At 66.1% G+C, this 57671-nt stretch carries 46 protein-coding genes (2 of these 46 cut by a window edge); 23 read left to right on the forward strand and 23 right to left on the reverse strand.

Going from position 1 to position 57671, the window contains the following annotated elements; translation table 11 throughout:
• A protein-coding gene (gene metG / locus VVS03_RS03195; RefSeq protein WP_368519496.1) for a methionine--tRNA ligase crosses the window boundary here: on the forward strand, window positions 1-1480 show its 3' portion. 353 nt of this gene lie to the left of the window's left edge; the window shows 1480 of its 1833 coding nt (coding positions 354-1833); its start codon lies beyond the left edge, outside the window; the stop codon is at window positions 1478-1480.
• A gap of 46 nt (window positions 1481-1526) precedes the next feature.
• On the opposite strand, the gene VVS03_RS03200 is transcribed toward metG, so the two are convergent.
• The gene (locus VVS03_RS03200; RefSeq protein WP_368534596.1) at window positions 1527-2033 is read right to left on the reverse strand and encodes an N-acetyltransferase family protein; all 507 of its coding nucleotides are present in this window, start codon (window positions 2031-2033) and stop codon (window positions 1527-1529) included.
• A 68-nt stretch (window positions 2034-2101) separates the two neighbouring features.
• On the opposite strand from VVS03_RS03200, the gene VVS03_RS03205 reads away from it, so the two are divergent.
• The 4 genes from VVS03_RS03205 to VVS03_RS03220 all read left to right on the forward strand — a co-directional run bounded on the left by VVS03_RS03205 (window position 2102) and on the right by VVS03_RS03220 (window position 6240).
• Window positions 2102-2923 (forward strand): TatD family hydrolase, encoded by an 822-nt coding sequence (locus tag VVS03_RS03205; RefSeq protein ID WP_368519498.1) that lies wholly within the window; start codon window positions 2102-2104, stop codon window positions 2921-2923.
• Window positions 2924-3199: 276 nt separating this feature from the next.
• Entirely contained in the window at window positions 3200-4348 is a 1149-nt protein-coding gene (locus tag VVS03_RS03210; protein ID WP_368534597.1) for a transglycosylase family protein, read from the forward strand.
• A gap of 33 nt (window positions 4349-4381) precedes the next feature.
• The gene (gene rsmA, locus VVS03_RS03215; protein WP_368534598.1) at window positions 4382-5260 is read left to right on the forward strand and encodes a 16S rRNA (adenine(1518)-N(6)/adenine(1519)-N(6))-dimethyltransferase RsmA; all 879 of its coding nucleotides are present in this window, start codon (window positions 4382-4384) and stop codon (window positions 5258-5260) included.
• On the forward strand, window positions 5260-6240 hold the full coding sequence (locus VVS03_RS03220) for a 4-(cytidine 5'-diphospho)-2-C-methyl-D-erythritol kinase (protein ID WP_368534599.1): 981 nt from the start codon (window positions 5260-5262) through the stop codon (window positions 6238-6240). Before rsmA ends, VVS03_RS03220 begins: the two co-directional genes overlap by 1 nt.
• On the opposite strand, the gene VVS03_RS03225 is transcribed toward VVS03_RS03220, so the two are convergent.
• Entirely contained in the window at window positions 6237-7547 is a 1311-nt protein-coding gene (locus VVS03_RS03225) for a hypothetical protein (protein WP_368534600.1), read from the reverse strand. The two genes, VVS03_RS03220 and VVS03_RS03225, sit on opposite strands and share 4 nt — an antisense overlap.
• A 76-nt stretch (window positions 7548-7623) precedes the next feature.
• Between VVS03_RS03225 and VVS03_RS03230 the strand changes: the two genes are divergently transcribed.
• The 4 genes from VVS03_RS03230 to VVS03_RS03245 all read left to right on the forward strand — a co-directional run bounded on the left by VVS03_RS03230 (window position 7624) and on the right by VVS03_RS03245 (window position 12201).
• Window positions 7624-9423: an ABC-F family ATP-binding cassette domain-containing protein gene (locus VVS03_RS03230; protein WP_368534601.1), complete on the forward strand. Its 1800-nt coding sequence runs from the start codon at window positions 7624-7626 to the stop codon at window positions 9421-9423.
• Window positions 9399-11123, forward strand: coding sequence for an alpha/beta-hydrolase family protein (locus VVS03_RS03235; protein ID WP_368534602.1), 1725 nt, complete (start codon window positions 9399-9401; stop codon window positions 11121-11123). The genes VVS03_RS03230 and VVS03_RS03235 overlap by 25 nt, the downstream gene beginning before the upstream one ends.
• A gap of 98 nt (window positions 11124-11221) precedes the next feature.
• On the forward strand, window positions 11222-11812 hold the full coding sequence (locus VVS03_RS03240) for a hypothetical protein (RefSeq protein WP_368519505.1): 591 nt from the start codon (window positions 11222-11224) through the stop codon (window positions 11810-11812).
• A gap of 62 nt (window positions 11813-11874) precedes the next feature.
• A complete protein-coding gene (locus tag VVS03_RS03245; RefSeq protein WP_296204898.1) occupies window positions 11875-12201 on the forward strand; it encodes a putative quinol monooxygenase in 327 nt (108 codons plus the stop codon).
• Here VVS03_RS03245 and VVS03_RS03250 read toward each other — a convergent pair.
• On the reverse strand, window positions 12198-14666 hold the full coding sequence (locus VVS03_RS03250) for an acyltransferase family protein (protein WP_368534124.1): 2469 nt from the start codon (window positions 14664-14666) through the stop codon (window positions 12198-12200). The genes VVS03_RS03245 and VVS03_RS03250 overlap by 4 nt on opposite strands.
• A gap of 80 nt (window positions 14667-14746) precedes the next feature.
• On the reverse strand, window positions 14747-15562 hold the full coding sequence (locus VVS03_RS03255; protein WP_368534123.1) for an HAD family hydrolase: 816 nt from the start codon (window positions 15560-15562) through the stop codon (window positions 14747-14749).
• A 61-nt stretch (window positions 15563-15623) separates the two neighbouring features.
• Here VVS03_RS03255 and VVS03_RS03260 point away from each other — a divergent pair, with 61 nt between their 5' ends.
• Window positions 15624-16670 carry a 3-hydroxyisobutyryl-CoA hydrolase gene (locus tag VVS03_RS03260; RefSeq protein ID WP_368534122.1) on the forward strand — a complete coding sequence of 349 codons (1047 nt, stop codon included), beginning with the start codon at window positions 15624-15626 and terminating at the stop codon, window positions 16668-16670.
• Between the two features lie 16 nt (window positions 16671-16686).
• Here the strand turns inward: VVS03_RS03260 and VVS03_RS03265 are convergent, their stop codons facing one another.
• The 4 genes from VVS03_RS03265 to VVS03_RS03280 all read right to left on the reverse strand — a co-directional run bounded on the left by VVS03_RS03265 (window position 16687) and on the right by VVS03_RS03280 (window position 22484).
• Window positions 16687-17835: a glycosyltransferase family 4 protein gene (locus VVS03_RS03265; RefSeq protein WP_368534121.1), complete on the reverse strand. Its 1149-nt coding sequence runs from the start codon at window positions 17833-17835 to the stop codon at window positions 16687-16689.
• A gap of 14 nt (window positions 17836-17849) precedes the next feature.
• Window positions 17850-19043 carry an NAD-dependent epimerase/dehydratase family protein gene (locus VVS03_RS03270; RefSeq protein ID WP_368534120.1) on the reverse strand — a complete coding sequence of 398 codons (1194 nt, stop codon included), beginning with the start codon at window positions 19041-19043 and terminating at the stop codon, window positions 17850-17852.
• Window positions 19044-19201: 158 nt separating this feature from the next.
• Window positions 19202-19792 carry a TetR/AcrR family transcriptional regulator gene (locus VVS03_RS03275; protein WP_368534119.1) on the reverse strand — a complete coding sequence of 197 codons (591 nt, stop codon included), beginning with the start codon at window positions 19790-19792 and terminating at the stop codon, window positions 19202-19204.
• Window positions 19785-22484 carry an MMPL family transporter gene (locus VVS03_RS03280; RefSeq protein ID WP_368534118.1) on the reverse strand — a complete coding sequence of 900 codons (2700 nt, stop codon included), beginning with the start codon at window positions 22482-22484 and terminating at the stop codon, window positions 19785-19787. Before VVS03_RS03280 ends, VVS03_RS03275 begins: the two co-directional genes overlap by 8 nt.
• Before the next feature lie 227 nt (window positions 22485-22711).
• Here VVS03_RS03280 and VVS03_RS03285 point away from each other — a divergent pair, with 227 nt between their 5' ends.
• A complete protein-coding gene (locus VVS03_RS03285) occupies window positions 22712-23368 on the forward strand; it encodes a hypothetical protein (RefSeq protein ID WP_368534117.1) in 657 nt (218 codons plus the stop codon).
• A 3-nt stretch (window positions 23369-23371) separates the two neighbouring features.
• On the opposite strand, the gene VVS03_RS03290 is transcribed toward VVS03_RS03285, so the two are convergent.
• Complete coding sequence (locus tag VVS03_RS03290; RefSeq protein WP_368520994.1) at window positions 23372-23776, reverse strand: hypothetical protein; 405 nt, start codon at window positions 23774-23776, stop codon at window positions 23372-23374.
• 37 nt (window positions 23777-23813) lie between these two features.
• Here VVS03_RS03290 and VVS03_RS03295 point away from each other — a divergent pair, with 37 nt between their 5' ends.
• The gene (locus VVS03_RS03295) at window positions 23814-24683 is read left to right on the forward strand and encodes a patatin family protein (RefSeq protein ID WP_368534116.1); all 870 of its coding nucleotides are present in this window, start codon (window positions 23814-23816) and stop codon (window positions 24681-24683) included.
• Window positions 24684-24695: 12 nt separating this feature from the next.
• Here VVS03_RS03295 and VVS03_RS03300 read toward each other — a convergent pair whose 3' ends face one another.
• A complete protein-coding gene (locus VVS03_RS03300) occupies window positions 24696-26645 on the reverse strand; it encodes an MFS transporter (RefSeq protein WP_368534115.1) in 1950 nt (649 codons plus the stop codon).
• 394 nt (window positions 26646-27039) lie between these two features.
• On the opposite strand from VVS03_RS03300, the gene VVS03_RS03305 reads away from it, so the two are divergent.
• A complete protein-coding gene (locus VVS03_RS03305) occupies window positions 27040-28563 on the forward strand; it encodes a TrkA C-terminal domain-containing protein (protein WP_368534114.1) in 1524 nt (507 codons plus the stop codon).
• 132 nt (window positions 28564-28695) lie between these two features.
• Here VVS03_RS03305 and VVS03_RS03310 read toward each other — a convergent pair whose 3' ends face one another.
• The 3 genes from VVS03_RS03310 to pth (VVS03_RS03320) are packed head-to-tail and all read right to left on the reverse strand — an operon-like array spanning window position 28696 to window position 31805.
• Entirely contained in the window at window positions 28696-30339 is a 1644-nt protein-coding gene (locus tag VVS03_RS03310; protein WP_368519518.1) for a peptide chain release factor 3, read from the reverse strand.
• A 48-nt stretch (window positions 30340-30387) separates the two neighbouring features.
• The gene (locus VVS03_RS03315) at window positions 30388-31188 is read right to left on the reverse strand and encodes an SDR family NAD(P)-dependent oxidoreductase (protein ID WP_368519519.1); all 801 of its coding nucleotides are present in this window, start codon (window positions 31186-31188) and stop codon (window positions 30388-30390) included.
• A gap of 47 nt (window positions 31189-31235) precedes the next feature.
• Complete coding sequence (gene pth, locus VVS03_RS03320) at window positions 31236-31805, reverse strand: aminoacyl-tRNA hydrolase (RefSeq protein ID WP_368519785.1); 570 nt, start codon at window positions 31803-31805, stop codon at window positions 31236-31238.
• 139 nt (window positions 31806-31944) lie between these two features.
• Here pth (VVS03_RS03320) and VVS03_RS03325 point away from each other — a divergent pair, with 139 nt between their 5' ends.
• Together VVS03_RS03325 and VVS03_RS03330 are read left to right on the forward strand one after the other, a co-directional pair.
• The gene (locus VVS03_RS03325; protein ID WP_368534603.1) at window positions 31945-32949 is read left to right on the forward strand and encodes a nitronate monooxygenase; all 1005 of its coding nucleotides are present in this window, start codon (window positions 31945-31947) and stop codon (window positions 32947-32949) included.
• Between the two features lie 56 nt (window positions 32950-33005).
• On the forward strand, window positions 33006-34466 hold the full coding sequence (locus tag VVS03_RS03330) for a glyceraldehyde-3-phosphate dehydrogenase (RefSeq protein ID WP_368519521.1): 1461 nt from the start codon (window positions 33006-33008) through the stop codon (window positions 34464-34466).
• Between the two features lie 165 nt (window positions 34467-34631).
• On the opposite strand, the gene ppk2 is transcribed toward VVS03_RS03330, so the two are convergent.
• The 9 genes from ppk2 to VVS03_RS03375 form a co-directional block, all read right to left on the reverse strand.
• Complete coding sequence (gene ppk2, locus VVS03_RS03335; protein WP_368519522.1) at window positions 34632-35501, reverse strand: polyphosphate kinase 2; 870 nt, start codon at window positions 35499-35501, stop codon at window positions 34632-34634.
• A 53-nt stretch (window positions 35502-35554) separates the two neighbouring features.
• Entirely contained in the window at window positions 35555-36385 is an 831-nt protein-coding gene (locus tag VVS03_RS03340; protein WP_368519523.1) for a fumarylacetoacetate hydrolase family protein, read from the reverse strand.
• Window positions 36386-36391: 6 nt separating this feature from the next.
• Window positions 36392-36949 carry an aminoacyl-tRNA hydrolase gene (gene pth, locus VVS03_RS03345; protein ID WP_368519524.1) on the reverse strand — a complete coding sequence of 186 codons (558 nt, stop codon included), beginning with the start codon at window positions 36947-36949 and terminating at the stop codon, window positions 36392-36394.
• Between the two features lie 94 nt (window positions 36950-37043).
• Entirely contained in the window at window positions 37044-37697 is a 654-nt protein-coding gene (locus VVS03_RS03350; protein ID WP_368519525.1) for a 50S ribosomal protein L25/general stress protein Ctc, read from the reverse strand.
• Window positions 37698-38002: 305 nt separating this feature from the next.
• Complete coding sequence (locus VVS03_RS03355) at window positions 38003-39331, reverse strand: hypothetical protein (RefSeq protein WP_368519526.1); 1329 nt, start codon at window positions 39329-39331, stop codon at window positions 38003-38005.
• Window positions 39332-39534: 203 nt separating this feature from the next.
• Window positions 39535-40305, reverse strand: coding sequence for an SDR family NAD(P)-dependent oxidoreductase (locus tag VVS03_RS03360; RefSeq protein ID WP_368519527.1), 771 nt, complete (start codon window positions 40303-40305; stop codon window positions 39535-39537).
• Window positions 40306-40425: 120 nt separating this feature from the next.
• A complete protein-coding gene (locus tag VVS03_RS03365; protein ID WP_368519528.1) occupies window positions 40426-41403 on the reverse strand; it encodes a ribose-phosphate diphosphokinase in 978 nt (325 codons plus the stop codon).
• A 19-nt stretch (window positions 41404-41422) separates the two neighbouring features.
• Entirely contained in the window at window positions 41423-42883 is a 1461-nt protein-coding gene (gene glmU / locus VVS03_RS03370) for a bifunctional UDP-N-acetylglucosamine diphosphorylase/glucosamine-1-phosphate N-acetyltransferase GlmU (RefSeq protein WP_368519529.1), read from the reverse strand.
• A gap of 136 nt (window positions 42884-43019) precedes the next feature.
• The gene (locus VVS03_RS03375) at window positions 43020-44243 is read right to left on the reverse strand and encodes an MFS transporter (RefSeq protein WP_368519530.1); all 1224 of its coding nucleotides are present in this window, start codon (window positions 44241-44243) and stop codon (window positions 43020-43022) included.
• Window positions 44244-44454: 211 nt separating this feature from the next.
• Between VVS03_RS03375 and VVS03_RS03380 the strand changes: the two genes are divergently transcribed.
• From VVS03_RS03380 to VVS03_RS03400, 5 genes are all read left to right on the forward strand, one after another.
• Entirely contained in the window at window positions 44455-46176 is a 1722-nt protein-coding gene (locus VVS03_RS03380; RefSeq protein ID WP_368519531.1) for a multicopper oxidase family protein, read from the forward strand.
• 66 nt (window positions 46177-46242) lie between these two features.
• Window positions 46243-46953: a trimeric intracellular cation channel family protein gene (locus VVS03_RS03385; RefSeq protein ID WP_368519532.1), complete on the forward strand. Its 711-nt coding sequence runs from the start codon at window positions 46243-46245 to the stop codon at window positions 46951-46953.
• Window positions 46954-47321: 368 nt separating this feature from the next.
• A complete protein-coding gene (locus VVS03_RS03390) occupies window positions 47322-48692 on the forward strand; it encodes an HAAAP family serine/threonine permease (RefSeq protein ID WP_368519533.1) in 1371 nt (456 codons plus the stop codon).
• Between the two features lie 72 nt (window positions 48693-48764).
• Window positions 48765-50138, forward strand: a complete 1374-nt coding sequence (locus VVS03_RS03395) for an L-serine ammonia-lyase (RefSeq protein WP_368519534.1) — start codon at window positions 48765-48767, stop codon at window positions 50136-50138.
• Between the two features lie 68 nt (window positions 50139-50206).
• Entirely contained in the window at window positions 50207-51019 is an 813-nt protein-coding gene (locus VVS03_RS03400; RefSeq protein ID WP_368519535.1) for a transcriptional regulator, read from the forward strand.
• Window positions 51020-51105: 86 nt separating this feature from the next.
• Here the strand turns inward: VVS03_RS03400 and VVS03_RS03405 are convergent, their stop codons facing one another.
• A complete protein-coding gene (locus VVS03_RS03405) occupies window positions 51106-51744 on the reverse strand; it encodes a hypothetical protein (RefSeq protein ID WP_368534604.1) in 639 nt (212 codons plus the stop codon).
• A 653-nt stretch (window positions 51745-52397) separates the two neighbouring features.
• Between VVS03_RS03405 and VVS03_RS03410 the strand changes: the two genes are divergently transcribed.
• From VVS03_RS03410 to adhP, 3 genes are all read left to right on the forward strand, one after another.
• Window positions 52398-53045: a TetR/AcrR family transcriptional regulator gene (locus VVS03_RS03410; protein WP_368519537.1), complete on the forward strand. Its 648-nt coding sequence runs from the start codon at window positions 52398-52400 to the stop codon at window positions 53043-53045.
• Between the two features lie 5 nt (window positions 53046-53050).
• Window positions 53051-56707: a transcription-repair coupling factor gene (gene mfd / locus VVS03_RS03415; RefSeq protein ID WP_368526550.1), complete on the forward strand. Its 3657-nt coding sequence runs from the start codon at window positions 53051-53053 to the stop codon at window positions 56705-56707.
• Window positions 56708-57108: 401 nt separating this feature from the next.
• Window positions 57109-57671, forward strand: partial view of an alcohol dehydrogenase AdhP gene (gene adhP / locus VVS03_RS03420; protein WP_368519538.1) — the 5' portion only. The gene runs 463 nt beyond the window's last position; the window shows 563 of its 1026 coding nt (coding positions 1-563); the start codon lies at window positions 57109-57111; the stop codon falls past the right edge of the window.

Consider the following 57671-nt stretch of genomic DNA (forward strand, 5'->3'; position numbering starts at 1 on the left):
GATCAAGGAGACCACCAAGGGTGCAATCTCCCCGTCGACGGGCCGTACCTTGCCGGACCGCTACATCGAAGGCACCTGTCCTATCTGCGGCGCCGACGATGCCCGCGGCGACCAATGCGACAACTGCGGCAACCAGCTGGACCCGGCCGATCTGATTAACCCGGTCTCCAAGATCAACGGCGAGACCCCCGAGTTCATCGACACGGAGCACTTCCTGCTGGACCTGCCCTCGCTGGCCGACGCCCTGCGCGAGTGGCTGTCCACCCGCGAGGACTGGCGCCCCAACGTGCTGAAGTTCTCCCTGAACCTGCTCAAGGACATCCGCCCGCGCGCGATGACCCGCGACATCGACTGGGGCATCCCGATCCCGGTCGAGGGCTGGGAGGAAAATTCCGCCAAGAAGCTCTACGTGTGGTTCGACGCGGTCATCGGCTACCTGTCTGCCTCCATCGAGTGGGCCCACCGCACCGGCAACCCGGACGCGTGGAAGGACTACTGGCAGAACCCGGACGCCCGCCACTACTACTTCCAGGGCAAGGACAACATCACCTTCCACTCCCAGATCTGGCCGGCCGAGCTGCTGGGCTACGCCGGCCGCGGGTCTAAGGGCGGCGAACAGCACCCGCTGGGCGAGCTGAACCTGCCGACGGAGATCGTTTCCTCGGAGTTTTTGACGATGTCCGGCTCGAAGTTCTCCTCGTCGAAGGGCGTGGTCATCTACGTCAAGGACTTCCTGAAGGAATTCGGCCCGGACCCGCTGCGCTACTTCATCGCCGTCGCCGGCCCGGAGAACACGGACACGGACTTCACCTGGGACGAGTTCGTCCGCCGCATCAACAACGAGCTGGCCAACGGCTGGGGCAACCTGGTCAACCGCACGGTTTCGATGGCGCACAAGAACTTCGGCGAGGTGCCCGCCCCGGCCAGCCTGAGCGAGGCCGACAAAAAGATCCTGCAGCTGGCGGAGGAGTCCTTCGCCACCGTCGCCGAGGCTCTGGAGCACTCCAAGTTCAAGGTGGCCATCACGGCGGCCATGCACGTCGTCGGCGAGGCCAACGCCTATATCGCCGACCAGGAGCCGTGGAAGCTGGCCAAGGACGACAGCCAGCGCGAGCGCCTGGCGACGGTCCTGTGGACGGCCCTGCAGGTCGTCTCCGACTGCAACGTCATGCTCACCCCGTTCCTGCCGCACATCGCGCAGCAGGTCCACGAGACCCTGGGGCGCAGCGGCGTCTGGGCGGCGGAACCGCGCATCGAGGAAGTCGCCGACGACCTGCCGGTCGAGCTCGTGGGCGTGGGCCTGCCCCCGCAGGGCCACACGTACCCCATCATTACGGGCGATTACGACCAGCAGCAGGCCACCTGGGCCCGCGTGGACGTCGAGCCGGGCACCGCGCTGGCCAAGCCGAAGCCGCTGATCGCCAAGCTTGATCCGGAGCTGGGCGAGACCGGCCCGGAGTGGGCGCCGGTCCAGAAATAACCGGACGTGCCCTTTAAGACCCCCGCTACTGCCAGCGGGGGTCTTTTTATTTGAAGTGGCGCTGCAGGTGCACCAGGCCCAGGCGCTGGTCGTGCTTGGTGTGGATATTCGGCATGCGGCCGGTTTCCTCGAAGCCGAGCTTGCGGTGCAGCGCCAGGGAGGCCTCGTTGGTGTCGACGATGTAGGTGATCATCGTGTGCACGTAGGGGTTTTCGCCCGCGTGCTCGACGACGGCGCTGAGCAAAGCGGTCCCGGCCCCGCGCCCGGTGGCGGCGGGGGAGAGGTAGATGGTGTCCTCGACGGTGCCGTAGTAGATGCCCGGGATGACGAACTGGAAGTAGGCGGCGAAACCGATAACCCCGCTGTCGTCGGTGGCGACGAAGACGGGGTAGCCGTCGGCCTCCAGGTCGGCAATCCACTTGGCGCGGTCGGCGCCGGTTTCCTGCCAGGTCACGAGGTTGTTGGCCGGCTCGGCGTTGGTGCCGGCGTTGAAGATGTCGGCGATGGCGTCGGCATCGTCGGCCGTGGCGCGGCGAATCTGGAAATCTGCCAAGGTGTTGACTCCTTAGTGCGTACTGCGGTTGTTCCGGTACGTTACAGTACTCCGCCTATAATGGCGCCATGTCGAAAAAGAAGCGCCCGACCCCGCAACCTGCTGAATTTATCCCGCACCTGGTGGATGCCCACACCCACCTGGCGTCGACCGGCGAGGCCGCTGAGCTGGTGGAGCGCGCCCGCGCCGCCGGCGTGGAGAAGCTGTGTACGGTCGGCGACGGCCTGGAGGAGGCGGCCGCCGCGCTGCGCACCGCGCAGGAGTTTCCGGACGTCTACGCCGCCTGCGCCATCCACCCCACCCGCGCCCACGAGCTGGACGCGGCGGCCCGGGAGCAGCTGCGCGAGATGGCTTCGGATCCGCGCTGCGTGGCCATCGGCGAGACCGGCCTGGACACCTACTGGATCAAGCACAGTCCGGAGGACACCGCCTCCCTGGAGGTCCAGGAGGAGGACCTGCGCTGGCACATCGACCTGGCGGTGGAGACCGGCAAGACGCTGATGATCCACAACCGCGAGGCGGATGCAGACTTGCTCCGCGTGCTTGCCGATGCCCCCGCCCCGCCGCGCATCATGCTGCACTGCTTTTCTTCGCCGCTGGAGGTGGCCAAGGAGGCCATCGACCGCGGCTATATCTTGTCCTTCGCGGGCAACGTCACCTTCAAGCGCAACGAGGAGATGCGCCAGGCCGCCGCGCTGGCCCCGGCGGGGCAGCTGCTGATTGAGACGGACGCGCCGTATATGACACCGGAGCCTTTCCGCGGGTCCCGCAACGAACCGGCCTTCATCGGGCACACCGCGGCGTGCGTGGCGCAGGCGCGCGGGATGCGCGTCGAGGAGCTGGCAGAAGAGGTCTCGGCGACCTTCGACGCGGTCTACGGGCTGGCTTAAAGCCTAAAGTGTGGCGATCTTCACACGCACCGTTTGTGCAGGTAGCCGGTGGTGCCTGTGAATGCAGTGGTAGTTGGTGGCGCTGGGATGGCTGTGTCTGTTTAGTGCTCGACTGAGCTGGGCTGTTATCGTACTGTTATTAAAAGTTGACGCCCCGGCCGCAGCCACGTGAATCTACGCGAACCGCGTGCGGCTAGGGCGCACCCACGTGGATAACACCATGGGTAAAACCAGCCGTGTCCCCAGCAGAAGAAAGCTCAGAGAGTTTAGAGTTCGATGACTACTTCCCACCAGATTAAGCGCATTAACAACAGTCGTTCCCTGCCCCTGCGCATCGCCACCGGCGGCGTGCTGGGCACCCTGGCCGTCGGCGGCGTCGTGGCCGTCGGCGCCCAGAAGGACGTCACCGTCGACGTCAACGGGGAAGAGGTTGCGCTGGCTACCTTCGCCAAGGACGTCGAGGGCGCGCTGGATAGCGCTGGCGTCCAGGTCGGCGACGAGGACGTGGTCTACCCGGCCCCGTCGGAGGACCTGCGCGGGGGAGATACCATCACCGTGCGCACCGCCAAGCCGGTGGCCGTGACCGTCGATGGCGCGCAGCAGAAGCTGTCCTCGACCGCCCTGACCGTTGAGGACCTGGTCGGCCAGCTGGAAAACATTGCCCCGGGCGCGGCCATCCTGGCCGGCGGCTCCGAGGCTAACGCCTCCGACAAGGTCACCGAGAACATGTCGCTGGAGGTCGTCAGCCCGAAGATCGTCCGCATCAACGACGGCGGCAAGATCACCTACACCAAGATCGCGGCCAAGACCGTCGGCGACGTGCTGAAGGACCGCGGTATCGAGGTCGACAAGGACGACCAGGTCACCCCGGCCGTCGACGAGGTGCTCACCGAGGGCATGGAGATTAATGTCGACAAGATCTCTACCGACGAATTCGACGTCACCGAGGAGTTCGACGCCGAACCGAACTACGTCGACGACCCGGAGCTCGAGGAGGGCACCGAGGAGGTCCGCGAGGAGGGCACCCCGGGCGAGCGCACCAAGACCTTCCGCGTGGTGACCAAGAACGGCAAGGAAGAGTCCAAGGACGTCATCAAGGAAGAGGTCCACAAGGAGCCGACCGCCGCCGTGGTCGCCCGCGGCACCAAGAAGGCCGCCTCCGCACCGGCCGTGGCCGGCGGCTCGGTCTGGGACTCCCTCGTGCAGTGCGAGGCCGGCGGCGACTGGAATATCAACACCGGCAACGGTTTCTCCGGCGGCCTGCAGTTCACCCCGTCCACCTGGGCGGGCCACGGCGGCACCGAGTACGCGCCGGAGGCCTGGCAGGCCACCCGCGAGCAGCAGATTGCGGTCGCCGAGCGCGTGCAGGCATCGCAGGGCTGGGGCGCCTGGCCGGCCTGCACCGCCAAGATGGGTCTGCGCTAAAACCCGCGCGGGCATGGACTAAGATGGGTGCCCATGAGTGACACCCTCCTGGGCCCGCAAGAAATCCGCCAGCTGGCGCAGCAGCTGGAGGTAACCCCCACCAAGAAGTGGGGGCAAAATTTCCTGCTGGATCCGAATACCATCCGCCGGATCGTCGCTGCCGCCGAGGTCGGCCCAGACGATCGGGTCATCGAGGTAGGCCCGGGCCTGGGTTCGCTGACGCTCGGGCTGGTGGGCCAGGCCGCCCAGGTCACGGCCGTGGAAATCGATCCGCGCCTGGCGGGGCAGCTGCCGCAAACCGTCGCCGAGCGCGATCCGGACAACGCGGCGAAGCTGCGCGTGGTCGAAAAAGACGCGCTGAAAATCACCGCCGGCGAGCTGGGGGAGCCGACCGCGCTGGTAGCCAACCTGCCGTACAACGTCGCGGTGCCCGTGCTGCTGCACCTGCTTGCGGCCTACCCGTCCATCGAGCGCGTGCTGGTCATGGTCCAGCTGGAGGTTGCCCAGCGCCTAGCGGCGCAGCCCGGCAGCAAGATCTACGGCGTGCCCAGCGTGAAGGCCGCCTTCTACGGGAAGGTGCGGCAGGCGGGCACCATCGGGCGCAACGTGTTTTGGCCGGCCCCGAATATTGAATCGGGCCTGGTGCGCATCGATTGCTACCGCCCGGGGCAGGCGCCCTGGCCGGTGACCGAGGAGGCCCGGGCGCAGCTCTGGCCGGTTGTCGATGCCGCCTTTGCCCAGCGCCGCAAAACCCTCCGCGCCAGCCTGGCCGGGCACTTTGGCTCCGCCAACGCGGCGGAGGAGGCGCTGCGGGCAGCGGGCATCGATTCGCGTCAGCGCGGCGAAAAGCTCGCGGTGGAAGACTTCGCCCGGCTGGCGGGCATTGCCGGCGCGGCGGGGGAGGCGAACTAATGGGTGAGTTTGCGGTACGCGCGCTGGCGCACGCCAAGGTGAACCTGCACCTGGGCGTTGGCGACGCGCGCGAGGACGGCTACCACGAGCTGGTCAGCGTCTTTCAGGCGCTGGATATCCACGACGTTTTAGACCTGGAGACCCGCGGAAGCGTGCGGCCGGGCGAGCCGGTTGTGCTGGGCATGGACGTTTCCGGCGCCTACGCGCAGGGGGTTCCGGCCAACGAGCAGAACCTGGCGTGGCGTGCCGTGGAGATGGTCGCCCGGGGCTTTCGGGACCGTGGGGTGGGCGAGCTGCCCGGTATCCATATCTCCCTGCACAAGGGGATTCCGGCGGCCGGCGGGATGGCCGGCGGCTCGGCGGATGCGGCGGCGGCGCTGCGGGCGGCCAACGAGGCCTTTGCCCGGGCGGCCGGGTACGCCGGTTTGGACGAGTCGGCGCTGTATGCGGCGGCCGAAGAGCTGGGGTCGGACGTGCCGTTTACCCTGTTGGGCGGCACGGCGTTGGGTACGGGCCGAGGAGAGAGGCTCGCGGAGATGCTCACGCGCAGTTCCTATCACTGGGCGCTTATCACCTCCGCGCAAGGGTTGTCGACCCCGGCGGTCTTCGGCGAGCTGGACCGGCTGCGCGCGGCCGGGCAGGGCGGTCAGCCGCGCCTGGACGCGCAGCCGGTTTCGCAGGCGCTGCTGCGCGGCACGCCGGAAGCGCTGGCTGAAGCGCTGGCGAATGACCTGCAGCCAGCGGCGCTGAGCCTGCGCCCCGACCTGCGCCAGACGCTGCGGGTGGGCAAGTCCGCGGGAGCGCTGGCCGGCATCGTCTCGGGTTCGGGCCCCACGTGCGCTTTCCTGTGCGCGGACCCGGAGGCCGCGGCCGACGTGGTGGGGGAAGTCACCACGGAAATCCCGGGCACGCGCGGGCTGGTGGCCCAGGGCCCGGCGAAGGGCGCGCACCTAGTGGAGGCGCCGGACTCAGAGGATTAGAAGACTTCCATCTCCGTGACCGGGGTCTCCAGCTCGACCCGTTTGACGACTTCCTTCTTGAACAAGTCGATGATGACCAGTTCCTTCTGGTTGGCGTCGGTGACATACGCGTAGCCGTTAGCGGCCTTGAGGATGGGGCCGGGTGCCTGCCATTCCTCGTTTTCGGTCCACGGGGAAATGGCCTCGATGCTGTCGGTGACCTCGGCCGAATCCGGATCGATGACGTTGAGCTTGCCGTCGGTGGTCAGCACCAGGCCCTCGTCCAGCGGGCCGCGGGCCAGGGAACGGAACCAGTAGCTGCCGTCCAGCTCGACGGTGCGGGCGGAGTTATCCTCGGCGTCGATGAGAGCGACGGAGGTGGGGCGCTCGTGCTCGGCGTCCGCGTCGGTCTTGTTGTCGGCCAGGATGATGTTGGATTCCTCCGAGCCGGCGGCGTTGCCGGAGCGCTGGTAGCCGCTCTTGCCGGCGAACGCGGAGACGTCGACCTTGTGGAAGTCGGAGCCGTCGAAGACGACGGGGCCGTCCTCGCAGCCGAAGACGATATTGCCGTTCTGGGCGGCGGCCTCGCCGTGCACGCCGGGGCACTCGGTGGTCTCGGCTAGCTTCTTGCCGTCTGCGTCCAGGTGCTGGATGGTGTGGCGCTCGTCCTCGGTGCCCTGGGTGACCACGACGGAGCCGTCCTTGAGCGGCACGGCCACGCCGTGGTGCGGGGCTCCGGTCTCGACGGTGTTGACGGGTTCGGCGGCCGCCCCGTCGGCAACCATGTCCTTGGTCTTGTAGATCTGGGCCTTACCGTCGCCGTCGGAGAAGAGCGCGGTGTAGCCGTCGTGGCTGACCACGTGGCCGGCGTGGGGGAGGCCGGCGAAGGTGGCATCGCTGAGCGCGGGGTCCTGGGTGAAGTAGTGGAAGTGGTCGCCGTGGGCCTGGCGGATGAGCCCCATGTCGAAGGCCTGGAACTTGTCGCCGCGGGTGACCAGGGCGTGGCGGCCGTCGCCGGCGGGGTTCAGGCGCTTGAATCCGGAGGCCTCCGCGTGGCCGATTTCCTCGCCGGACTTGGCGTCCAGGCTGATGAGCTCGTCGTCGGTGCTGAGGAGGATACGGCCCGGCAGCTGGGCGACTTCCTCCTGGCCGGCGGCGGCTTCGACCCCGTCGTGGTGGTGTTCGTGGTCGGAATGCGCGTCCGCGGCCTCGGTGTGCGCGGCCTCGGAGGGCTGGGACTCGGTGCTGTCGTCGGGGCGGGAACAGCCGGTGACCACCAGTCCGGCGGCGGTTAAAGCGGCAAGGGTTCGAATAGCTGATTTCTGCATACCGAAAGCCTATTGCAAACAGCTTTCATCTGCAATAAGGGGTGTGGTGGGCGGCGAAGTAAGATGGTGGGCTGTTATGGCGAACCTTTTAAACTTGGAACAAGTCAGCAAGTCCTACGGCCTAAAAACCCTGCTCGACGGGGTGTCGCTGGGCGTGCAGACGGGCGACCGCATCGGCATCGTCGGGGTCAACGGCGGGGGTAAGACGACCCTGCTGGAGGTCTTGAGCGGCATCGCGGAGCCGGACGCGGGGCGGGTCAGCCACGCCAACGATCTGCGCATGGCGGTGGTGACCCAGCGCTTCGAGCTGGACGAGCAGCTGACCATTGCCGACTGCGTGGTGGCCCCGCTGGGGCTGGAGACCTACGAGTGGGCCTCGAACGCTAAGGTGCGCGACGTGCTCTCTGGGTTGGGCATCGCGGAGCTGGGCCTGGAGACCCCCGTCGGGCAGCTTTCCGGCGGGGAGAAGCGCCGCGTGAGTCTGGCCGCGGCCCTAGTCAAGGACCTGGACCTGGTGGTTTTGGACGAGCCGACCAACCACCTCGACGTCGAGGGCGTGCAGTGGCTGGCCCAGCATCTTCTGGCGCGCAAGCTAGCGCTCATCGTGGTCACCCACGACCGTTGGTTCCTGGACACGGTGGCCACGCTGACCTGGGAGGTCCACGACGCGACCGTCGACGTCTACGAGGGCGGCTACAACGACTGGACCTTCGCGCGGGCGGAGCGTGCCCGGCAGGCCGACGCGATGGAGCAGCGCCGCCGCAACCTGGCGCGCAAGGAGCTGGCCTGGCTGCGCCGCGGGGCTCCAGCGCGCACCTCGAAGCCGCGCTACCGCGTCGAGGTCGCCGAGGCGCTAATCGCCGACGTGCCGGCCCCGCGCGACAAAGTCGAGCTGATGAGCTTTTCCAAACAGCGCCAGGGCAGGGTGGTCATCGAGCTGGAGGACGTGACCATCGCCGCCCCGGACGGGCGGGTGCTGCTCGATCACTTCACGTGGCGCCTGGCTCCGGGCGAGCGCATCGGCCTGGTCGGCGTGAACGGCTCCGGCAAGACCACGCTCCTGCGCGCGCTGGCCGGCGACTATGAGCTCAGCGCCGGTAAGCGCATCGAGGGTCAGACCGTGCGGCTGGGCTGGCTGCGCCAGGAACTCGACGACCTGGACCCGCAGCGCCGGCTTATCGACGCCGTCGAGGACGTGGCCACCTACGTCCAGCTGGGCAAGAAGGAGCTATCCGCCTCGCAGCTGGCCGAGCGCCTGGGCTTTAGCCCGAAGCGCCAGCGCACCCCGGTCGGGGACCTCTCCGGCGGCGAGCGCCGCCGCCTGCAGCTGACCCGCGTGCTCATGGCGGAACCGAATATCCTGCTGCTGGACGAGCCGACCAACGACCTGGACATCGACACCCTGCAGGAGCTGGAATCCCTGCTGGACTCGTGGCCGGGCACCCTCGTGGTCATCTCCCACGACCGCTACCTCATCGAGCGCATCGCCGACAACGCCTACGCGCTGTTCGGGGACGGCAAGCTCACGCACCTGCCCGGCGGCATCGATGAGTACCTGCGCCGCCGCGCCGAGCAGGAGGCCGCCGCCGAGCGCGGGGTCATCAACCTGGGCGAGGGCGAGGCCCCGGCGCCGGAGAAGAAGGGCCTGTCGCAGGCCGAGGAGCGCACCATCACCAAGAAGATGAACGCCCTCGAGCGCAAGATCACCAAGCTGGACCAGCAGATCGACCAGGTCAACCAGGAGATGGCCGAGGCTGCGGAACAGGTCGACACCGAGCGGCTGACGGCGCTGGATGCGACACTGAAGGGGCACCGGCAACAGCGCGAGGAATTGGAAATGGAATGGTTGGAATGGGGCGAAAAGCTGGAAGCGTAGCGCTAGACCACGCGCGCGAGGTCTTCTCCCGGCTCAACGCCTGGGGCGCGCTGGCCGCCGCTATCTTCTTCGTCATCGGGCTGACCCCGTCCATCCTGCCGCGCACCTGGTACTACCAGGGACTTATCTGCGGCCTGGCGGCCGGTCTGGGCTACCTGGTGGGCCTGGGCCTGGAGTGGCTGTGGACCCGGATCGTCAGGCGCTACCTCGCGCCGCGTTACCGCTGGCTCGACGCGGAGACCTGGTCGCCGCGGCAGCGGACCTTTACCGCCTACGCCTTCTACGCCGTACTGGGCATCTGGGTGCTGGCGGTGACCTTCTACTCGGTGCGGTGGCAGCGCGACGTCGCCGAAAACTTCTCGGTGCCGGCGCTCAGCCTGCCCAAATACCTGCTGGTCCTGCCGGTGGCGCTGGCCGTATTCACCGCGCTGGTTATCGTGGCCCGCGGGCTGCGGGCCCTGGTCCGCGCGCTGGGGAAGGCGATCCCGGGCAGCTGGCCGCGCCGCCGCCAGATCATCGCCGCGGTGGTGGTGGCCGCACTCGGCGTCTACCTGCTCGACAGCGTGGTCCCGGGCGTCATCGTGCGCGCCGGGGAGAAGATCTTTACCGCCCAGAACGCCGAGCCCGACCCGGCCACGCGCGCGCCGGCGAACCCGGAGCGTTCCGGCTCGCCCGAGTCGGTCATCGACTTCGACGGGGTCGGGCTGCAGGGCTCGCGCTTCCTCAACGCCGGGGCCTCGCGCGCCGAACTCGAACGCGTGACCGGGCGCCCGGCGAAGGAACCCATCCGCGCCTACGCGGGCCTGGGCAACGGCGCGACGAATACGGAGCGCGCCCGCTTGCTCATCGAGGAACTAGAGCGGACCAACGCCACCGAGCGCGAGGCCATCCTGCTGGTGATGACCACGGGCACGGGCTGGATCTCGTCCTATTCCGCGCAGGGTTTCGAGCTGCTCTACGGCGGGGACACCGCGGTGGTCGCCGCGCAGTACTCGGCCATGCCCTCCGCCTTCCACTTCCTGGCCGGCGGCGAGCAGGTCGAGCGGGCCGGGCAGGAATTCATCACCCCGATCGTCGACTGGTGGAACACGCTGCCGCGCGACGACCGCCCGCGCCTCTACCTCTACGGCGAGTCGCTGGGCACCACCGGCATCGAGGCGGCGTTTTCCGGGCTCCGCGACATCGCCAACTCCGTCGACGGCATCCTGCTGACCGGGCCACCGCACTTCAACCGGCTGCGCACCCAGTTCGTGGAGCGCCGCGACCCCGGCACCACGGAGATCAACCCGGTCTACGCCGGCGGTCTGGTGGTGCGTTTCGCCACCACCAGCGCCCAGGCCCGCGAGTGGGCCAGCCTGCCGGAGCAGGACTGGGGCCCGACCCGCATGCTGTATATCCAGCACACCTCGGATCCGGTCAGCTGGTGGTCGCCGGGGCTGACCTGGCGTGAGCCCGACTGGATGAGCGAGGACACCCAGGCCAGCCGCGATTCAGCGATGTCCTGGTTCCCGGTGATCACCTCCCTGCAGGTCGCCGCCGACCTGCCGGGGGCGAAGAACGTGCCCGACGGCGCGGGACACAACTACGGCGAGTCCGTCATCGACGGCTTCGTCTCCATCGCCGGCCCGGAACTTGCCGCCGAGCGCGACCCGGCGGAGCTGCACCGGCAGTTCGCCGAGCTCGACGTCGATAAGTACTAGCGAGTGCCGGGCCGCAAAGGATTACAAAGCGATATCGATTCGCCGCCACGGGCGCGCTCGCGTGGCGAAAGGAGTACGCGGCTGGCAGGGTCGGGGGTATGCGCAACCACCGTCGAACTCGTAAGTTTTCTACCGTCCTGGCCGCCGTCGCCGTGACCCTCGGCGGGACGCAGGCAGCCCAGGCCCAGGTGCTGCCGCAACCGGCGGACTTGTCATCCCAGGCAGGCGCCCAGGTCGAGCAGCTGTCCTCGCAGCTCCCGCAGGTGGAGCTGCCCGCCCCGGCCTACGAGGCCGCCGACCGCTTCGGCATCCAGCTGCCGGCCTTCATCGCCCCGCCGCAGGGTGCGGCCTTCGCCCAGGTCCGCTCCGATCTTGGCGCGGCCACCCACGCCCACCTGGTCAAGCAGGGCCACCACCCGAACCAGCGCGCGGCGGGCATCGCCCAGCAGTGGGCCGACGAGGCCGCGGCCGGCAAGGTCCACTTCAACGGTAAGGTCGGCCACGGCACCGCGGCTGCCGATGCCGGCGAGGGCTCCGTCCACCGCCTGACCGAGCAGGAGGCCCGCGAGCGGACCGCGTGGCTCAACCGCGACGTCCCGGTCACCCGCATTGACGACGGGCGCGGCTTCGGCGTGGCCACTGCCACCGACGGGAAGTTCGTCTACGTGGCCGAGTTCTTCCTGCGCTAGTGTGATTAGCGCCTCCTTAGCGAGGCAAGGCCCCATCCACCCAGACGGGTAGGATGGGGGCCATGATTTTTATCAACGTTCAATTCCACGTCAAGCCCGAGTACGCCGAGACCTTCCTCGATGAGATCGACTGGTACACCCAGGCCTGCAACGCCGAGGAGGGCTGCCTGGACTTCAAGTGGTTCCGCGATCCGGAAGACCGCCAGAAGTTCCTGCTGCTGGAGACCTACGCCGACGGCAAGGACGTCGACCACGTCCAGTCCGAGCACTTCGAGCGCTCCTGCCGCGAATTCCCGCAGTACCTGGTCGAGACCCCGGACATCATCAACTTCCACATCGAGGGCAAGGAGTCCTGGGACAAGATGGCCGAGTTCAAGGTCGAGGACTAAACCTCGCACTTAGTCGTCGTGGCCTTCTCGCCGTGGGCGTAGCGCAGCAGCCCGTAATAGAAGGCCAGGGCGTATTGATCGGTGCCCACGCCCGCCACCGGATGAATCCCGTCTTCGCGCAGGTAGTTCGGGTCGTGCTGGGCGTGCGAGCACCAGTCCGCTAGGTAGACGTTGTCGTATTTTTCTACGGCGGCAATGGTCTCCTGCCGCGCAGCGGTCATCCAGTCACGGTCGCCGTAGGGGGTGGCGATAAGCACCGTGCGCTTTGGCCCGATGGCCTTCATCATCTGATCGATTTCGTCGTCTAACTGCGGCCCGTTGGTGCCGAATCCCAAAAAGACCGTGTCCCGCAGCTGGCCCGAGTCCGCGAGCTGTTGGATGGCCGGCACTCCCTGGTCGTAGTGCCGGGAGACCGCCGCGTCGATATAGATTCCGGGGAAGCGGTCCTGCAGCGACTGGCTGGAGGCCAGCATCACGGAATCGCCCACGGCGGTAATCTCGTCGCCGCTGGGCATGGGGTGGACCATGTCCGGGGTCTTCTTATCCTCCGAAGTCTTGCCATTCGGGGCGCTAGCGGCGTCCCCGCCACCCTTGCGCGGGCTGTCGTCGCTAGGCGCCTGGGCGTTGTGGGACTGGTTCTGCGCGGCCAGGTCATCTAGCTCCTGCTCGAAGGAGGTCTTGTCGCCGGAGTGGGTCAGGCCCCAGGCGATGCCGCCGAGGGAGCTGAAGATCAGCACGGGAACCAGCGGCCACGCCGCCACCTTCCACGCCGAGCGCAGCGTGGCCCAGTCGGGGCGGGCGGACCAGAAATCGTGGGCGGTGGTGCGGTAGCCGCGGCGGCGCAGCGGGTTCTCAATGCACCGGTAGCTGACCTCCGCCAGCCCGGCAGACAGCAGCAGGGCGACGATACCCACGGCCCAGACGTTCGCGCCCCCGATAAGCTCCCGCAGGATGATGACGACGGGCCAGTGCCACAGGTACAGGGAGAAGGAACGCTTGCCGGCCCAGCGCATGAAGCGGTTGGCGAACAGCGCGTTGAGTACTGGGCGCTCGGCCAAGATGCCGCAGATGATCGCCACGCCCAGCACGCTGGAGGCCAGCAGCCCACCGCGGTAGGTAAAGGTTAAGTCGTCGGCCATGAACAGCAGCTGCGCGGCGTAGGCGACCAACGCCACTAGGCCGACGGCCTCGGCCACGCGCCGCCCGGAAGCGGAGTAGTGCGGCCACGCGGGCGCTTCCGGGTTCGGGTTGCGCGTGGTGATGATAAGCGACAGGCCCGCGCCGGCCAGCAGGCCGAAGGCGTGGGTATCCGTGCCGTAGTAGACGCGCGTCGGATCTTCGCCCGGGGTGACCAGCCAGGCCATCGCCAGCGCGGAGGCAACGCCCAGCGTCACGCTGACCCCTAGCGCGAGGCGCCGCGGTTGCCGCCTGCCCAGGGAGAACAACCCCAGGATAATCAGCGGCCACAGCAGGTAGAACTGCTCTTCCACGGCCAGGGACCAGTAGTGGGCGAAGACCTGGACCTCGTTGTCGGCGAAATAGGACTGGGAGGTCGCGATTTGGACCCAGTTGTTGGCGAAGAACAGGGTGCCGAAGAATTGCTCGCGCAGGTTGACGGCGATATCGCCGCCGATGGCCCCGACCAGCGCCGTGCAGATAGCCAGCACCGCCACGGCCGCCGGTAGGATGCGGCGGAAACGCCGGACCCAGAAATCGCGCAGGCTAATCCCGCCGGTGACGTCGAATTCTCGGACCAAAAGCGAGGTAATCAGGAACCCGGACAGGACGAAGAACATGTCCACGCCCAGGTAGCCGCCCGGCAGCACGTCGCCGAAGAAGTGGTAGATAATCACCGCGGCGACCGCCAGCCCGCGCAGGCCGTCGAGGGCGGGCACGTAGCGCAGCCGCGCCGTGTTCTTCTTCCGCGGTTGCTTCCCTCCCGCGGCGGCGCGGACACCGCCTACCTCCCGCGGGCGCGGGGCCGCAAGTACGGATCCGCCCTTGCCGCCTGCCGGCAGCGCTGCCGGCGCGGCCTTGGCCACGCGGGTCTTCGGGCCAGTCGCAGCCTTCGGAGCGGCCGCTGCCTTCGGGGCAGTGCCCACCACCTGGGGAGCGGCCTTGACCACCGGGCGCCGGTTACTCGCCGGCGCAGCTGTGCGGCCAGCGGGAAGCGCCTTGCGCACCGGGTTGGGGCCGAGCGCGCGTTGCGGCTGGGCTACCGCGGCAGGCGGGGTGGCCGGGGCTACAGACGTTGCCGGGTTCTGCTTTGCGGTCTCGCCGGGGTTGCCCGGTTCCTTCTTCGCCTCCGGCTGCTCCGGTTCCGGCTGGGGAGTTGGGGCAGGTTGAGCAGGTGGCGTGCTCGGCGAAGACGGCATACCGCTAGTGCCGGTGCTCTGGCTGCGACTGCGGCGCTGGTTTAGCTTCTTTGCAATGCGCTTGCCCAGTTTGCCGGCCCTAGAACTCACCACTGGCTCCTACCTAGCTTGGGGGAAATAACCGCGCCCTGATCTGCGAGTGAGACTCATTATCAGGGCAATGGTGGGGATTATTCTCCAAACCAGTCGCGGAGTACTTCTAACACGCCGTTGCGAAGATTGGAGGGAGCTTGGAGATCGGCGATCTCTTTCAGGCGGGGGTGAGCATTCTCCATCGCCACGGCGGTGCCGGCGGCCTGGAGCAGCTGAAAGTCGTTGAGGTAATCGCCGAAGGCCGCGGTCTGCTCCATCGGGATGCCCAGCTTCGCAGCCAGCTGTTCCAGCGCGTGGCCCTTGTCCGCGTCGGCGGACATGACGTCCAGCCAGTTCTTGCCGGAAATGGCCAGGTTGTTGCCCGCGGCCGCCGCCCGCAGGTGCGGGGCGACGTGCTCCTCGGAGTCGGCGGTGCAGTAGACCGCCAGCTTGACCAAGGGCTCTGCGGCCGCGACTGGGGCGAGGTCGTCGACCACGGTCACGGAGTGGTAGTACTTGTCGATTTCGGCCCGGATGCCGGCCGGGGTGCCCGCGGCGACGTAGGCCGTTTCCGGGGCGCAGAGGACGACCGCGTAAGTATGGGCGCGGTCGATGTTCTCGCAAGCCGTCAGGCAGTCCGTGACCACGTTGGTGGGCAGCTGGGTGGTGTCCACGACCTGGCCGTGGTGGCTGACCACGGTGCCGTTTTCCGCGATGAAGGACTCGATGCCGCGGATTTCGGCGAACATGTCGCGGAGGGTGGCCAGCTGCCGGCCGGAGGCGGGTACCAAGACCGCACCGCTGTCGTGGAGCTGGGCGGCGAGCTCGTTGAACCCGGCGGGGATGCGGCCTTCGCCGTCGAGGAGGGTTCCGTCCATGTCGAGGGCGATGAGCCGGGGAGTAGGTGCAGGCATAATGATCCTCCGTGAAATATGGGGCTGCGGCGCCGCTGTGTGACGTGGAATACTGGATACCATGACTGAACACAACGATGCCCCAGTAATTCTTGACGTCCGCAACAGTACCGGAGTGGTGGAGCTCAACCGGCCCAAGGCCTTGAATTCACTCAACCCGGAGATGGTCGACAAGATCGTCGAGGGACTCAACCAGTGGCGCGACGACGACGCCATCGAGCAGGTGCTCTTTGTCTCCCGCAGCCCGAAGGCCTACTGCGCCGGCGGCGACGTGCGCGCGGCGCGGGAGGGCCTGCTGGACGGCAAGGTCGCGGAGGTAGACCGGTTCTTCTCGGACGAGTACGCCATGAACGCCCAGCTTGCGCACTACCCGAAGCCGGTCATCGCGCTCCTCGACAGCATCGTCATGGGCGGGGGAGTAGGGATCTCCGTACACGGTAGCCACCGCATTGTCACGGACAAGACGTTCGCGTCCATGCCGGAGATGAACATCGGCTACGTCACCGACGTCGGGGCGGGTTATGCCGCCCAGCGGGTGGTGGGCACGCGCGGGAAGTCTTCGCCGGCGCTGGCGAAGTTCTGGGCGCTGACCGGCTACCGCATGTATGCCGCCGATCTGCTCTACTCCGGCCTGGCCACCCACTACGTCAAGGACGCCGAGGCCGTGGAGAAAGACATCGTCGAGCGCGGGATCGATGCCGCCCTGGGTGAGCACGCCAGCCAGCCGGAGGAGGCGGCCCCGCTGGCAGAAGCAATCGACGATATTGAGGCGGTCTTTAGCGCGCCGACGTGGGAGGAAATCTCTCAGCGCCTGGAACAGGCCGGCAATGAGGAGCTGTCGCGCCAGGTGGCGGAGCTGACCCAGGCCGCCAGCCCGACCTCGCTGGTGGCCGCGGCCGAGCTGCTGGCCGCCGAGGAGCGCGCCGACAGCGTCGACGCCGCGCTTGCCATGGAAAACGCGCTCGGGAAATACCTGCGCGGGCTACCCGACTTTAGCGAGGGCGTGCGCGCGGTGCTAGTCGACAAGACCCAGGATGCGACGTTTACGCCGGCCGATGCCGGCGACGTCGACGTAGATGGCATCCGCGCGGCGCTGGGCAACGTGTAGCCACGCCGCGTTAAGCCTAAGGCTGGCGGTAGAGCGGGCCGTCGACGGCTCGCTGGTAGGTCTCGATGAGGGAGCGGGTGGCCGCCTCCCAGGACCACCGCTCGGCCTCGGCGCGCGCGGCCGTGCCCATCGCAGCGCGGCGCTCGGCATCGCCTAGCACGCCCGTCAGGGCTTCGGCCCACGCGCTATCGGAGGCGTCATCGTCGACGAGCAGGCCGGTCTTCCCATCGTCGATGACAAAGGGGATCCCGCCCGCATGAGTGCCGACCACCGGCACGCCGGAGGCGAAGGACTCCAGGGCGACTAGGCCTAAGGTCTCGGTGCGGGAGGGGAAGCAGAAGACGTCGCCGCAGGCGAAGGCCGCGGCCAGCTCGTCGCCGGACAGGTAACCGGTAAAGACCGCCTCGTCGGGGCTGAACTGGGCCGCTAGCTGCTCGGAGTACGGGCCGGCGCCGACCACCGCCAGGCGCGCGCCGGGCACGTGCTCGCGCAGCCGCGCCATGATGCCGGGCAGCCGGTCCAAGTCCTTTTCCTTGGACACGCGCCCCACGTAGGTGACCAGCCGGGCCTCTGGGTGGCCGTCGGTCAGGCGGGAACGCATCTGCTCGCTGTAGCGCTGCGGGTAGTAGTTGTCCGTGTCGACGGCCTTGGGCCACAGCGAAACATTCCTAATGCCCAGCTCTTGGGCGCGCTCGACCATGGGATCCGAGGTGCACAGGTTCTCCACGGCCTGGTTGTGCAGGTAGCGCAGCGCCGCCTCCGTGGCCGGGCGGACCCAGCCGATGCCTAGGGCGTCGACGTACTCGGGCAGGTTCGTGTGGAAACTGCCCACCAGGGGCAGCGCCTCGCGGCGGGCGGCCCACACGCCCAGGGCCGCGGTCCAGATGGGGTTGACCACGTGCACGACGTCGGCGTCGAAGCGCCGCAGCCGGTAAAGCACCCGCGGATCCGGCAGGCCCCATTTCAGCTCGGGGTAGACCGGCCACAGGGACAACGAGGGGATGGACACGACCTCGAAGCCGGCAAAAGTCGCCGGCGGGTTGCCGGGGGCGAAGACGAGCACCTCGTGCCCGGCGGCGTGTAATTCGCGCAGGGTGTGCGTCAGGCGGGTGACGACCCCGTCGATTTTGGGCAGGAAGACTTCCGTGAAGATGGCAATGCGCACGGTAGTTGGCTGCCCTATTCGTTCTCGGGAACGCCGGCGGACTGCTGCGCGGTCCACAGGGAGCGCGCCGGGATCTTGGAGCGATCCACGCGGTCGCAGTACTTGCGCGCGACGTCCTCGACCTCCTGCAGCAGCCCCTCGGACAGGGTGGTGGGCTCAAGCCCCAGGCGCAGGAAGGTGTCGTTGGACACGTGCAGCTCGTTTTCGGCGGACTCCTTGCGCGGGTTCGGCACGTAGGCGACCTGCGCGCCGGAGAACTTCGCGACCAGCTCCGCCAGGTCGCGCACGCGGTGGGTCTCGGTCATCTGGTTGATGATCTTGACCCGCTCGCCGCGCTGCGGCGGATTGTTCAGGGCGAGTTCGATGCAGCGGACCATGTCGCGGATGTGGATGAAGGCGCGGGTCTGGCCGCCGGTGCCGTGGACCGTCAGCGGGTAGCCGACGCCGGCCTGGACCAAGAAGCGGTTGAGCACGGTGCCGTAGTCGCCGTCGTAGTCGAAGCGGTTAATCAGACGCTCGTCCCGGCGGGTCTGCTCGGTGTGCGTGCCCCAGATGATGCCTTGGTGGAGATCCGTAATGCGCAGCTCGTCGTTCTTCGCGTAGTAGGCGAACAGGTGCTGGTCCAGCACCTTGGTCATGTGGTAGACCGAGCCCGGGTTGGACGGGTAGAGGATGGACTGCTCGACCGGATCCGAGCCCGGGACCTCCACCTTGACGTCCAGGTAGCCTTCCGGGATCTCCATGCCGGCGGTGCCGTAGCCATAAACCCCCATTGTGCCTAGGTGGGCGATGTGAATGTCCTGGCCGGACTCGACCACCGCTGCCAGCAGGTTGTGCGTCGCGTTGATGTTGTTGTCCACCGTGTAGCGCTTGGTCCGGGAGGTCTTCATCGAATACGGCGCGGCGCGCTGCTCGGCGAAGTGGACCACGGCATCCGGGCGCTCGGTGTTGAGAAACTCCAGCAGCCCCTCGTAGTCGTGGGCCACGTCGATGCGGTGGAAGCCGATGGTCTTGCCGGAGACTTCCTTCCACGCCCCCAACCGCTCCTCAATGCTGCGGATCGGGGTGAGCGATTCGGCTTCGAGCTCGGCGTCGATGGCGCGCCGGGAGAGGTTGTCAACGATGTGCACGTCGTGGCCCTGGTCGGACAGGTAGAGGGATGCGGGCCAACCGCAGAATCCGTCCCCGCCCAGAATGGCTACCTTCACTGTGTGATACTCCAATAAAACTATCGCGAATAGGGAAAACCTGAAAAAGGCCTAGAAATAAATTTTACCCTGATCCAACGCGTGCGGCGCTGGATCAGGGTAAACCTTCAGTGAACATTTGCCCCGCGCGGCACGTGCCGCGCGGGCCTTGGCTCCGGCTAGGTAATGGAACGCAGAGTAGCGAAGGCGCGGCGGACGAGTTCCTCGCCCTGGGCCGGATCGCGCGGGGCGGGCAGGGCGAAAAACTCCTTGGTCGCCGAGGCGCTAGCCGCGACGCAGGCGTGCAGGACAACCTGCACCTCGAAGGCGTCCCGCTCGGGGCTGCGGCGGGCAAAGACCTCGCGGATCTTTTCCGCCACGCGCTCGGCCTCCTCGCGGCTGACGTCGGTACAGGAGGCCTTTTCCAGGTAGTCCATGACCATAAACAGGGACGTCATGGAGTGCAGCTCCGGATCGGTGCGGCGGAAACCCTGGCGGACGATGTCTTCCACGATCTCGGTCGTGCTGGCGGTGTCCGGGTACTCATCGACCTTGTCGACGATGAGGCTGACGGCGTCGAGGGCGAACTGGCACAGGCACTCGTTCACGCTGGAGTAATAGTTGTGGAAGGTGCGGGCGGAAATGCCCGCCTGCTCCGCCACATGAGAAACCGTGAGCGCCTCGGCGCCTTCGGCCAGATAGATACGGCCGGCCGCATTCGCTATCGCCTGCCGGGTAGCGCGCTTTTTCGTTTCTCGGAGATTACTCATTGCCAGTTAGTGCCTTCTTGACCTTGGTCCACCAGGAACCCTTGCCCGAAAGGTTATCGCCTTGCCGCCCCCGGGCGCTAGTCTCCGCGCCCTGGGCATCGCCGGTGGGCAGCGGGGTAGCCGGGCCGGACTGGGCATAGTCGCCGGCGCGCCGGGCCGCCACGACGTGGGCGGCGTAGCCGCCGTGTTCCGGGTGGAAGTCCGCGTAGGTGGCGCGGCGCGACTTCGCAGCCGTATTCGCGTCGGCGTTGCCGGTCGCGGTTGCAGTCTGGGTAGCGGTAGCCGTGGCCGCGCTGCCGGCTGCCGTCGTGCCGACCGGCTGGGCGCTCACCTGGGTGGGGTCGCCGCCGTCCATCAGCGCCGCGCGGTTGGCGGTGAGGGCCTCGCCCTCGATGTCCATGTTCGGCAGGGCCTTGTCCAGCCACTTGGGGATCCACCAGGCCTTGTCGCCCAGCAGGAACATGGTGGCCGGGATGATGGTCATGCGGACCACGAAGGCATCGATAGCCACGCCGATGGCCAGGGCGAAGCCCATGGTCTTGATGAAGGGCTCGTCCATGAGCATGAAGGCGGCGAAGACCGAGATCATGATCAGGGCGGCGGCGGTGACCACGCGGGCGCCGTGCTTGAAGCCGTTGGAGGTCGCATTGCCGGCGGTCTTGCCGTGGACGTAGCCTTCGCGCATGCGGGTGACCAGGAAGACCTGGTAGTCCATGGCCAGACCGAAGGTCAGGCCGATGAGCATGATCGGCAGGAAGGACAACAGCGGCTGCGGATCGTCGATGATGCCGAACATGCCCTCCTGGAAGATGGCCACGGTGATACCGAAGGCGGCGGCCATCGAACCCGCGAAGCCGAGCGCGGCGATGAGCGGGACCCAGATGGAGCGGAAGACCAGCAGCAGGACGATGAACGCCAGGCCCAGGACCACGGCGATGTACGGGATGAGGATCTCCGTGAGCCGCTCCGAGATGTCGTCGAAGATCGGGGTGACACCGGTGATGCCGTATTCGCCGCCGGTGGTCTCCGTGAAGTCGGACTGGTAGGAGCGCAGCGCGTTCAGGGCGTCCGTGGTGGCCTCATCGGTAGCCCCCGTGGTCGGGGTGATGAGCACCTGGGCGGCGTCCATGTTGTCCGTCGTCTGGACGATCTGGGCGTTTTCGACGCCCTCGGTTCCGTTGAAGTCGGCCAACAGCTGCTGGAAGGCCGGCATCCGCTCCTGCTCGTTGACGTCGGCGACGTCGACGAAAGCGACCATCGGGGCGTTGCGGCCCTCGCCGAAGGCGTCGGCGGTGATCTCGTAGGCATCGCGCTGCGGGCTGCCCAGCTTGGCGGAGCCGTCGGTCGGCATGGCCAGGGAGAGGTTGGCGGCCGGGATGGCCAGGATGCCCAGCAGGACAATACCGGCGACCAGGTTGATAACCGGGCGCGCGCGGATCTGGCGGACCCACTTCAGCCCCATGGTGGGCTTCTCGTCCTCCGGGTCCGGAACCTTCGGCCCCGGCACGCGGGCGGCGAAGATCTTGGTGCCCAGCAGGCCCAGCAGGGCCGGGATGAAGGTCAGGGCGACCAGCACGGCGATGGCCACGGTGGCCGCGGCGGCAATCGCCATGGTGCCCAGGAAGGGGATGCCGATCATCGTCAGCGCGACCAGTGCGATGACCACGGTGGTGCCGGCGAAGACCACGGAGGAACCGGCGGTGCCCAGCGCCATGCCCATGGAGTGGGCGCGGGTCTGCTTGTCCATCTTCTTGAGCTCTTGGGCCAGTTCCTTCGGGCTCAGGTTGTTCAGCCCGGAGGAGGTGATGAGCTCGTTGCGGTAGCGGTTGACAATGAACAGGGCGTAGTCGATGCCCACGGCCAGGCCGATCATGGAGGCCAGCATCGGGGTCATGTCCGAGATGGTGTCGGTGAAGATGGTGCCCAGCTGCACTCCCAGCAGGCCCACGCCGACGCCGATGACCGCGGAGATGAGCGGCATGCCGGCGGCCACGAAGGAGCCGAAGGTAATCAGCAGCACGATGGCGGCCACGGCCATGCCGATGAGCTCGGCGGTCATGTTCATCTCTTGGCCGGCGGCGGAGAAGGCGTTGCCGCTGTATTTGACGGTCAGGTCACCGGAGTCGTAGTCGTCCAGGACGTCGGTGACCGCCTCGCGGTCGGCCCCGTCGATCTCCATGACCTCGGGCGCGTCGAAGGTGATGGTCATGGTACCGGTGGTCTTGTCCTCGCTGAGCGGGGACAGGGCCTTGAGGTTGGACTGGATCTGCGCCTGCGGCATGCCCTGGGCGGCCATCTGCTCGCCCATCTGCTTCTGCATGCCGCCGGCGGCCAGCACCGGGTTGACCATCTGGTCCGTGTCGGTCAGGGCCTCGGTGCCCTTCAGCTCATCGATGAGCTCGTCGACCTCGCCCATCACGGCCGGATCGTCCAGGGTCTTGCCCTCGCCAGCCTGGATGACCACGTTGCCGGTGGGCTCGCTCATGGCATCCGAGTCGTTGCCGAAGCGCTCGTTCATCTTGTCTTGGGTGACGGTGGAATCCATGTCCGGCATAGAGAAGTTCGGGTTCGGCTCTTTCGCGAAGCCCGCGGTCAGTCCGGCCATGGCGACGAGCAGGACCAGCCAGAAGGCCAGGAAAGGCCAGACCTTCCGGTAAGACCAGCTGCCCAGCCGGTAGAGGAATTTAGACATAAATCGTTCTTTCTGAGGCGAAGAATGTGCAACGGTTGTCCCGCTCCGCGACGCGCGAGACGTCGAACGGGCGGGGAGGGGGAGGAAATGAAAAGAAGGATTCCGCGGCACGCCGGCGTGAGTATGTACGGCCACGGAAAACATTGCACAGTGTACGCAAACTTGCAGACGGTGTGCAACTTGGGCGGGCTTCGGCCCTGCGGGGCTTAAGCGGTAAGATTGCGCCCATGCTGCACGCCGCTAGTTTCGCCTTCCTGGACTCCGTCAATGCCTTGCTCATTGGCGTGGTCACGGCGCTGGGCGTGATGCTCGAGCGCGGCAAGTACCGCCGGATCGTGCCGCTTTTGATCTTCGGCGACTGGTTCGGAGTCTTCGCCCTGTCGGTCGTGACCATGTTCGTGCTAGACCAGCTCAAGGCCTACGTCGAGGGCTTCCTCGACACGCCCATCCTGGGCGTGCTGCTCATCGTGCTGGGCCTGGCCGCGGCGGTCATGACCTGGCGCCACCGCGGGGGAGAGTCCAACGAGATGGTGAGCAAGCTCCTGCGGCCCCTGCAAAACCCCAGCCCGCTGACGTTTTTGACCGGCTTCATCCTGGGCGTGGCCCAGTCGATTACCTCCGGCGCCTTCTTCGCGGGTCTTATCTACCTCGCCGCCGGGGACTACAGCGCGGGCATCCGCTACGGCGGGCTCTTCCTCTACGCGACCTTCGCCCTGTCCCTGCCCATCGCGGTGGCGGCCTTCGTCGGGCTGGTGCGGCGCAAGCCCGACTCGGCGGCCGGGCGGCTTTTCGCCCAGGCCCGGGAGAACAAAGAGACCGTCAGCAAGGTGGGCAGCTACGTGGTGGCCGCCATCCTGGTCATCATCGGCTTTGCGATGCTCTAGTCCCTAATCCACCACGAAAGCCAGGCGCTCGGAGATTTCGAACTCGCCCGGGCCGGTCAGCTGGGCTGCGACCTCGCGGCGCTCCTCGTCGGAGACGGGGATCAGCCACCCCTTCTTCGGATCGTGGACCGGCAGGGTGGTCTTGCGCACCGGCAGGAGGTAGACCGACGTGCGGTCGAACCCCGGGGAGGCATCGCTGGCGCCGGCTGTTACCAGCAGCGGGCGGTCATTATCGGCCGCCTCCCGCACCGCCGCGGCGGTCAGCGCGTCGACAATCACGATGACGAGGGACTCCGCCGTGGTTACCTGCAGCTGCGCGGCGGCGAATTCCGGCACGTCAACGCGGGCCCGGGCCAGCGCGGGGCCTTTCTGACCGGTTAGCTTGGACCAGATACTGCGCACATCCATGGCTTCGATTGTATCCGCGGCTAGAATGGCGGCCATTATGATTGATGCCTCGGACACCGCGCTCGTCATCGAAGGCGGCGGGATGCGCAATTCCTATACCGCTGCGTGCATCGTGCAATTCATCCAACAAGAAGTTCAGTTCGGATGGGTCGGCGGGGTCTCTGCGGGATCCTCGCACACGGTCAACTACCTGTCGGGGGACCCAATCCGCGCGGAGGATTCCTTCACCGACTTCGCCAAGAACTCCAGCTTCGGCGGCGTGGGCTCCCTGCTGCGGGGCAAGGGCTACTTCAACGCGGAATACATCTACGAAAAATCCGCCGACCAGGACCTGCCCTTCGACTGGGAGGGCTACCAGGCCAACCCGGCGGAGATGAACCTGGCCGCCACGCGCGCGGACACCGGGGAATCGGTCTACTGGACGCGCGCGGACGTGAACGTCCCGGAGGACCTTTTCGTGCGGGTGCGCGCCTCCTCGACCCTGCCGTTGCTGATGCCGCTGCGGGTAATCGACGGTACGCCCTATGTCGACGGCGCCCTCGGCGAACACGGCGGGATCACCATCGAGCAGGCCGAGCAGGCCGGGTATAAAAAGTTCTTCTTCGTCGGCTCCAAGCCGCGGGACTATATCCGGCCCAAGACCCGCCGGCCCAGCATGGTGCGCGGGCTCTTCCGGCGCTACCCGGCCATCGCGGACGCACTCATCGCCCGCCCGGAGCGCTACAACGCTTCCCGCGCGCGGCTGGCGGAGCTGGAGCGGGCCGGCCAGGCCTATCTCTTCTGCCCGGAGGAGATGCAGGTGTCCTCGACGGAGCGCTCGGTGGCCAAGCTGCGGGCCAACTTCGCCGCCGGCGCCCGCCAGGTCGAGCGCGAATGGCTCGCCTGGCAGGAGTTCCTGCGCGGCTAGGCCGCGTCCCGCCTAAGCGCCGCCGTTGCCCGCTGCCGGGGCCGGCGGGGTGGCGGAGACGTAGGTTGCGACCAGGTAGCGGTTGATATCCGAGCGGTTGATCACGCCGACGACGCGGCCGGCGGCATCGACTACGGGCGCCTTTTTCAGGTGGCGCTCGGCCAGCACCGCGGAGATGGTCCCCAGGTCGTCCTCGGTAGCAACCGTGACCACGTCGGTGGTGGCGATGTCTGCCACCTGCTTGTCGAGCACTGCCGCGACCTCGACGCTGAATTCGTCCTCGCCGTGGTGGATGAGGAAGGCATAGGGCGTGGTAAAGCGCGGGACCTGGGTGCCCAGCGCGCCCAGCACGTCGCCGTCGGAGACGATGCCGCGCAGGGTGCCGTCGGCGGCCAGCAGGGGCACGGCCGAGATCTTCTTGTCCACAAAAACCTGCAGCGCCTGGCGGATCGTGGCGGCAGGCGGCAGGTGGTAGACCTCGGTCTTCATCAGCTGGCTGACCAGAGAATCCGTGACCGCCGGGGCCGCTGCGTCTGCTTCCGGGGCGGTCGCGGCGGCATCGTGAGCAGTGCGCGACCGGGTGCCGGCAACCGCCAGGACTGCCGCCCCGGCGGCGAGGATAAACAGCAGGGCGCCGACGGTCAGGAAGCCGCGGTTGGCGGCCTCATCTGCCCCCTGCCCGGAGGCGACGAAGGCGCCGTAGATGCCGGTGGAGACGGCCGAACCGATACAGCCGGCGACCTGGAACGAGGTGGAGAAGATGGTTACGCCGTGCGCGTTGAGGTGGCGCGGCAATTTCGACAGCGCGAAGGACTGCACCGGGCCGATGGCCAGGGCGGAGCCCACGATGGCCGGGATGTACCACAGCGTGATGGCCCAGAGGACCTCCCCGCTCATGGCCCAGGAGGTGGCCAGGGAGAACACGGCCATCAGCGCCATGCCCAGCGGCAGGATGAGCTGCGGGCCGCGCGCGTCGTAAATCTTGCCGGCGACCGGGCCGAGGATGACGGCCATGAGGATGGCGGGGAAGAGCACCAGCGAGGCGGTCAGCCCCGTGGTGCCGTGCACCGACTGCAGGTGGATCGGCACGAGGATATTCATCGAGAAGACGATGATGAGCGCGACGATGTTGATGGTCACGCCGGCGCGGAAGGCGAAGACCCCCAACGGGCGGAGATCGATGAGCGGATCGGCGCTGGTGCGCTGGCGGCGCACGAAGGCGGCCAGGGCTAGCGCGCCGATGACGATGGCGGCGATGGCGACGAGGCGCTGCGGGCCGAAGATGGTGGAAATGCCGTAGAGCAGCCCGATGAGCGCGACGGCAACCAAGGCCACGGAGAGCGCGTCCAGGGCGGTCTTGGCGTGTTCGGAGATGTTGTAGACCACGATCCAGCCGACGATGAAGCTGATTAGGGCCAGCCCGCCGAAGAACCACAGGAGCAGGCGCCAGGAGGCCAGTTCCAGCAGGCCGCCGGAGACCACGATGGCCACCGATGGGCCCAGCGTGGTCATCGCGCCCATCAGCCCCATGAACGTGCCGAGCTTCTCGCGCGGGGCGACGGTGAGGGCGATATTCATTCCGATGGGCACGAGCAGGCCCGTGCCTAGCGACTGGATGATGCGGCCGAGCAGCAGCACGGTGAAGTTCGGGGCCAGGGCAGCGACGACGGAGCCGATAATCAGGGTGGCGGTCGTGGCCAGGTACAGCGGCTTGGTATTAAAGCGGCGGAAGAAGAAACCCGCGGTCGGGGTCATCACGGCCGCGCCCAGCATATAGGCGGTGGCCAGCCACTGGACGGTGGTCACCTCCACGCCGAAGTCGGCCATGATGGGAGTAAAGGCCACGTTCAGGAAAGTCTCATTGAACGTGGCGAGGAACGCCGAAAACGCGGCGGCGATGATGATGGAAAGCCCGGCCGGCTTAGCCGATTGGGCAGGCGCAGCAGAATGTGAAGCAGCCAAGGAAACACCTCTGTAGGTTGTAGCGGGTGAAGAGAAAACGGACTATCACCAGGAAGACCTGCGTGACAAAGGCATCGTGGCGTTAGCAGATTTACTCGCACCGCCGCGCCCTCAGCGTGGGTATAAAAATGGGCGCTAAAGGTGGGTACCAAAAGTGGGTACTAGGCGCGATACATGTCTCGTGTTCCAGCCGGCCCGACAGTGTAGCGGCACCTGCTGGGGCGGCTCTAGTTGGTGGGCGCTGTCGACGTCGAAAGTTTGCCCCTGAAAGGGGTGCTGCCCAGCGACGGGCCTAGTCAGGGCAGGGCCTCGGCTGGCGAAGCGCACCCGGCCGCTTAGAATTAAGTAACGTGTTAGAAATTTTAAAGGTAATGAGCTACTGACCATCTTCTTGATGATCGTGCTCGGCACCTTGTTCGGGATGATCCCCTTCGGGCCGCTGCGCTTCGGCGCGGCCGGCACGTTGTTCGTGGGGCTCGCCTTCGGTTCCTTCGTGGACCTGGACGAGACCATCCTGAGCAAGTTACAGGAAATGGGCTTGGGTCTGTTCATCTACATGCAGGGCCTGTCCGCCGGGGAACGTTTCTTCAAGGGATTATCTGAGCAGATTAAGCAGATGATGGCGGCCGCGGCCGCAGTGATCTTGGCAGCCGGGGCCGCGCTGGGCTTCGGTGGCATTCTGGGGATTTCCCCGTTGGGCGCGGTAGGCGTCTTCTCCGGCGCGACGACGTCGACGGCCTCGCTGGCCGTCGCCCAGCAGCAGACCGGCGAGGACCTGCCGGCCGTGGCCTACTCCCTGGGCTACCCGGTGGGCGTGGCCGTGGCCATCCTCATGGTTTCCTTCATCCTGAAGCAGACCTGGCCCGCGAAGAAGGACCAGGACAACTCCGCTGATCAGGTCTTCCGCGCCATCACAGTGCGCGTGACGAAGAACGACGTCAACATGGCGGACCTGGAAGAAGAATTCGGCGAGCACTTCATCATCGCGACCATCCGCCGCGGCAATAAGGTCATGGTGGCCGGCGACTCGCCGGAGATCCACGCCGGCGACATCATGCGCGTGATGGTGACCAAGTCCTACTCGCGCGAGCTGGTCAAGGCCCTGGGCAAGCGCCAGCCGCAGACCCCGTTCGTGGACAAGCGCCTGGTCATCGAGGACGTGGCGATTTCCAACGAGGACGTCGCCGGCCGCACCGTCGGCGAGCTCAACCTCTTCGAGCGCTACGGCGGCCGCATCCTGCGCGTGCGCCGCGGCGACGAGCTGTTCTTGGCCAACGATGACACGCACCTGGCTTCCGGCGACGTCGTGGAGCTCATCGTGAAGTTCGACCGCCTGGGCGATATCCGCGACTACTTCGGTAACTCGGTCAAGTCCTACGCGGAGCTGAACTGGGTGGCCGTGGCCGGCGGCCTGTTCATCGGCTACCTGATTTCGCTCATCGTGATCCCGCTGCCGGGCGGAGCCTCCTTCGAGCTGGGCTTCGCCCTGGGCCCGCTGATCACCGGCCTGGTGCTCGGCGCGGTCCACCGCACCCGCCGGGTGCCGTGGCAGGTTCCTTCCTCCATCAACACCTCGTTCCAGCAGTGGGGCCTGATGATCTTCCTGGCCTCGGTGGGCCTGGCCTCCGGCGAGGCCTTCGTCTCCACCGCGTTTTCCATCGTGGGCCTGAAGGCCATGGTGCTGGCGGCGCTGGTTACCATCGTCGTCATCGTCCTCTTCGCGCTGTTCAGTCGCATGCTGGGCCAGTCCGAGACCCGCACCGTCGGTGGCGTGTCCGGTATCTTCGGCCAGCCCGCGGTGGTCAACTACGCCACCGGGGTCAGCACCGACTCCCGCATCATGACCGGCTACGCCTCGACCATCGTCGTGGCCCAGGTGGTCAAGATCGTAGTCATCCCGTTCATGCTGATGTTCTAGCTGGCTGCGGGCCTAAGCCTGAGGCTCTAGTCAGCGGCTGCAGAGAATAAAGCAAATAAAGGGTGCCTGACCGGTAAGTTTCCGGTCAGGCACCCTTCGTCTATGGCCCCGGTTGTCGGGGCGGCTGGTGGCCTAGTCGGCGACCAGGGTTTCCATGGTCAGCTCGGGGTGTTCCTTCTCGATGAAGGCCAGCTTCCACTTGTCGCCGAAGAGGGCGATCAGCTCGCCGTCGGTGCGGGTGAAGATCTCCACGCCGCGCTGGCGGCCCAGCTCGGGGGCCGACTCGGCGTCGGTGCGGCGCGCCACGGAGTAGGGGATGGGCTCGGTGACGGTCTCGACGTTGTACTCCAACTCCATGCGGGCCTGCATGACCTCGAACTGCATGGGGCCGACCGCGGCCATGACCGGGGAGGCATCGCCGCGGGCGTCGTTGCGCAGGATCTGGACCACGCCTTCGGCGGCGAGCTGATCTAGGCCCTTGCGGAAGGCCTTGTACTTGCCCAGCGACTTCGCGCGCAGGATCCGGAAGGCCTCCGGGGCGAACTGAGGCATCGGGCGGAACTGCACCTTGCGGCCGGTGTAGATGGTGTCACCGGGGGCGAGCGAGCCGGCGTTGACCAGACCGACGATATCGCCCGGGTAGGCGGCATCCACCGTGTCGCGGGTGCGGCCGAAGACCGTCAGCGCGTACTTGGTGGAGAACGAGCGCCCGGACTGGGCGTGGTGGACCTGCATGCCGCGCTCGAAGCAGCCGGAGACCACGCGCATGAATGCCAAGTTATCGCGGTGCTTCTGATCCATGCCGGCCTGGACCTTGAAGATGACGCCGGAAAAGTCATCGGTGACCTCGCGCACGGCGTCCATCGCGCTGGACGCGCCCGAGTCGGCGGCCTCCAGGGCCTTCGGATCGGATTCGCGCTCGCGCGGCGCAGGCGCGATGGCGCACAGGGTGTCCAGGATTTGGTGCACGCCGAAGTTCAGCATCGCCGAGGCGAAGATCAGCGGACTGGTCACGCACTGCTCGAACATTTCCTGGTCGTGCACCGCGCCGTCGGCGGCCAGCAGCTCGGCCTCTTCCGCGGCGGTCTCCCAGACGTCGGCCTCCTTCGCGGCGGCGTCGGCGGGGGAGTAGTGCTCCTCCGGGGCGATGGTGGAACCGCCGGCGGTGCGGATGAAGTGGATGTACTCGTCAGCTTCGCCGTCGTCGTTGACGTGGGCGAGGCCGCGGAAATCGCCCGCGATGCCCACCGGCCAGTACAGCGGCGTCGGCTGCAGCTGGATCTCGTTGACGATCTCATCGACCAGCTCCAGCGGCTCCCGGCCCACGCGGTCCCACTTGTTGATCACGGTGATGATCGGCAGACCGCGGGCCTTACACACGCGGAACAGCTTGAGGGTCTGCGGCTCGAGGCCCTTGGCAGCGTCGATCAGCATGACGGCCGCGTCCACCGCGGTCAGCACGCGGTAGGTGTCCTCCGAGAAGTCCGCGTGGCCCGGGGTGTCGACCAGGTTGATCATGTACGGCTCGCCCTCGTGGCCCTCGGGCGCGTACTCGAACTGCAGGGCCGACGAGGCCACGGAGATGCCGCGGTCTTTTTCCATGTCCATCCAGTCGGAGACGGTGGACTTGCGGCCGGCCTTGCCGTGCACCGCACCTGCCTCGTTGATGATGTGGGCGTGCAGCGCCAAAGCCTCGGTCAGCGTGGACTTACCGGCGTCCGGGTGGGCGATAACGGCGAAGGTGCGGCGGCGGTTGGCTTCAGCGGCAATACTCATGGCGCATAGTTTACTTCCCAGTAGTAGGGACGTTTAATCGCACGGGGCCTAGTCGAGGTGCAGCCTATTTCCCAGGGCATCAAACAAAGCGCTGATTTCGGCGTCGGAGACCTTCTTCTGGCGGCCCGGCCGCTGGTGGTTGTTGTAGTACTCGCCCGGCGTGAAGTGGATACCCGGCGTGCCGGTCAGGTAAAACGCTAGGTTGTGGGCACCGTCCTCGGCCGAGCCGAAGTGCCGGCCCAGCCGCCCGGTGTAGGCCTTGGACAGGCGGGCGTTGGAGGTGCGCGAGAAATTCGTGGCCAGCACGCCGGGGTGGAAGGCCACGGAATTCAGCCCTTGCTCGTGCAGGTAGCGGGTCAGCAGGATGCTGCCCAGCTTCGCGTTGCCGTAGGCGCGCTCCGAACTGAAGCCGCGGAAGGTGTTCGGGTCCTCGGGGTCGAACTTGGCGAGCAGGACGTTGGCGATCGAGGCGGTCTGCACCACCGGCGCGCTACCGAGCTGCTCGCGCAGCAAGGTAGTTAGCAGGAACGGGGCCACCACGTTGACCTGCCAGGTGCGCTCGAAGCCGTCCGCCGTGGTCAGCGGTCCGTCGAAGATGCCGCCGGCGTTGTTGGCCAGCCCGGCCAGCGGGCCGAACTCGGCCAGCTTGTCCGCTAGCTCGCGGACCTCGCGGAGGGACTCGAAATCCGCGACCAAGTGCGGGGCGTCGAGGTCCGCGGCGACGCGCGCGGTTTTCTCCGGGTTGCGGCCGACCACGACGATGCGATCGTCGGGGCGGGTGCGGTGGATGAGGCGGGCAGCGGCGGCTCCGACGCCATCGGAGGCGCCGGTGATGACGAAGGTTTTCATATCTTTAGACTAGCGCGGCCGCCGCCCGGGATCCGGCGCTTTCGCGCTTAGCGGGAGTGGATAGTATTCTGCGCGGCCGCCAGGCCCTTGTCCACGATGAGCCGGGCGCCCTCAGCAGCGGTGCTAATCGCCGTATCCAGCCCGCGGCTGGCATCCACCGGGCCCAGGACATAGTCGGGGATGGACGAGCCCTTCGGCGGGCGGCCGATGCCGATGCGCACCCGCAGGTAGTCCCGCGTGCCCAGGTGCTCGGTCAGGGATTTCAGGCCGTTGTGCCCGTTCTCATTGCCGCCCTGCTTGAGCCGTACCTTGTGGGCGGGTAGGTCGAGCTCGTCGTGAATGACAATAATGCGCTCCGGCGGCACGCCTAGGCGCCGTGCCAGCTCGCCGACCGGCTCGCCGCTTAAGTTCATAAAGTTTTGCGGGCGCACGGCCAGTACCGGCGTGCCGTCGATGTCCAAGGAGGCGGCGTCGGCCGCCAGCCCGCGCACCGGCTGGACCAGCCCGCCGGTAGCCGCCAGCAGGTCATCTATAGCCATGAAACCGACGTTGTGCCGCGTCGCCGCGTATTTGGGGCCCGGGTTGCCCAGGCCGACGATGAGCCACTCGGCGCGCAGGTCCTCCGGCGCGGGCGCGGTGTGCGCAGAGCCCGACGACGCGGACCGGGCAGAACCGTGTGCGGAAGACTTCCGGAAGGGGCTTAAGAGTTTATCTAAAAAAGACACGCTTTTAGTCTGGCATATATCCTTCTAAGGCATGACAGCTAGCACGGTCCTAGACGAACTCACCTGCCCCGTCCTGCCGGCGCCTATGGCCGGCGGGCCTACCACCCCGGCGCTGGTAGCGGCGGCCGCGAAGGCCGGCTCGCTGGGCACGCTAGCGTGGGGCACGGCCAGCCGTGAGCAGGCAGAAGCGCAGCTCGAGCAGCTGCTGGACACCGGCACCACCCGCTGGGCGGTTAACCTCTTCCATCCCCAACAGCCGCTGCGCGAGCAGGAGCGCCAGGCCGCCTTGGCAGTGGCGGCGGCCGAAGGGGTGGAGCTGGCCGCCGCGGACTACAGCTTCGGTTGGGACGCCAAGCTCGACCTCGCCTTGGGCGTGTCCACCCCGCCGCGGGTGGTCTGGGCGATGTTCGGCCCCTTCAGCGGCGCGGAGATCGCGCGCATCCACGGCCGCGGGACGGAGGCCTGGGTGACCGTGACCAACCCGGCCGAGGCACACGCCGCCGCGGAGGCGGGGGCCGACGTGTTGTGCGTGCAGGGACCCGACGCCGGCGGGCACCGCGGTATCTGGGACGAATACGCCGAGCCGGACCAGCGCGCGCTGCCGGATCTGGTGCGCGCCTGCCAGGTGGGCTTGCCGCTGCTGGCCGCGGGCGGCCTGCGCACCGCGGAGGACGTCGCCCGGGTGCTTGGCCTGCCGGGGGTGGCGGCCGCGGTCTGTGGCTCCGCCTTCCTCCTAGCCGATGAGGCGGGGACGAGCCCGGCCAACCGGGAAATGCTTTCCAAGGGCGGGCCGACCGTCTCCACCCGGGCTTTCAGCGGTCGGGTGGCCCGGGGCCTGGCGACGGAGTACACCGCCCAGCACCCGGATGCCCCTGCCATCACCCCCATCTCAACCAGATTCTGCGATCGCGGCGCGCGGCGGGGGATAAGGCGGTGGCATACTGCCTCGTCGGCGAACCGGCCACTGGGCTGGGCGGGGGTAGGGTGGAAGACATCCTCCGCCGTCTTAACCAAAAGGCGAACTAGAACGCGATAAACTTTTTGGTTGAGAATTGGTTGTACACCCATCGGACCGTGAAAAGGATTGATTTCGTGACCGCGAACTCGCACGTGTGGCAAGAAAACTGGAATGAGCGCCTCGAAAAGGCGCAGGAGATGCTGCCGCTAATCCACCAGCTTCACCGCAAAAACAATGTCGTCACCACGATCTTCGGCCGCCCGCTGGTGGGCGTCACCGACATCGACATCATTAAGAGCCACCGCTACGCCCGCCGCATCGCGGAGCGCGAGCTGTCCACCTTCGAGACCCTGCCGATCATCCAGGCACTGACCGAGATGAACCTGGGTTCTGCCTCCGTCGACGTGGGGCGCCTGGTCATCGGCTACGAAGAGGAAAAGGACAACTACAACAGCCTGCGCGACTACCTCGAGCAGGAGCTGGTTGAGGTCGTCGGCGCCGGCGTCAACAAGGAATGCACCGACGTCGTGCTCTACGGCTTCGGCCGCATCGGCCGCCTGCTGGCCCGTATCCTGATCGCCCGCGAGGCCGCTTACGGCGGCGTGCGCCTGCGCGCCATCGTCGTGCGCAAGAAGGGCGACGGCGACATCCTCAAGCGCGCCTCCCTGCTGCGCCGCGACTCCGTCCACGGCGCCTTCAACGGCTCCATCTCCGTGGATGAGGAAAACGAGGTCATCTGGGCCAACGGCACCAAGATCAAGGTCATCTACGCCTCCGACCCGGCCACCATCGACTACACCCAGTACGGCATCAAGGACGCCATCCTGGTCGACAACACCGGCGCGTGGCGCAACCGCGAGGGCCTGTCCCAGCACTTGGAGGCCCCGGGCATCGCCCGCGTGCTGCTGACCGCCCCGGGCAAGGGCGACATCAAGAACATCGTCTACGGCATCAACGACGGCGACATCGCTGAGGACGACAACATCCTGTCCGCGGCTTCCTGTACCACCAACGGCATCACCCCGGTCCTGCAGGTCATCAACGAGCGCTACGGCGTGGTCCACGGCCACGTCGAGACCGCCCACTCGTTCACCAACGACCAGAACCTCATCGACAACTACCACAAGGGCGACCGCCGTGGCCGCGCCGCCGGCCTGAACATGGTCCTGACCGAGACCGGCGCCGCTAAGGCCGTGGCCAAGGCCGTCCCGGACTTCGAGGGCAAGCTGACCGGCAACGCCATCCGCGTTCCCACCCCGGACGTGTCCATGGCCGTGTTGAACCTGGAGCTGGAGCGCGAGGTGGAGCGCGACGAGGTCAACAACTTCCTGCGCGACGTCTCGCTGCGCTCCCACCTGCGCCAGCAGATCAGCTACATCGCCTCCCCGGAGGTTGTCTCCTCCGACTTCGTCGGCTCCACCCACGCCGGCATCGTCGACGGCCTGGCCACCATCGCCAGCGGCAAGCACCTGGTGCTCTACGTCTGGTACGACAACGAGTTCGGCTACTCTAACCAGGTCATCCGCATCGTCGAGCGCCTGGCCAACGCCCGCCCGAAGGTCCTGCCTAGCCGCATCCACGCCTCGCAGCTCTAAGGTTCTCAGGCCCCAGCGCGCAGCGCGGTGTTAACCACCTAAGCGCTGGGGCCGGCTTTGGGCAGCCGGACAAAAATTCCCCCGCCAGCTGGATTGTTCCACCTGGCGGGGGATTTTTGGGATTTCGGCTAAGCGACTGGCGCCGCTTAGCTCGAAGAGCAGGGACTAGTTCTTCTTGTCCTTCTTTTTCTTCTTATCCTGCTTGCCGCGCACGAGGTTGGCGGCCACGTCGGGGACGTACTTGAATTCCTCGCGGGCCGGGCGCTCGTATTCCTCTCCGTCGGAGGCCGGGCGCTGCGGGATTTCCGGCATCTCGCGCTCGATCTTCTGGTAGGGGATGGAGCTGAGCAGGTGCGAGATGACGTTGATGCGCGAGCGCTTCTTGTCCTCCGACTCGACGGTGTACCACGGCGCGGTGGGGGTGTCGGTGTGGATGAACATCGCGTCCTTGGCGCGCGAGTAGTCCTCCCAGCGGGTGATGGACTGCAGGTCCATCGGCGAGAGCTTCCAACGGCGCAGCGGATCGTTGCGGCGGGACTCGAAGCGGGCGATCTGCTCTTCGTCGGAGACGGAGAACCAGTACTTGCGCAGCATAATGCCGTCCTCGACGAGCATCTGCTCGAAGATCGGGGCCTGGTGCAGGAAGCGGACGTATTCCTGTTCCGTGCAAAAGCCCATGACGCGCTCGACGCCGGCGCGGTTGTACCAGGAGCGGTCGAAGATGACGATCTCGCCCGCGGTGGGCAGCTTCTCGATATAGCGCTGGAAGTACCACTGGCCGCGCTCCCGGGAGGTCGGGGCGGGAAGTGCCTCCACGCGGCAGGAGCGCGGGTTGAGGTACTGGGTGATCCGCTTGATCGCCGAGCCCTTGCCGGCGGCGTCGCGGCCTTCCATGATGATGACCACGCGGGCGCCGGTCTCGACGACCCACTGCTGCATGTCGACCAGCTCGGCCTGCAGGCGCTTGAGCTCGTCCTCGTAGGCCTTCTTGTTCAGCTTCGGCGGCTGGGTGGTCTTCGTGTCTTTCTTGCTCATAATTCAATCGTAGCCGCCGGGAGGCCGTGGGGAAAACCCATCAAAGATGAATATTAATCGGCGAAGACCGTGGTGTTTTCGATGTGGCCGAGGCCCTCAATCGCCACGCGCACGGTGTCGCCGTGGCCCAAGAACTGCTGCGGGTCGCGGGCGAAGCCGACGCCCTCCGGGGTGCCGGTGACGATGACGTCGCCGGGGTTGAGCGGGTAGAGGTGCGAGCAGAAGGAGACGAGCTCGGCGACCGGGAAAATCAGGTCGTCGGTGTTGTCGTCCTGGCGGGTCTCACCGTTGACCGTGGTGGTCAGCCGGGCGCCGGAACCCGGCGACCACTCATCCGCGGTGGTGAGCCACGGCCCGAAGCCGGAGCTGCGGTAGAAGGACTTGCCGGCGTGGAACTGCGTGGTCTGGCGTTGGAAATCGCGCAGGGTGTAGTCGTTCATGATGGCGTAGCCGGCCACGTGCGACAGCGCGCGGCTGCGATCGATGCGGTGCGCGCGGGTGCCGATGACCGCGGCGAGTTCGCCCTCGTAGTCGAGCTTGCTCTGCGCGTAGCCGGGGATGGACACGTCGCTGAAAGGCCCGGTGAGGGCGTCGGCGAATTTCACGAAGAGCGTGGGCTGGTCCGGCGCCTGCCGGCCCATCTCCCGGATGTGGCGGGCGTAGTTGAGGCCGACGCAGATGATCTTCTCGGGCTGCGGGATGACCGGGGCTAGATCCTCGTGGTCGAAGACGATGGGCTCGCCGGAGAGCTGGGCAGCCTTGCGCCAGTCGCCGCTGCGCAGGAGGGCGCCCACGTCCTCGTGGTCGAGCTCCACGCCGGTGTAGTCGCTGTCCACGCGGACGGTGGTCGTGCCGTACTGGGTCCTCAGGGTAGCTAGCCTCATAAAAGGTTATGTTAACGTGCGCAGCATCTCATCTACGGCATCGGCTGCGATGATCGGCACGTCCGCAGCCTCCTTCTTGGAAAACCGCGCCAGTACGAAGCTGGCCGGGTCCATGCGCCCGGGCGGGCGGCCGATGCCCACCGACAGGCGCTGGTAATCCTTCGTACCCAGGGACTTCGTGACCGAACGCAGACCGTTGTGGCCGTGGTCCCCGCCGCCCAGGCGCAGCCGTACGGCGCCGAAGTCCTGCTCCAGCTCGTCGTGAATAATAACGATGTCCGCCGGCTGAACGGAGAAATAATTCGCCAGCGCCTTGACCGCCCCGCCGGAGGTGTTCATGAACGTGCGGGGCTGGGCCAGGATGATACGCCGGGCGCCCAGGCGTCCCGGGGCGAGCTCGGCGATCTCCGCGTTGGTCTTCCGGTTGAGGCTTAGGCTGGCGGCCTGCGGCGTGGCCCGGCTGGCGAGCTCCGCGATGACCTCGTGGCCGATGTTGTGCCGGGTGCCGGTATATTTCGGACCCGGGTTGCCCAGGCCGACGATTAGCAGGGGAGCGTCACTCATGCCCACCATTGTGGCACAGGCATAAAGAAAGGCGGGCCGCCCCACGCACGTGGCGTGGAGGGCCCGCAGTAAGTCCCTAGCGAGGGGAGAGTGATTACTCCTCGTCCTCGGAGGAGGACTCGCCCTCGTCGACGGACTCGGCACCAGCGTCGGCGCCGCCTTCCTCAGCAGCCTCGGCGGCCTCCTCGAGCTCGGTGTCAACCTCCGGCTCGGAGATGGAGACGATGACGGTGTCGTCGTCGGCGACCAGGGTGGAGCCTTCCGGCATGGTCAGGTCGGCAGCGGTGACGACGGTGCCGTCCTCGGCGCCCTCGATGGAAACGACGATCTCTTCCGGAATGTTGAGTACGTCGGCCTCGATCATGATGACGTCGGCGTCCTGCAGGTACATCATGCCCGGAGCCGGCTCGCCCTCGACGGTGACCGGAACCTCGACCTCGACCTTCTCGCCGCGCTTAATGGACAGCAGGTCGATGTGGTCAACGTCCAGGGTCAGCACGTTCTGGTCGACGTGCTTAACCATGGTCAGGTGCTGCTGGCCGTCGATCTCCAGCTCGAGAACGGCGTTGACGCCGTGGTAACGCAGCAGGGTCTGGATTTCCAGCAGGCCAGCGGCGAAGTGGATCGGCTCGGTGTTGGAGCCGTAGATCACGCCGGGGATCTTCCACTCGCGGCGCAGGCGGCGAGCAGCACCCTTACCGAACTCGGTACGGGCTTCGGCCTTGATGACAGGGCGTTCGTTAGCCATTGTTTCTCCTTGTGAGTCGAATGTAGGTCGAAATAAAGTACACACGGCAAGGACTTGGCGTATAAATACGACTAAAGCCTGCCGATGGACGTCTTGGTCGAGTCACATCGCAGGCTTAAATAAGTGAAGCTTGGAATGTAGTTTTATCAATCGCGTCGATAACGGCCAACACCACGCGCGTGGTTAGTCAGCCCTCGCCGAGACAGATAGAAATCTAGCACGCGCGGCCCCGGCGACGCAATTTCCGTGCCCCGGGGAGCATGGTGCCTCGAGACACCATATACGCCTAGGAGTGCTGGTCACTCCTAGGAGTCCTGCTCGGAGGCCTTCTGCGGGCGCGCCGTGACGGGGGCTTCGGCCGCGGCATCGTTAGCCGCCTTGTCGGACGCGGCGATGGGGTTGCCGTCGGCGTCGTACCCGGTCGGGTCGGTCTTGCTGACGTAGCGCACCTGGCCGCGCTGGATGGGCTCGTAGCGCCCCTCCAGCCAGTCTTCATCCACCTCGTAGCCTTCGGCGCTGAACGGGTTGCTGGAGTCCGCGTCCAGCTCCGCGATGACCTCCTGGGAGACGGATTCGCGCAGCGGCTGGGAAGCCAGGTTGGAGTGGAAGATCTCGTGGGAGAGCTCGGTGCGCTGGGCGTTGCTGAACTTCTGCTTCGGGTCGATCATGCGCAGCACCAGGGAGCGGATCTTGTCGCGGCGGCGGGACTCGGCGGTGATGATGCCGCGGCCGCGGGCCAGCCAGGTGAAGATCAGCACGGCGATCATCACCAGGGCAACGTAGCCCATGATCGGGAAGACCGCGCCGACCAGGGTGGCGAAGTCCAGGAAGGACAGCACGTAGCCGACGATGACGATGACCACGAGGGTCAGGCGGAAACGCTGCGGGGCGTGCGTGGACACACGGCGGGAGAGGCTGTAGAAGTTGCCCAGCGCGGTCGAGAAAATCATGACGTAGATGACCAGCGAGGCGAACAGGCCCAGGGTGCTATTGACGTTGGTGATGATGCTCAGCGTCGGCAGGGCGTCCTCGTAGACGTCCGTGACGTTGAAGATCATGGCAACGACCATCATGACCAGCAGGACGCCGAAGAGCAGGCCGCCGATGATGCCGCCGCGGCCGGCGGTGCGCACGTCGGTGGTGTCGCCGCCCATGATGATGCCCATGGAGACGCCACCCATCATGGCGATACCGACGTAGTTGAAGGTCGAGACCCACCAGTTCGGCAGGGTGGTCTCCACGTTATCGATGCCGAACTGGCCCACGGCGGCGAGATCCGCCGGGGCGTTCATGAAGGAATAGACCGCGGCAATCACCAGCAGGGCAACCACGAACGGGGTGATAGAGCCCAGGGTGTTGGTGACCTTCTCGACGTTCATCATGCCGCAGATGATGACGGCGACGGCCATCAGCGTCGAGCCCACCCAGAGCGGCAGGCCGAACTGCTGGTTGAGGTTGGCGCCCGCACCGGCCAGCATGACGAAGGAAATACAAAACTGCGTGAAGGTGATGGAATAGTCCACGAAGCGGGCCAGGAACTTGCCGGACACGCTGGAAAAGACGCGGTCGTGGGAGGTCGCCTGGAAATAGCTCCCGTACTGCATGGCGATCATCGCCGCCAAGGGCATGAGCACCAGCGCGATGATGGCGCCGATGACACCCCACCAGCCGAAGGCGGCGTAGTACTACAACATCTCTTGGCCGGAGGCGAAGCCGGCGCCGACAGTACAACTGAAGTACGCCATTCCCAGCATGAGAGCCTTTTTCACAAAAAGTCCTTTCACGTTGAAATCTTTCAACAACAACGTAGAACTTTAGCGGCTGTGCTGGGCAAATGCTAGCCAGCGGTGTAGCCGCCATCCACCATGTGGGCGCTGCCAGTGATATAGGACGCGTCCGGGGACAGCAGGAAACGCACCAAGTGGGCCACCTCTTCCGGCTGGCCCAGGCGGCCCAGCGGGTGGGAATTGATGACGAGGTGCAGCGCCTCATCGTCCATGTCCTTGGCCAGGCGGGCGCCGCGCACATAGGCCGGGCACACGCAGTTAATGCGGATGGCCTTGGAGCCGTATTCCAGGGCGGCGCTCTTAGTCAGGCCCACCACGCCGTGGTTGGCGGCGGTGTAGGCGGAATTACCCGCCGAGGCGAAGGCGCCGTGCACGGAGGCGACGTTGACGATCGAGCACGTCGAGGTACGTTCCTGGTCCATGAACTGCTCGAGCTGGTAGCGCATGCCGTAGGCCACGGCGTTGAGGTTGCGGTCGATGAGCTGATCCCACTCGCTCACGGCGAATTCGCCGGTATGGTCGTCGCTGCCGCCGTAGCCGGGGCAGTTGACCGCCAGGTGCAGCGCGCCGTAGGTCTGGACGGCCAAGTCAACGGCGTCGCGGTGGGCGGCCTCCACGGTGGTGTCCATGACGTGGCCGGTGACCTCCGCGCCGGCGGCGCGGAGCTTCTCGACGAGCTGGCCGAGCAGCTGCGGGTCTTCGTCCGCGACAACGAGGCGAGCACCCCACTCGCTGAGTTCCTCGGCCACCGCGGCGCCGATTCCGTAGCCGGCCCCGATGACCAGGGCTACGGATCCGTCGAAATTAGAAAACCTACCCATGAGTGTCCTTCCTTGTGGTCGTGGCTCCCTCACCGTTGCGACCCACCGGAGCGTTTAGGCGTTCCGGCTCACGGTCGCAACGGGGGAGTTGCCTAGGGCACCCAGGGTAGTGATTTTTTCTTAGTCTTGCGGCTCAAACAGGGTAGTAACCGAGCCGTTTTCGAAGATCTCGTGGATCGTGCGGGCCAGCAGCGGCGCGATCGACAGGACCGTCAGGTTGGACCAGCCCTCGGTGGACTGCGGCAGGGTATCGGTCGTGATGACCTCCTCCGCGCCGCACTCCGACAGGCGCTCACGGGCCGGATCGGAGAAGACACCGTGGGTACAGGCGATGATGACCTTGCGGGCGCCGGCCTCCTTGAGGACGCGGACCGCGCCGGCGATGGTGCCGCCGGTATCAATCATGTCATCCAGCAGGATGCAGTCGTGGCCCTCGACGTCACCGACGACGCGGTTGGACACGGTCTGGTTGGCCACCTCGGTGGAGCGGGTCTTGTGGACGAAGGCCAGCGGGGCGTCGCCCAGCTCGTGGGCCCACTTCTCGGCGACCTTGACGCGGCCGGCGTCCGGGGAGACCACGGTGATGTTGTCCGTGGGGTAGGTCTTCTTGATGTAGTCGGTCAGGATCGGCATGGCGTGCATGTGATCGACCGGGCCGTCGAAGAAGCCCTGGATCTGGTCGGTGTGCAGGTCGACGGAGACGATACGGTCTGCGCCGGCGGCCTGCAGGAGGTCGGCGACCAGGCGGGCGGAGATGGGCTCGCGGCCGCGGTGCTTCTTGTCCTGTCGCGCGTAAGGGTAGAACGGCAGGATAGCGGTAATGCGCTTGGCGGAACCGCGCTTGAGCGCATCGATCATGATGAGCTGTTCCATCAGCCACTTGTTCAGCGGCTGGGTGTGGGACTGCATGACGAAGCAGTCGGCACCACGCACGGATTCCTCGAAGCGAATAAAGATTTCGCCGTTCGCGAAGTCGCGGGCGGTGGTGGGGACTAGGTCCGTCTTGAGCTCCTTGGCTACGGCCTCAGCCAGATCCGGGTGTGCGCGCCCGGAAAACAGCTTCATGTTTTTGCTGCTGCCAGTGATTTTGCCAGTCATAGCGAGTTAAAAACCCTTCTTATTTGTGGTCGCCGTTATGTGGTTCGTCTTGCGCACGGGCTGCCGCCTCCGCCGCCGGGGTACCCGGCCGCTTCTTCTGCACCCAGCCCTCGATGTTGCGCTGCTTGCCACCAGAGACAACGAGTGCTCCTGCCGGAACATCGTCCTTGATTACTGTACCCGCTCCGGAATACACGCCGTCACCGACCGTCACCGGAGCAATAAACATGGTGTCCGAGCCGGTGCGGACGTAGTCGCCCACGGTGGTGTGGTGCTTGTTGACGCCGTCGTAATTGACGAAGACGGAGGAGGCACCGATGTTGGATTCGCGGCCGACGGTCGCGTCCCCGATATAGGTCAGGTGCGGCACCTTGGAGCCCGGCCCGATGTGGGCCTTCTTGGCCTCGACGAAGCCGCCCAGCTTGCCCTTTTCGCCGAGGATGACGCCGGGGCGGATGTAGGTGAACGGCCCGACGGTGGCCTCGGTGCCGATGACCGAACCCTCGCCGTGGGCGCGGATGACGCTGGCGCCGGCTCCTACCTGCATGTCGGTCAGGGTGGTATCGGGGCCGACCACGGCGTTGTCGCCGATGGAGGTAGTACCCCACAGCTGGGTGCCGGGGTGGATGGTCACGTCTTGGCCGATGGTCACGCCTACACCAATCCAGGTGGTCTCCGGATCCACCACGGTGGCGCCACCGCGCATGGCCGCTTCCACCAGGCGGCGGTTGAGCTCGCGGCCGGCGGCGGCCAGCTGGATCCGGTCGTTGACGCCGGCAAGCTCCGCCGGATCCGGGGCGCGGAAGGCGCCGACTGACTGGCCGTCCTCGCGGGCGATCTCCAACACGTCGGTGATGTAGAGCTCGCCCTGGGCGTTGTTGGTGTCCAGGCGGGTCAGGGCGGAGCGCAGCGTGGCGGCGTCGAAGGCGAAGACGCCGGAGTTGACCTCGCGGATAGCGCGCTGCGCGTCGCTGGCGTCCTTGTGCTCGACGATGGCCTGCACGGAGCCATCCTCGGCGCGCTCGATGCGGCCGTAGCCGGTGGGATCGTCCAGCTCCATCGACAGCACGGTGACCGCGTTGCCGGCCTCCTGGTGTGCGGCGCGCAACCCGTCGATGGTCTCGGCGCGCAGCAGCGGGACGTCGGCGTTGGTGACGATGACGGTGCCCTCGAAGTCCGGTAGCGGTTCCAGGCCGCACTGCACGGCGTGGCCGGTACCGTTTTGTTCTTCCTGGACCGCCTGCAGGATCTCCCGGCCGAGCTCCTCAGCGAGGCTATCGACGGCGGGGGAGACCTGGTCACGCTGGTGGCCGACGACGGCCACGAGGTGCTCGGGCTCCAGGCCGGCGGCGGCGTGCAGGCTATGGCCCAGAAGGGTGCGGCCGCCGATGCTGTGCAAAGTCTTTTGCGTTGCAGACTTCATGCGGGTGCCAGCGCCGGCGGCGAGAACGATGACGGCTACGGGTTGCGGACTTGCCACGTGGGGAACTCTCCAAAATCTTAATCGGCGAAAGTGCAATAAGTTTTTCGCTAAACATCATATAGCGGAGCGCGCCCAGCCGCGTTCTTTTGAGCAGACACGTTGGAGCGATCCGCGGCGTTGTACACACAAAGTCCTACGCCGAGACGTCTTCCAGCTGGCGGGCCCGCCACACGCCGATGGCGCCGACGATGGCCAAAAAGAGCAGCGCAACCGAGGGCCCGGCCAGGGCGATAAGTGCGGAGATGCCGCCGACAATGAGCAGCATGACGCCCATCATCGTGTTGGCCGCGCCCACGTACTGGGTGCGCTGATCGCCCTCGGCCATGTCCACCACGTAGGTCTTGCGGGCCACGCGGATGGCGGTGTGGGCCAGGGTGACCACGAAGAAGCCGGCGGGCAGCAGCCACTGGTTGACTGCAGCGGGCAGGGTGGCATCCGCAGCCACGATAAGAACCAGGACCACGGAGGCCACCGCGGCGCCGCCGGCCATCACGTTGCGGGACGACTTGTCGGAGAAGACCCCGGAGACCCGCCCGCCGATGAGCGAGGCCACGCCGGAGGCCAACAGGAACGAGCCCAGGCCCCCGAGCAGCGTATCGCCGTTGCGCTGGGCCAGGGTGACGATAAACGTGGTCGAGAGTGCGGAGACCAACAGCAGGGAGCGGACGTTGACGAACTGCCGAAAGCGGCTGTCTTCGGTATACAGATTCCAGGTGTCGCGCCACCAGGACTGGGCCGGCGGCTGCTGGGTCTCCTCCGTGACCGGCTCCTCGATGCCGCGGAATACCAGGGTGGCCACCGCCCAGGTCAGCGAGCCGGCGACCACCAACAGGCCCAGCGCCCACTGCGGCAGGTGCCCGGTGAACACGAGGAAGATGCCAACGATGAGGGTGGCGCCGCCGCCGACGGCGGTAGCCCGGCCGGTGACCTCGCCGCGGGTGCCCTTAGAAATCGTGCGGCCCTGGACGTCCTTGCCCGCGATGGAGCACAGGGCCCGAAAGACGGACAGCGCCGCGAGCGCCAGCAACACCCCGGCGCCCAGCAACCAGCCGCGGGCGACGATGATGACCAGCCCGATGAGGAAAGCGGAAACGGCCTGGCCGACCGATCCGATCATCCACAGCTTCTTGCGGCTGTTGTGCGTGGTCACCCAGGGGGTCAGCGCTGCCTGCGGCAGCATCGAACCGGACTCGCGGAAGGGCACCAGCAAGGCGGTGAAGAAATGGGGAACGCCCGCGGCCTGGAACGCCCACGGCAGCACCGTCTTGGCGGAGACCACCTGGTCGCCGAGGTTTTGCAGACCGTTTGCCCAGACGAAACGCCGCGCGTTGTGGGATTCCCTATTCTTGTTTTGCATGGTGCTGAGCCTATTGGACGGCGAAAATTTTGGGTAGTAAGGACGGCCTCGCTGCGGCCCGCGAAGCGAGAACTTCAGCTCGGCGGAACAAGCTCGTCCGGTGTGAGATTGTGCGCGGCGGCGCCAACACGGGACAGGTGGCGAGGCCGGTGGCCTAGGCTGGAGGGAGTATCAATTGTTCACGGTGTTGTGAAGGCAAAGGTGATTGTTTATGCCCGCTCGTGCCCATGTGCACCGCCCGTTCAACCGGCGAATGTTTTTCCGCGGCACGCTCGTCGCCGCCCTGGGCGCTGCGGCGGCCCCCGCGCTGGCGGCGTGCTCTGATAGCCAGTCCAGCCAGCAGCCCGCACCGCGCGGCTACGACGGCGACCTGCGCGAGCTGGCCATCCCGCCGCTCTATGAAGGCTCGCTGGAGGGTACAACCCGCACGTTCAACCTGCAGGCCCAGGCCGGCCATGCCGAGATCCTGCCCGGCCAGCCGCGCACGCGGACCTGGGGGTTCAACGGCGATTACCTGGGCCCGACGCTGCGCGCCAAGAAGGGCGAGGAGGTCAAGGTCCGCGTAGATAACAACCTGCCGGAGATGACCACCGTCCACTGGCACGGGATGAAGCTGCCGGCGTATGCCGACGGCGGCCCGCACTCGCCCATCGAACCGGGGGAGAGCTGGGAGCCGTCCTGGACGGTGGCGCAGCCTGCCGCCACGGTGTGGTACCACCCGCACCCGCACGGGCAGACCGCCGTGCAGGCCTACCGCGGGCTGGCTGGCATGTTCATCCTGGACGACGAGGTCTCCGAATCGCTGGAAATCCCGCACGACTACGGGGTGGACGATATCCCGGTCGTCATCTGCGATCTCAAATTCACTGACGACGACCAGTTGGACAACCGGATCGATGACACACTAGGCCTGATGGGTACCACTCCGGTGGTAAACGGCCAGACCAACTGCTTTTTCCAGGCCACCACGCGCCGGGTGCGGCTGCGTTTCTTAAACGGCGCGACCATGCGTTTCTACACGCTCAGCCTGGACAACGACGCTCCCTTCCAGGTCATCGCCACGGACTCCGGACTGTTGGGCGCGCCGGTGGAGGCCGACGACATTCTGCTCGGCCCCGGTGAGCGCGTCGAGGCCCTAGTGGACCTGGCCCCGGGCGAGGAAATCAAGCTTGTCTCCCACCCGCGCGAGGACCGTTTCGGCATCCCCGAAAACGGCGAGTACACCGTGGACTTCGGCTTCCAGGACTCCTTCGACCTGCTGACCCTGCGCGGCCCCCAGGATGACGCGCCGGAAGCCCCGGCGCTGCCGGCAAAGCTCGACCCGGCCGCGGACAAGACGCCCGATTCGGACGGGCTGAAGGAGCGCACGTTCGTGCTCAATACCTTCCTTATTAATGGCGAGTCTATGGACATGGCCCGCGTGGACGAGGTCATTGAACACGACAAGCCGGAAATCTGGCACGTGGAAAACGAAAACGCGGACTGGCCGCACAACTTCCACATCCACAACTCCCGCTTCAAGATCCTGGACTTCAACGGGCAGGGGATTGAGGTTCCGACCCAGGGATGGAAGGACACCATCGACCTTCCGCCGAAGGCGACGGCGACCCTTCTGGTGGAATTTGGCTATTACCCAGACCCGACCATCCCTTATATGTTCCACTGCCACATGCTCCTGCACGAGGACGAGGGCATGATGGGGCAGTTCGTCGTGGTCGAGCCCGGCGACGAGCCCGACGTGCGCGTGAATCCGGCGGCGATGACCTTCGATGAGCACGCCGGGCACTCGTCCAACCACGCCCAGCACGGCTCTATCGATGCCTCCCGCAGCCCCTACGCGCCGACCAATCAGGCCCAGCCCGCGGCTGGTGCGAACGAGCCGGCGCCGCGCGGCAACCCCGGCGGGCACCAGTCCAATCTGGACGCCAAGTAGCCAGCACAGCAGGCAAAGGGCATCCGGGCGGGGTTGGGCTCCGCGCGGTTGCCTATTGTGGAAAGCATGCACGACGTCGATCCGCTCATCTCCACCCTCTATCAAGTCTTTGATCTGATCGGGGTGGTCCTCAACGGCATCATCGGCGGGACGATTGCCCGCAAGCGGGAATTCGACATCGTGGGCTTCATCTTCCTCGCGCTGTTTTCGGCCTTGGCCGGCGGCATGATGCGCGACATGCTCATCGGGGCGGGCGCGGCCGCCGCTGTGTCCGACCCGGCCTACCTGGGGCTGGCCTGCGTGGGCGCGCTGGTGGCGTTCTTGACCGATCTCAAGGGCAAAGTCTGGGAGATCTTCAAGGTCCACGGCGACGCCATCATCTTGGGCGTGTGGTCCACGACTGGGTGCGTCAAGGCGCTCTCCCACGGGATGCCGCTGATTGCCTGCGTGTTCATGGGCGTGCTGACCGCCGTGGGTGGGGGAATGATTCGTGACATCGCTTCGGGGCAGATTCCAGGCATCTTCGGCGGCAGCCCGCTCTATGCCGTGCCCGCCATTATTACGGGGGTGGTCATGGTGGGCTTTTCCATCTCCGGATTCCAGGCGCTCGGCATGTTGGTGGCGCCGCTGGTGGGCACGGGCCTGGCGGTGCTGGCCTACTGGCGCGGGTGGGTGCTGGCCCGCCCGGGTCGCGCGCCCGTGAACTACACCGCGGAACACATGGCGCAGTTCGTGCGGCGCGCCGGAAACCGCTGGTGGGGGCAGCGCCGCAAGTAATCGCGCGCTCGCGGTCGTGATAAAAGGCCTGAAGCTGATAAAAATTACTCTGCAATTTCCGCTAAAGGGCTGAAAAAATCTTTGTCATTCGTGCAAAAAGGGCGGTTTTGCACGCAGTTAAACGGTACTACCGTATCGCTATAGGGCGATAAACCTGCTGGGTACGCCGTATTTCTGAGTGTTTGGTCACATTGCAGTCATTTTCTTGGGTTTTGCAGCAAATTTATTTGCACAACCCTCGGGGGAGGGATAAAGTTACAACTAACACGAAAGGGAAATCGAGTGGCAGCCGTCACAAGGGTTCCAGATGGCAGTCCCACCCGAGTCCTGAAAGTGGCTCACATATCGCACTACTGGGAGAGACAACAATGTCCACAATCATCAACCCGCAGAACGCCGCCGGTTCAGAATCCGGCTCTGGCGATTCGCAGGCCGTCAACGCAAAGAACACGGCCACCCTTCTTGCCGACGAAAAGCCCACCGTCGATCCTCGCGGTTGGCACAAGACCGACACGGTCTGGATGCTGAGCCTGTTCGGTACCGCAATTGGTGCCGGCGTCCTCTTCCTCCCGATCAACGCCGGCCAGGGCGGCATCATCCCGCTCATCATCATGACGCTGGTTGCGTTCCCGATGACCTTCATGGCCCACCGCGCGCTGACCCGCTTCATGCTTTCTAGCTCCAACCCGGACGCTGACCTGACCCAGGTGGTCGAGGAGCACTTCGGCCCGAAGGCCGGCATGGCCATGACCATCCTGTACTTCCTGTCGGTGTACCCGATTCTGCTGGTCTACTCGGTCACCATCGTCAACACGGTCTCCAGCTTCATGCAGCACCAGCTGGGCATTGAGCCTCCGTCACGCTGGCTCCTGTCGGCCATCCTGGTCGGCGGCCTCATCCTGATTGTCCGCATGGGCAACGACTTCGTGGTTAAGGCCATGTCCGTCCTGGTCTTCCCGTTCATCGCCATCCTGGTCCTGCTGTCCCTGTACCTCATCCCGAACTGGTCGGGCGCCCTGTTCAGCACCTTCGACATGAGCGAGATTTCCCGCGTCTCCGGCCACGGCCTGGGCGTTACCCTGCTGCTGCTGGTCCCGGTCATGGTCTTCTCCTTCAACCACTCGCCGATTATCTCCTCCTTCGCCAAGGCAAAGCGCCAGGAGTACGGTGCAGCTGCCGATAAGAAGACCGGCCAGGTCCTGGCCGCCGCTGAGGCCCTCATGGTCGGCGTGGTTATGTTCTTCGTCTTCAGCTGCGCGCTGTCCCTGTCCCCGGAGAACGTCGCAGAGGCCAAGGAACAGAACATCACCATCCTGTCCTACCTGGCTAACCACTTCGATGACCCGATTATCGCTTGGGTCGCCCCGATTGTCGCCATCATCGCCGTCGCCAAGTCCTTCCTGGGTCACTACCTCGGTGCGGCCGAAGGCTTCGAAGGCATCGTCGTGAAGTCCTCCGGCGGCCGCCTGGAGCGCAACAAGGCTCTGGAAACCGGCACCCTCATCTTCATGCTGGTCTCCGCTTGGCTGGTTGCTTGGGCTAACCCGTCCATCCTGGGCATGATTGAAACCCTGTGTGGCCCGACGATTGCCATCCTGCTCTTCCTGATGCCGCAGTACGCCATCCACAAGATTGACGCCCTGAAGAAGTTCCGCGGAAACTTCGGCAACTACTTCATCACCGTCATCGGCATCGTGGCCGTAGCCACCATCGTCTACAACATCATCCAGGTCTTCTAAGACCACTTCCTCCGCCCCCACTTCGGTACTCCCACTACGGGAATAGGAAAACTTCGGAAAGGTAATCCAGCCATGTTCGTCAGTATCTTTGAAATGTTCAAGATTGGTATCGGGCCCTCTAGCTCCCACACCCTGGGGCCAATGAAGGCCGGCCGCCAGTTCGTCGATGAACTCGAGCGCGCCGAAATCATCGACCGGGTCGACCGCATCCACGCCGAGGTCTACGGCTCCCTGTCCCTGACGGGCAAGGGCCACGCCACCGACGACGCCATCATCATGGGCGTGGCTGGCAACGAGCCGGAGACCGTCGACATCGACGAAATGCCGGTCTTCCTGGCCAAGGTACGCGCCACGAACAAGCTGGAAATCGGCTCGGCCCAGCGCATGGTCGACTTCGACGACATCGTCTTCCGCTCCGACTTCCACCCGGCACACGAGAACACCATGTCCCTGACCGCCTACAACGGCGACGAGGTCGTCATGGAGAAGTTCTACTGTTCCATCGGTGGCGGCTTCATCGTCGAGGCTGAGGAAGTCGGCGGCGCCTGCGCTCCGCACCAGCCGGTACCGTACGCATACCCGACCGCCGCGGCCCTGCTCGACCTGTGCCGCCGCCACGACCTGTCCATCCCGGAGCTGGCCATGGCCAACGAGATTGAGGCCCACGGCGAAGAGGCAGTGCGCGAACACATGGCCAAGGTCTGGGAGGTCATGAAGGAGGGCATCCAGCGCGGCATCACCACCGAGGGCACCCTGCCGGGCAAGCTCCACGTTCCCCGCCGCGCAGCGGTCCTGTACAAGCGCCTGACGGAGAAGCCGAACGGCGGCAACGACCCGCTGAGCGCCATGAGCTGGCTCAACGTCTACGGCCTGGCCGTCAACGAGGTCAACGCCTCCGGTGGCCGCGTGGTTACCGCCCCGACCAATGGTGCCTGCGGCATCGTCCCGGCCGTGCTGGCTTACTACGACAAGTTCGTCGCCCCGGTCGACGAGGACACCTACCGCGACTACTTCCTGACCTGTACCCAGGTGGGCGCCCTGTTCAAGATGAACGCCTCCATCTCCGGCGCTGAGGTTGGTTGCCAGGGCGAGGTCGGCGTGGCCTGCTCGATGGCTGCTGCCGGTCTGGCACAGCTGATGGGTGGCACCCCGGAGCAGGTGTGCGCCGCTGCCGAAATCGGCATGGAGCACAACCTGGGCCTGACCTGCGACCCGGTCTGCGGCCAGGTGCAGGTGCCCTGCATCGAGCGCAACGCGGTCGGCGCCGTCAAGGCCGTCAACGCGGCCCGCATGGCCCTGGAGCGCGAGTCCGACCCGACCGTGTCCCTGGACAACGTCATTGAGACCATGTACCAGACCGGTAAGGACATGAACTCCAAGTACCGGGAGACCTCCGAGGGCGGTCTGGCCACCGTTCTCTTCCCCCGACTGCTGCCTTGCAGCTAAACTTACGGTAAGCGTAAGAAAAATCACAGCAAAATATTGAGCCCCTACCAGAGATAAGGAACGCGGACATGCACACGGCATTGAAAGACCTCATCACCTCCGCACCGGTGAAAGACACGGCCGACCTGCATGCCCGCTACGTTCCCCTGGTTGAGTTCATGGGCCAGGCGATGGGCCCCAACTGTGAGGTTGTCCTGCACGACCTGACCGTGCCGGATGAGTCCATCATCGCCATCGTTAACAGCCACATCAGTGGCCGTAAGGTCGGCGGCCCGGTCACGGACTTCGCCCTGTGGTTCATGAAGCAAGGTTCCCACGACTCCATTCCGTTCGTGGCGGGCTACCGCTCAGTAAACGCCGTCGGCCGAATCTGCCGTTCGTCCAGCTACTTCATCCGGGATGAGTCCAATGAACTCATCGGGATGGTCTGCGTGAACGTTGACATCACCGAGCTCGTCAACGTGCAGCGCCTAGCTGGCAGCCTCATCGGGGAATCCCGCGACAGCGCTGCCGAGGGAGCTCCCATGCCGACCACGGCCGAGGCCAAGCGCCGGGCGGTAGAGCTCGCGCAAGCCACGAGCGCTGCGGCCGTCTCCAACGCAACCAACACCGGTTCGGACGAGGCAGAGGAAGAAAACCACCACTCCCTGGAAAGCTTGCGGACCAACCTGGAGTCTCTGTTGGAATCCATGCTGGATACCGCACTAGAAAAGCAAGGCGCTGCGCCAAACCAGATGCGTCGAGACGAGCGTCTGGAGGTCGTTGCGGACCTTGAAGAAGCAGGCTTCTTCCTGCTCAAAGGTGGAATCGCCGCAGCCGCGGAGCGTCTGGAAGTCTCCGAGCCCACTGTGTACCGCGACCTCGTGAAGGTCCGCAGCTAACGCAGCTCAGAGCTGCGATATGGAAGCGCCCCCGCAGGTGACCTGATGGTTACTTGCGGGGGCGTTTTTAGCGATCTAGTGGGTCATTAGACCTCGCCGCCTAGGTAGACGGGCACGCCGTGCTTGCGCATCGCGAGCTCGCAGGTGCGCTGCTCCCAGCCCAGGCTGCGGCCGACGAGCTGCTGTTCCGACTCGGTGCTCGGGTAGACGACGATCGTCTCCTGGTAGTGCAGTTCGCTGAGCTCGGCCGCGTCCTTGTCCATGCGAGCAAAAAGGCCGCACACGTCTTCGCGGATCCCCATCGGGATGCCCATGGTCCCGGCGATCCAGCGGGCGTAGGTGCGCGGGGCGACGCTGAGCGCGTGCGCCATGCCGGCATTGTCCAAACCCAGCAGGTGCTGGGATGCCTTGAGTTCGCCGCGGGTGATGGAGACGGGTGCCTCGGTAACCTCGTACTTGACGTCCGGCGCGCCCCAGACGTGGATGGCCAACTCACACAGGATATCCGAGTTCAGTGGGCGCGGGTCGTTGATCTCTGCGAGCTCGTCCTCGTCCAATACGGATTCATCGAGAGGGGAGACCGCGTGGACCTGGTCTAGCCAGCAGTCCATATTTATGCCCTGGTACAAGGCCTCGTCGATGAGCTTCTTGCGCACTTCCGGGAGGGTCTCGCCCCAGACCTCCATGTCGTAGTCGAACTGGGCTGCGCTGATGATATAGGTCATGTTTTAACTCCTGGGTCAAAGATGAGGGGAGTGGGTTACCAGAACTGTGTGAAGCGCTTGCCGTCCCGCTCAAACAGTGCGGGACTCCGCACCTGTGGAGGTGACGGGCGTGGTGGTGACGTGTGGGGTGAAGACACTTGTCTTGTGCATGTCGGACTCTCTTCCGTGTTCGATGGCCGGGACCTTTTCCCTTGCCGTCTGGTTTCGAGCTTAGGCCTCGGCTAGATCCTTGTCTAGCGCTATACACGGTGAGTGGGGTACGAGAAATTTCACGACGAATCCTCGGCGAAAAACAAAAGTAGCCGCAAATTGTCTGGGCCGGTTGGACGGCGGATACGTAAAAACCCGTCCCACCAGTGGAAACTGGTCAGGGCGGGTAAATGAAAAGCTTCCCCACTAGGACTCGAACCTAGAATGACGGTACCAAAAACCGTAGTGTTGCCGATTACACCATGGGGAATCACGCCGCTCCATTGAAGTGGCGTTGTGCCCTAACAGACTACCTTACGGGCCGGGGATCGGAATAATCGGGTTGTGGCGCTGTAACGAGGTTGGGCAATGGTGTTGTGGGTGGTTGGTGCGCGCTGGGGCGCTGCGGTGGGTGGCAGGCCCGGTGGTGCTGGCCGGGGGCATCGGCGGCTAGGCTTTAAGGCATGGTGAAACGACGCATGACGGGCCGCCAGCGGCGCGAACAGCTGCTGGCTGTGGGGCGGGCGGCTTTCGCTGAGCTAGGTTTCGATGGGGCTAGCGTCGAGGAGATCGCGGCGCGGGCTGGGGTCTCGAAGCCGGTGGTCTACGAACATTTCGGGGGCAAGGAAGGCATCTACGCCGTCGTTGTGGATCGGGAGATGGTGGCGCTGGAGGGCGTCATTACAGAGGCGATCGACCACGGCAGCTGGCGGGAGCGCATTGAGCAGGCCGCGCTCGCGCTGCTGACCTACGTGGAGGAGGAGACCGACGGTTTCGTCATTCTGGTGCGGGATTCCAAGCCGGGCACGGAGCGCTCCTATGGGACGCTGCTGAATACGGCGGTTGGCCAGGTCAGCTATATACTGGGCCGGGCTTTCGCCCGCCGGGGGCTGGACGAGGAACTGGCGACGCTCTACGGCCAGGCGCTGGTTGGGATGGTCTCCACCACGGCGCTATGGTGGCTGGATGTACGCCAGCCGGACAAAGAGGTCGTGGCCGCGCATATTGTTAATTTGTGTTGGAATGGGCTCTCCGACATGCAAGCCCAGCCGAAGCTCGTCGCGCCGCCGGCCGGTGGCGCGGGGCAGACACAGGAAGAGGAGAATTCATGACGGCAATGCTGGCCGGCCTGCTCAAGGTCGCTGCCTCCGATCCGAAGCTGAAAGGCCTGGCGGCCCAGGTGGGGGAGCGGGCCCTCCACATCACCGGCATTGACCAGGCGCGCCCCTGGGCGATCGGCACGCTGGCCAACCAGGCGCCGGTGCTGGTGGTCACCGCGACGGGCCGCGAGGCGGAGGATTTAAGCGCCGAACTGGCCGCCATGTTGGGCGACGCCGTGGCCTATTTCCCGGCCTGGGAGACACTGCCGCACGAGCGTCTAAGCCCCGGCGTGGATATCATCGGCCGCCGCGCGCAGGTCCTCGACCGGCTGGCACGCGGCGACGTGCGCGTGGTGGTCACCGCGGCGCGCGGTTTTAGCCAGCCCATCCTCAAGGATGTGGAAGGCCGCGCGCCGATCCACTTCGCGGAGGAGGAAGAGCACGACCTTACTGCGCTCGTGGAGGCCCTGGACTTTAAGGCCTACCGCCACGTGGACATGGTCGCCCGGAAGGGCGAATACGCCATCCGCGGCGGGATCCTGGACGTCTACCCGACGACGCTGGATTACCCCGTGCGCGTGGAGTTCTGGGGCGACGAGATCACTGATATCCGGAAGTTCTCCGTGGCCGATCAGCGCACCATCCCCGAGATCGAGGTCGGCGCCGTCGACGTCTATCCCGCCCGCGAGCTGCCCGTGACTGACGCGGTCGCGCAGCGGGCCGGGGAGCTGGCCCAGAAGCACCCGGGCAACCCCGCCCTGGTGGAGCTGCTGACCAAGCTGGGCGAGAAGATCCCCGCCGACGGCATGGAGGCGCTCCTGCCGGCGCTCAGCGATGCCCCGATGGTCCCCCTGACCGACTTCCTGGACGCGGGCGCCCACGTGGTCCTCGTGGCGCCGGAGAAGATCCGCACGCGCATCTCTGACCTCGTCGACACGGACGCGGAGTTCATGGCCGCCGGCTGGGAGGCCGCCGCCATGGGCGCCGACGGCCCGCTGGCCACGGAGGGCCTCGACCTGTCCGCGGCCAGCTTCCGCGACTACGACGAGCTCTCGGACCTGGTCACCGACTCCGGGCGCCCGCTGTGGACCTTTGCGCCGCCCGGCATGTTCGCCGCCGACGAGGCGCAGACCCTGCCGCTGGAGTTCGAGCCCGGCCCGACCCCGCGCGGGGATCTCAAGGCCATTGACCAGATGATGGCCGAGCTGCTGGCCCACACCCAGGCCGGCGGCCGCGCGGCTTTTATCGCGCCCGCCCACGGCGCCATCAAACGCATGGTCGACCGCTTCGCCGAGAAGGGGATCCCCACCGAGGTCGCCACCCCGGGCTGGGAGCCCAGCCCCGGCAAGGTCACCCTGTACCAGGCGCTCAGCCACGCCGGGCTGGTCTTCCCCAAGGTGCGCAAGCTCAAGGACGCGGAGGCCCTGCCGCTGGTCGTCATCACGGAAACCGACCTGACCGGTAACCGTGTGGGCGATATCGCCGGTGCCAAGCGCCGCCCGGCCAAGCGCCGCAACAAGGTCGATCCCCTGGCGCTGAAGCAGGGCGATTTCGTCGTGCACGAAACCCACGGCATCGGCCGCTTCCTCAAGATGGCCGAGCGCACCATCAAGGCCGGGGACGAGACCTCGCGGCGCGAGTACATCGTGCTGGAATACGCCGCTTCCAAGCGCGGCCAGCCGGCGGATCAGCTGTGGGTGCCCATGGACTCGCTGGACCTGCTGAGCAAGTACACCGGCGGCGAGGCCCCGAAGCTGTCCAAGATGGGCGGCTCGGACTGGAAGAACACCAAGAAGAAGGCCCGGGCCGCCGTGCGCGAAATCGCCGGCGAGCTGGTGCAGCTCTACGCCAAGCGCCAGGCCGCGCCCGGACATGCCTTCGCGGAGGACTCGCCCTGGCAGCAGGAGATGGAAGACAACTTCCCCTTCGTGGAGACCGAGGACCAGATGCTGGCCATCGATGCCGTCAAGCACGACATGGAATCCACCGTGCCGATGGATCGCGTCGTGGTGGGCGATGTGGGCTACGGCAAGACCGAGGTCGCCGTGCGTGCGGCCTTCAAGGCCGTCCAAGACGACAAGCAGGTCGCCGTCCTCGTGCCGACCACGCTGCTGGCCCAACAGCACTACAACACCTTCGCGGAGCGCATGGCGGGCTTCCCGCTGGAAATCCGGGTGCTCTCCCGCTTTACCACCCAGAAGGAGGCCAAGGAGATCATCTCCGGCCTGGCGGAGGGCACGGTCGACATCGTCATCGGCACCCACCGCCTGCTGCAGACGGGCGTGTACTGGAAGCAGCTGGGGCTCATCATCGTGGACGAGGAGCAGCGCTTCGGCGTCGAGCATAAGGAGCACATCAAGGCGCTCAAGGCCTCGGTCGACGTGCTGACGATGTCCGCCACCCCTATCCCGCGCACCCTGGAGATGTCCATGGCCGGCATCCGCGAGATGTCCACCATCCTCACCCCGCCGGAGGACCGGCACCCGGTGCTGACCTACGTCGGCGCCTACGAGGACAAGCAGGTCGCCGCCGCCATCCGGCGCGAGCTGCTGCGCGATGGCCAGACCTTCTTCATCCACAACAAGGTCGCGGACATCGAAAAGAAGGCGCGTGAAATCCGCGAGCTCGTGCCGGAGGCCCGCGTGGTCGTCGCCCACGGGCAGATGCCCGAGGAAGTCCTGGAAAAGACCGTGCAGGGCTTCTGGGACCGCGAGTACGACGTGCTGGTGTGCACGACCATCGTCGAGACCGGCCTGGACATCGCCAACGCCAACACCCTGATCGTGGAAAACGCCCACCACATGGGCCTGTCCCAGCTGCACCAGCTGCGCGGCCGCGTGGGGCGCTCCCGCGAGCGCGGTTACGCCTACTTCCTCTACCCGAAGGGTGCGACACTCAGCGAGACCAGCTACGACCGCCTGGCCACCATCGCCCAGAACAACGACCTGGGCGCCGGCATGGCCGTGGCGATGAAGGACCTGGAGATGCGCGGCGCCGGCAACGTGCTGGGCGCCCAGCAGTCCGGGCACATCGCCGGGGTCGGCTTCGACCTCTACGTGCGCCTGGTGGGCGAGGCCGTGGAGACCTTCAAGGCCCTGGCCAAGGGCGAGACCCCGCAGGTTACCGACGAGGCCCCGAAGGAAATCCGCATCGATCTGCCGGTGGACGCCCACATCCCGGAGCGCTACATCAACTCCGAGCGCCTGCGCCTGGAGGTCTACCGCAAGCTCGCGGCCTCCCAGGACGATAAGGACCTGCGCGCCGTGCGAGAGGAGATGGAGGACCGCTTCGGGCCCGTGCCCACCGAGGTCCTGCGCCTGCTGGCCGTCGCACGGCTGCGCCACCAGGCGCGCCGGGCGGGGATCTCCGACGTCACGGTGCAGGGCACCCGCCTGAAGTTCCACCCGGTCGAGCTGCCTGATTCCAAGCAGGTGCGCCTCAAGCGCCTGTACCCGGGGTCGAATTACCGCGCCGCGGCCCAGGCTCTTCAGGTGCCTTTCCCGAAGGCGGGGCGGAACGTTACCTCGCCGCAGCTGCGCGATACCGAGCTGGTCCAGTGGGTGGCCGATTTCATCTCCGCCATGTTCGACGTGGACAAGATCGACGTCACCGGCGACGACCCGGGCAAGCCGAAACCGAAGGACAAGAAGAACGTCATTTCGGTGGGACAGTAGCCGCGCTCGCCGCCTACGCGGCACGCTTCCCCCGTCAGACTATTTAGTTTGGCGGGGGGGTAAGTTTTTCCCTTAATGAAAATTGGCACCATGAGCAGGGCGTGCAGTAGATCACTTTAAGTCATTAATAGTGTTATCGGGCATAACATTGGGTAAAATTGGGCTCGGCCCTGGTTCGCCTCAGGAACTACTTGGGTGGGTCCACACCACGCGGTGTTAACACTGTTCTTCGCAGGTTTCGCACGTGGGGTAGGGCCCTAGCGTGGCCCCTTCGCCACTTCTACGCTGCTGGTTAAGGCACTTGCGCCGGTACGTATGACATCCAGTCGAAGATGCCACGGGTTGACTAGTTCAAGTGGACTGCCTGGGGCAGTGAGCAACGTAGAAAGGAACCAACCGCCATGTCAGATCAATTCCGCGCCGCGGTGGTCGAAGAATTCGGCCCACGGCTTAACCTCGAAGACGTTGACCTGCCGGAGCCCGGCCGCAACCAAGCGCTGGTCAAGAACATCGCCTCGGGCATCTGCCACACCGACGTCCACGCCGCCGGCGGCGACTGGCCCGTCAAGCCGGAGCCGCCCTTCGTGCCTGGACACGAGGGCGTCGGCGAGGTCGTCAAGCTGGGGCCGGGCGAGCACGACGTCAAGGTAGGCGACATCGTGGGCAACGTGTGGCTCTGGTCCGCGTGTGGCACCTGCGAGTACTGCCGTACCGGCCGGGAAACCCTGTGTAACGAGGCCGAATACGGCGGCTACACCGTGGATGGCTCGTTTGGCCAGTACATGCTGGTCGACACCCGCTACTGCGCGCGCATCCCGGAAGGCGCCGATCCCATCGAGGTAGCCCCCATCCTGTGCGCCGGCGTGACGGTCTACAAGGGCCTCAAGGAGGCTGAGACCAAGCCGGGTCAGTTCATGGTGATTTCCGGAATCGGCGGCCTCGGCCACGTGGCCGTGCAGTACGC

Source organism: Corynebacterium sp. LK2537 (assembly GCF_040946485.1).
Classification (GTDB): Bacteria; Actinomycetota; Actinomycetes; order Mycobacteriales; family Mycobacteriaceae; genus Corynebacterium.

Bases quoted from the DNA above. Each gene is read 5' to 3' on its own strand.
- VVS03_RS03400 (WP_368519535.1), top strand. From the start codon at position 50,207: ATGCACACGGCATTGAAAGACCTCATCACCTCCGCACCGGTGAAAGAC.
- VVS03_RS03350 (WP_368519525.1), bottom strand. From the start codon at position 37,697: ATGGCTAACGAACGCCCTGTCATCAAGGCCGAAGCCCGTACCGAGTTC.
- VVS03_RS03275 (WP_368534119.1), bottom strand. From the start codon at position 19,792: ATGAGTAATCTCCGAGAAACGAAAAAGCGCGCTACCCGGCAGGCGATA.
- VVS03_RS03220 (WP_368534599.1), top strand. From the start codon at position 5,260: ATGGGTGAGTTTGCGGTACGCGCGCTGGCGCACGCCAAGGTGAACCTG.
- VVS03_RS03210 (WP_368534597.1), top strand. From the start codon at position 3,200: ATGACTACTTCCCACCAGATTAAGCGCATTAACAACAGTCGTTCCCTG.
- VVS03_RS03290 (WP_368520994.1), bottom strand. From the start codon at position 23,776: ATGGATGTGCGCAGTATCTGGTCCAAGCTAACCGGTCAGAAAGGCCCC.
- VVS03_RS03315 (WP_368519519.1), bottom strand. From the start codon at position 31,188: ATGAAAACCTTCGTCATCACCGGCGCCTCCGATGGCGTCGGAGCCGCC.
- VVS03_RS03410 (WP_368519537.1), top strand. From the start codon at position 52,398: ATGGTGAAACGACGCATGACGGGCCGCCAGCGGCGCGAACAGCTGCTG.
- VVS03_RS03395 (WP_368519534.1), top strand. From the start codon at position 48,765: ATGTTCGTCAGTATCTTTGAAATGTTCAAGATTGGTATCGGGCCCTCT.
- VVS03_RS03405 (WP_368534604.1), bottom strand. From the start codon at position 51,744: ATGACCTATATCATCAGCGCAGCCCAGTTCGACTACGACATGGAGGTC.
- rsmA (WP_368534598.1), top strand. From the start codon at position 4,382: ATGAGTGACACCCTCCTGGGCCCGCAAGAAATCCGCCAGCTGGCGCAG.
- VVS03_RS03245 (WP_296204898.1), top strand. From the start codon at position 11,875: ATGATTTTTATCAACGTTCAATTCCACGTCAAGCCCGAGTACGCCGAG.
- VVS03_RS03225 (WP_368534600.1), bottom strand. From the start codon at position 7,547: ATGCAGAAATCAGCTATTCGAACCCTTGCCGCTTTAACCGCCGCCGGA.
- VVS03_RS03240 (WP_368519505.1), top strand. From the start codon at position 11,222: ATGCGCAACCACCGTCGAACTCGTAAGTTTTCTACCGTCCTGGCCGCC.
- VVS03_RS03305 (WP_368534114.1), top strand. From the start codon at position 27,040: ATGATCGTGCTCGGCACCTTGTTCGGGATGATCCCCTTCGGGCCGCTG.
- VVS03_RS03380 (WP_368519531.1), top strand. From the start codon at position 44,455: ATGCCCGCTCGTGCCCATGTGCACCGCCCGTTCAACCGGCGAATGTTT.
- VVS03_RS03325 (WP_368534603.1), top strand. From the start codon at position 31,945: ATGACAGCTAGCACGGTCCTAGACGAACTCACCTGCCCCGTCCTGCCG.
- VVS03_RS03385 (WP_368519532.1), top strand. From the start codon at position 46,243: ATGCACGACGTCGATCCGCTCATCTCCACCCTCTATCAAGTCTTTGAT.
- mfd (WP_368526550.1), top strand. From the start codon at position 53,051: ATGCTGGCCGGCCTGCTCAAGGTCGCTGCCTCCGATCCGAAGCTGAAA.
- pth (WP_368519524.1), bottom strand. From the start codon at position 36,949: ATGAGTGACGCTCCCCTGCTAATCGTCGGCCTGGGCAACCCGGGTCCG.
- ppk2 (WP_368519522.1), bottom strand. From the start codon at position 35,501: ATGAGCAAGAAAGACACGAAGACCACCCAGCCGCCGAAGCTGAACAAG.
- VVS03_RS03280 (WP_368534118.1), bottom strand. From the start codon at position 22,484: ATGTCTAAATTCCTCTACCGGCTGGGCAGCTGGTCTTACCGGAAGGTC.
- VVS03_RS03260 (WP_368534122.1), top strand. From the start codon at position 15,624: ATGACTGAACACAACGATGCCCCAGTAATTCTTGACGTCCGCAACAGT.
- VVS03_RS03390 (WP_368519533.1), top strand. From the start codon at position 47,322: ATGTCCACAATCATCAACCCGCAGAACGCCGCCGGTTCAGAATCCGGC.
- VVS03_RS03310 (WP_368519518.1), bottom strand. From the start codon at position 30,339: ATGAGTATTGCCGCTGAAGCCAACCGCCGCCGCACCTTCGCCGTTATC.
- VVS03_RS03230 (WP_368534601.1), top strand. From the start codon at position 7,624: ATGGCGAACCTTTTAAACTTGGAACAAGTCAGCAAGTCCTACGGCCTA.
- VVS03_RS03205 (WP_368519498.1), top strand. From the start codon at position 2,102: ATGTCGAAAAAGAAGCGCCCGACCCCGCAACCTGCTGAATTTATCCCG.
- VVS03_RS03235 (WP_368534602.1), top strand. From the start codon at position 9,399: ATGGGGCGAAAAGCTGGAAGCGTAGCGCTAGACCACGCGCGCGAGGTC.
- VVS03_RS03365 (WP_368519528.1), bottom strand. From the start codon at position 41,403: ATGACTGGCAAAATCACTGGCAGCAGCAAAAACATGAAGCTGTTTTCC.
- VVS03_RS03255 (WP_368534123.1), bottom strand. From the start codon at position 15,562: ATGCCTGCACCTACTCCCCGGCTCATCGCCCTCGACATGGACGGAACC.
- VVS03_RS03340 (WP_368519523.1), bottom strand. From the start codon at position 36,385: ATGAGGCTAGCTACCCTGAGGACCCAGTACGGCACGACCACCGTCCGC.
- VVS03_RS03295 (WP_368534116.1), top strand. From the start codon at position 23,814: ATGATTGATGCCTCGGACACCGCGCTCGTCATCGAAGGCGGCGGGATG.
- VVS03_RS03375 (WP_368519530.1), bottom strand. From the start codon at position 44,243: ATGCAAAACAAGAATAGGGAATCCCACAACGCGCGGCGTTTCGTCTGG.
- VVS03_RS03360 (WP_368519527.1), bottom strand. From the start codon at position 40,305: ATGGGTAGGTTTTCTAATTTCGACGGATCCGTAGCCCTGGTCATCGGG.
- VVS03_RS03285 (WP_368534117.1), top strand. From the start codon at position 22,712: ATGCTGCACGCCGCTAGTTTCGCCTTCCTGGACTCCGTCAATGCCTTG.